This is a genomic window from Pseudomonas sp. LAMO17WK12:I10 (assembly GCF_900215185.1).
Classification (GTDB): domain Bacteria; phylum Pseudomonadota; class Gammaproteobacteria; order Pseudomonadales; family Pseudomonadaceae; genus Aquipseudomonas; species Aquipseudomonas chlororaphis.
Map to the genome: position 1 here is coordinate 1 of NZ_OBDX01000022.1, position 56,718 is coordinate 56,718.

Below are 56,718 nucleotides of genomic sequence, written 5' to 3' on the forward strand. Positions count from 1 at the left end.
ACCACCCAACGGGTTTTGCGATGCTGGACAACAGATGACGTGAACGGCAAACCGGCCTGACGAAGAACCTGTGCGGCTACACGGTTCAAAACCGTTCCCCTATTTAGGATCGTCAGGCGCGATTTTCATCGAGGCGCAGTACCGAGTCTGACGCCGGATAGATTGAGGCAAGCCAACCCACGCATCCATGAACAGTATTGCAGAAACGGGGGGTGACCATAGATGTAGCCGCTGCCGCAGCCTGCGATAGACCCGCAGGGTCTCCAGCACCCGCAAGCCCCCCGCGAGCGTGCCGCTCGATCGCAGCCTTCGGCAGCGGCTACAAGGTGGTTGAGGTACGGGTTAGTCGTTGAAGAAGGTCTGCGCCAGATCATCGATCAACTGGCGCTGAAAGGCCTGGAACCCCGGGTTCGGCTGTTGCAGTTGCACGAACTCCAGCATCGGGTCGCTCACCGCGGTCCTGATGCCGGCCAGCTCCTCGACCGTCGCCAGCCCGCAGAAGGGCACATAGGCCTCGGAATAACCGCCTTCATGCACCAGCACCAGGCGGCCCTGGCACAGGCGCTCGGCGGCCTCGCGCACCTGGCGGGTCATGGCGCGGAACGAGTCGCTGTGCAGCAGCATCCGCGCCAGCGGGTCGACCGCGTTGGCGTCGTAGCCGCAGGCAACGATGATCAACTCCGGTTCGAAGCGCTCCAGGGCCGGGATCACGATGCGTTGCAGGGCATGCAGGTAGGCGTCGTGACCGCTGCCGGGCAGCAGCGGGATATTGAGGTTGGCCCCCAGCCCGGCGCCGCGGCCACGGTCCTGTTCGCCGCTGTAGCCGGGCGGGAAGCAGCCGTCCTGGTGCAGGGAAAGGGTCAGCACGTCGCCGCGCTCCTCGAAGATCGACTGGGTGCCGTTGCCGTGGTGCACGTCCCAGTCGATCACCGCGACCTTGCCCAGGCCGCGCCTGGCCTTGGCCGCCTCGATGGCGATGGCGATATTGGCCAGGAAGCAGAAGCCCATGGCGCCGTCGGCCAGGCAATGGTGCCCCGGCGGACGCGACAGCGAGTAGGCGTTGTCGGCTTCGCCGCCGAGCACCGCGTCCACCGCGGCGATGGCCAGGCCGGCGGAGAGCCGGGCGATTTCGTAGCTGCCCGGGCCGATCGGCGCTTGCGGGCCGAGTTCGCCGCCACCGGCCTCGCTCAGGGCCCTGAAGCGTTGCAGGTACTCAGCGCTGTGTACCCGCAGCAAATCTTCCTCACTGGCAGCCGTGGCGCTGCGCACCTGCAGGTGGCGGGTGAGGCCGGAGACGTCCAGCAGGCTTTTCAGGCGGCGCTTGGTTTCCGGCGATTCGGCGTGCCCGGCCGCGGCGGGCGGTTGCACCCAGCCGCCCACCGGCAGCGTCAGCGCATGCAGCCCGGCGCTGTGCCAGAGGCTGAGTTCATCGAAGAAAAACGCGGTTTTACGGGTCATGGGCATATCCATCTATGGGGCGAAAATTTGTAGCCGCTGCCGCAGGCTGCGATCGACCGGAACGGTCGCTGCGATCTCCCGGGCGCCAGAGGTCCTCGGACCTATCGCAGCCTTCGGCAGCGGCTACAGGGGTTCAGGCGTTCAGGGGGCGCGCCGGCAGCCGAGGATCAGCGCCAGCGACAGCAGGGTCAGGCCGGCCCCGCCGATCAGCAGGGGCTGGAAGCCGCCGGTGCTTTCGATCAGCCGCCCGGCCAGCGCGGGGCCGATGGCCAGGCCGCCGCCGATCACCAGGTTGGAGGCGTTCATCAGCTTGCCGGAGCGGTCGAGGTCGGCCAGGCAGGCGAGGATCAGCGGCAGGATGAAGGTCCAGGTGAACTTGAAGACCAGGGCGGCGAGGGCGAAGCGCGCCAGGGGCGGCGCGCCCAGCAGCAACAGCACCGAGCCGGCCATCAGGCTGTAGCCGAACAGCAGCAACAGCAGGCGCGGCAGGCGATTGCCGATCAGCGAGGCGCAGCCGGCGCCGACGATACCCATGACCGTGGCGACGGCTAGCAGCTCGCCGCTGGCTTGCGCGGAAATGCCGGCCTTGGCGCTGATCGAACCGATAAAGGTCCAGACCCCGCTGAGGCTGATATAGAAGGTGAGGATGCCGAGAATGCCGCACAGGGCCTGCCACTTCGGCGCGGCGGCGGCCTGCCCCGCGGTTTTTTCCGGGGTCGGCGCGCCCTGGGGAAAGTAGCGCGCCAGGGGCAGGCACAGGCTCATCAGCAGCGCCAGCAGCAGGTAGCAGGCCGCCAGGCCGTAATGCTCGAACAGCCGCGGCAGAATGCTCAGGCCGACTGCCCCGACCACCAGTTGGCCCATGACCCACAGGCCGTAGGTCCGGCTGGGGTTGGCGGTGGAGGCGGCGCTGGACAGGCAGATGATCATCAGCGAACCGCCGGCCAGGGCACTGCAGAAACGCAGGGCCAGCAGCGCGCCATAACCCTGGGCCCAGATCGACAGCAGGTTGGTGACGATGAACAGCGCCCCGGCCAGTAGCGCCGCGCGGCGCCAGTCGACGCGTTTGAGCCACCAGAAGGCGGGCAGGGTGGCCAGGCTCATGGCCCCCAGTTCGGTGGAAAACAGGTCGCCGATCTGTGACGGGCTCAGTTGCCATTGGCTGGCCAGTTGCGCGGCCACCGCCGGGGCGGTCATGAGGATGGTCGGGGTGATGGCGGCGAACAGCACGATGGCCGCCAGCAAAGCCAGGGATGACGTGGTGTGCGGCTGCTCGCCGGTGAGCGCCTGGCTCTTGTCGATCATGGGGGTCGTCATGGTGGGTAGCTCCGGAAAAACGCTTCAGAACATGTGGACCAGGCGCAGCAAGGCGTCGGTGCCGTGGTAGCCGTTACGGGTGGCGACGTTTTGCGAAAGGCCGAACATCAGCTGGTTCTGCTGGTCCAGCCAGTGGCCGACCTCGAAGCCGACCTGGGTGTAGCGCTTGTGGGTGTCGTCGATGCGCTGGTCGTTGATCCGCAGCTCGCCACCGTCGGCGTGGATCAGCCGCAGGGCGCCATAGGTGCTGGCAGTGAAGTCGTAGGAGGCGAAGGCTTGCAGGCGGTACAGCGGGTCCTGCTTCAGGTCGCTGCCGAAGTAGTCGTCGTTCTTGGCGTAGAGCTGGGCTTCGAGGTTGGCTTCCAGCACCCACTTCTCGCCGATGCCCTGGGTGTAGTTGTAAACGAAGGTCGCGCCCCAGCGGTTGGCGCCCGGCGAGACATCCGGGTTGTCGCCGTGGTATTCGCCCACCGGCAGGGTGATCAGGGTCAGCAGGCCGCTGTAGGTTCGGCTGGCCGGGTCGTTGATGAAAAACAGGGTGCCGCCGACCTGCGGGTCGCCGAAGCCGCTTTCCCCGGTGTGGCGATTGGCGCCGGGCAGGCGCGCGTCGATATCGGCGAAAGGCACGATGAATTGCGGGGTGCACAGGGTGCCGCAGATATCGCTGAAGAACACCTGGCGATAGGCCAGGGCGTTGACCTTCAGCTCGGCCTTGCCGGTGCTGTCGGCAGGGCCGTGGAAGTCGTCGGCGCGGGTCGCCGGCAGGTACAGCACGCCAAGGCTGGTGCCCGAGGGCGCGCCGAAGAAGTCGCGGGCGTTAAGGTCGGCGGCGCTGGCGTCCAGGCTCAGCAGGGCGCTGGTGACGGCCAGGGCGGTGTGCTGCGCAAGCGTTCTGGTCATGGGCGTAACCTCTGTTCTTTGAGTTGTTGTGCGGCGAAGCGCTCGCCGGTACGCGGCAGTGGCTGGAAAAAGGGCAAAAGCAGCCCGTGGCCGTCAAAACGACAGCGCGAAAGTCAGTCAGCGAGGGAGATAAACGTCAGTCGGGTGGGGCGTGCAGCAGATGGGCGATGCGGGTCTTGTCCTTGACCCCGAGCTTGTTGTAGATGGCGCGGATGTGATGGCGCACGGTGTTCGGCGACAGGCCCAGCTCGCGGGCGATTTCCTTGTAGGTCTTGCCTTCGCCGAAGCCCAGGGCCACGTCGTTTTCCCGTGGGCTCAGCTGGGTCAGCAGCGTGCGGCCGCGGGCGGCGAGCAGGAACAGGTCGCCCACCGGCGAGGCCTCGCATTGCAGGTGCCGGCCTTCGTAACCGCCATCGGTCATGGGCACGGGCAGGCAGGGGCCGCTCCAGTCCGGCCACTCGCCGAGCAGCAGGTCGACGAAGCCGCGTTCGGCGCAGTGCAGGGTGCCGCGCTGGTCGCACACCGCCAGCGCCAGGTTGCGCGGGCTGGTGAGGGTTTCGCGCCTGGCCACCAGGGTGCGGATCTGGTTGGCCGACACCGCGGCCACCAGGTGCAGCATCAGGTTGTTCAGCAGCAGGCAGTCGTCGGCGTCGAAACGTTTGGCGCCGGGGGCGCGGTACAGCGCCAGGTGGTCGCTGAGGTGGGTCTGGGGGTCGATGTACACCACGCACAGCAGCTCGCCGATGCCATAGGTCGTGCCCAGCCAGTTCAGGCCGGGGCCGTTGGCCGGGTCGCGCATGTCGACGATCACCGCCCGGCCCGGGTGGGCATGGACCCGGCCGACGGTGACGTCGACGTGCTTGATCGATTGCCAGTCCGGCAGGTAGCTGGGGGGCAAGTGATGGAGGTAGGAGCTGTGCTCTTCCGGCAGGCCGTCGATCAACGCGGCGCGGCCCCACCAGGCGCTGTCGAAGGGCAGCAACTGGCCGATGCGGTTCAGCGCATGGCCATGGAAATGTTCGATGTCCTTGTGCTGCGCCAGGCGTTGCAACTCCAGGGTCAGCGAGCTGAAGGCTTGCAGCAGGCTGGCGTGAGCATGGTTATGACGGCTCATCGGGTGTTCCTCTGTGCGACGTTCTTATTGTTTTCGTCACGGAGTCAGTAGGGACCGGAACGTCCAGGGACGTGGGCAGGGCCTGGGCACGAGTATCGTCGGGTTGGCGGGGGATCGCTATCCTACAGATGCAGGATGAGGGGGGTGTTGGCGGGGCAATCGGCTTCTGTAGGAGCGTCGACCGGCCGCTCCTACAGAAGATCAGAAGATCAGAAGAACGGCCGATCAGGCCGCCTGGACGGCCCGCTGCAAACGATGGAAGCCGCGGCTGAAATACACCAGCGAGTCACCGTGTTCGCGCACGCAGATTTCATCCAGCTGCACCAGCATCACCGAATGGGTGCCGACTTCCTGCACCTCGGTGATGCGTCCCTGCAGGCTGGCCAGGGCGCCGTCGAGCACCGGCAGGGCGCCCTGGCCGTCGCGCCAGGGGTGCAGGCTGAAGCGCTGCTCCATCTCCACCCCGGTCATGCCGGCGAAGTGCCGGGCGACCTCTTCGTGTTCGCCGCAGAGCACGTTGACGCAGAGCTGGCCGTTGCGCTTGAACACCGGGTTCAGCGCGCTGTTGCGGTTGACGCAGACCATCAGGCTGGGCGGGCTGTCGGTGACCGAGCAGACCGCGGTGGCAGTGATGCCGCAGCGTCCGGCCGGGCCGTTGCTGGTGATGACGTTGACCGCCGCGGTCATGTGCGCCATGGCATCGCGAAAAGCCTGTTGCTTGGGATCGAGTTGAGTCATGACAGATTCCTCGGGTGAACCCGCGGGCGCCGGCAATCGGGGGCGCCCCGCGGGTCATTCAGGTCGGCGGCGCTTATTGGCGGATGCGGTCGAGCATGTTGATGTCGTCCGGATTGGTCAGGTGCGGCACCGTCCAGCCGTCGAGGTCGTAGTCGCCCAGGCATTGGTCCACCAGGTCGGTCATGGCTTTCATCGAACCGGTGGCCTGGGCATGGCGCAGGCACTGCATGCGGATTTCGTCCTGGCTGCCGGCGTAGTTGATTTCGTACAGCTCATGGCGGCCGCCGAACTCGGTGCCGATGGCATCCCACAGCAGCTTGAGGATCTTGATCCGCTCCTCGTGGCCCATGCCCGCCGAACCCCGGCAATAGGTGCTCAGGTACTGGTTGAGCATCGGGTCCTTGAGGTCGCGGGAGCCGGACGGCAGGTAGATCAGGCCGCTGGCCACCACCTGCTCGATGATCTTCTTGATGTCGGTGTAGGCCTGGGGCGCCAGTACCCGGTAGGCCTGCAAGGCCTGGGCGCTGGGCAGGAAGGCGCCATTGAGCCATTCGCTGGCGTTGCCGTGCATGGCGTCGGTCAGCGACCAGAACAGGTTGCGCCAGGCCACCACTTCGCCAACCTGCGCCTGCACCCCGCGAAACTCCAGGGAACCGGTGCACTGCAAGGCCTTGACCAGCAGCCCGGTGATGAAGTCGAGCTTGACCGCCAGCCGGGTGCAGCCCTGCATCGGGAACAGCCGGCCGAAACCGCCTTGCGGGAACCACTGCCGGCAGCGTTCGAAGTCGCGGTAGATCAGCACGTTTTCCCAGGGGATGAACACCTTGTCCATGATCAGGATCGCGTCGTTCTCGTCGAAGCGGCTGGACAGCGGGTAGTCGAACGGCGAGCCGGTCATGCCCGCCTGCAGTTCATAGGACGGGCGGCAGATCAGCTTCATGCCGCGGGTGTTCATCGGCGCGATGAACATCAGGGCGAAGTCGGTGTTGTCGCCCAACAGCTGCGCCGAACCCTGGCCGACGAAGTTGTAGTGGGTCAGGGCCGAGTTGGTGGCCACCACCTTGGCGCCGCTGACAATGATCCCGCCTTCGACTTCCTCGTCCACCGAGATGAACACGTCCTTGACCTGGTCCACCGGCTTGTCGCGGTCGATCGGCGGGTTGACGATGGCGTGGTTGAGGTACAGGCAGGCTTCCTGGATGCGCGTGTACCAGGTGCGGGCGTTGTCTGCGAACTTGCCATAGAACTCCGGGTTGGCGCCCAGGGCGCTGCCGAAGGCGGCCTTGTAGTCCGGGCTGCGGCCCATCCAGCCGTAGGTCAGGCGCGACCACTCGGCGATGGCGTCGCGCTGCTGGCGCAGGTCGTCGGCGCTTTTCGCCGAGCGGAAGAACTTGTGGGTGTAGCCGCCGTTGCCGGTGTCGGTGGCCCAGCACAGCTTGTCCTTGGTCTCGGGGTCGTGCAGGGCGTCGTAGAGGCGCGCCATGGAGGCGGCGGAGTTACGGAACGCCGGGTGGCGGGTCACATCCTTGACCCGGTCGCCATAAATGTAGATTTCGCGATCGTCGCGCAGGCTGGCCAGGTATTCGGCGCCGGTCAGCGGGCGGTTGGTCTCGGCACGGAAGTCTTCGGGTTTCATCATCCACTCCAGTCGTTGTTGTTATGAATTGCCATTGCGAGCTGGGGCCCATGATGGGCAGGACGGGACGGCGACTGAATGGCTTTTCCGGCGAATGAATTGCACTTTTCATGGGGTTGGTCATGGGGTTGGTCATGGAGTAGGTCACGGGGCCGGGCATGGACGCGGAACCGATCCGGCAAGGCCACCCGTTTCACCGTTGAAACACTTTCGCGGCGACGAAAAATATTTTCGCCGGGGCCTGCAAAAAACCTAAAGCCCGGCCGATATCGCTATTAGGCCCACAGACCAACTACAACAGTGGCGCCCACCTGTCAGGCCGCCAGCCGCCGCTGGTGACAGGGTTCAGTGCATGGATGCTCGCAGTCCTCAATATCCCGAGAGTCATCCTATGTCCCTACGTAATATGAATATCGCGCCTCGAGCTTTCCTCGGTTTTGCGTTCATCGCGTTGCTGGTCATCGCGCTGGGTGTGTTCGCTGTCAACCGCATGTCGATCATCCGACAGGCCTCCCTGGAAATGGAAAGCAACCAGCTGCCCAGCGTAGGGTTCCTCGGCAACGTCACCGAAAACGTGCTGCGCCTGCGGATTCTCTCGTTCCGGGTCCTGGTCAACCGCGAGCCGGCCGGCCTGCAGGAAGCGCAGACGCGCATCGGCGCGCTGGTGGACAAGCTCAAGCAGGCCCAGGCCAGCTACGCCGCCTTGCCGGCGGGAGAAGAGGAAGTGGCCCTGTACAAGACCTTCGCGGCCACCCTGGAAAAGTACCTGCAGGCGCAGAACGACATGCTGGAGCTGTCGCGACAGAACAAGCTTGAGGAGCTGCGCACCCTGATCAACACGCGGATCAAGGACGGCACCGACCAGATGGGCGAGCAACTGAACAAATTGGTGGCGATCAACAAGGCCGGGGCCACCCAGGCCTCGGATATGGCCGGTGAGCATTACCGCAGCGCCATCATCGGCATCATCGCGGTGGCGGTGGTCGCGGCCCTGCTCACGGTGGTGCTGGCCCTGCTGCTGACCCGCAGCATCGTCACCCCGTTGAACCGCGCGCTGCTGGCCGCGCAGACCATCGCCGCGGGCAACCTGACCCAGGCCATCGAGGTCGACGGCAAGGACGAGCCGGCCCGCCTGCTGGTGGCGCTGAACGAGATGCAGGGCAACCTGCGCAAGACCATCGAGCAGATCTCCGGTTCGGCCACCCAGCTGGCCTCGGCCTCGGAAGAACTCAGCGCGGTCACCGAGGAAGCCTCCCGTGGCTTACAGCAGCAGAATAACGAAATCGAACAGGCGGCCACCGCCGTCAACGAAATGACCGCCGCCGTGGAAGAGGTGGCGCGCAACGCCGTGTCGACCTCCGAAGCCTCGCACCAGTCGACCCAGGCCGCCCGCGAAGGCCGCGACCGGGTGGTGGAAACCGTCGACGCGATCCAGACCATGACCCACGACGTGCAGAGCACTTCGGTGATGATCGAAGGCCTGGCCACCCAGGGCCGCGACATCGGCAAGGTGCTCGACGTGATCCGCGCCATCGCCGAGCAGACCAACCTGCTGGCCCTCAACGCGGCCATCGAGGCGGCCCGCGCCGGCGAGGCCGGGCGCGGCTTCGCGGTGGTGGCCGACGAGGTGCGGGCGCTGGCTCATCGCACCGCGCAATCGACCCAGGAAATCGAAAAGATGGTCGCCGGCATCCAGAACGGCACGGGCGAGGCGGTGCAGTCGATGCAGCAAAGCAACCAACGCACCCAGAGCACCCTGGAAATGGCCCGCGCCGCCGGCGTGGCCCTGGAGCAGATCGCCGAATCGATCAACCTGATCAACGAGCGCAACCTGGTGATTGCCAGCGCCTCGGAAGAGCAGGCCCAGGTGTCCCGCGAGGTCGATCGCAACCTGGTGAATATCCGCGACCTGGCCACCCAGTCGGCCGCCGGGGCCAACCAGACCAGTGCCGCCAGCCACGAGCTGTCGCGCCTGGCGGTGGATTTGAATGCGATGGTGGCGCGCTTTGTGATTTGAGTTAGGGTTGTTGGAATGCGTGCCCAAGGAGAGCGAGATGCGCTATTCAGCCCTGACCCAACGGATCGCCGGCGAAGGTGCCGCGGCCTGGCAGATTCACTACCGCGCCCTGGAACTGCGCGAGGAGGGCGTCGATGTGCTGCTGCTGACCATCGGCGACCCGGATTTCGACACCCCGCGGCCGATCGTCCAGGCCGCCATCGATAGCCTGCTGGCGGGCGACACCCACTATTCGGAGGTGCGCGGCAATCGTTCGCTGCGCACCCGCATCGCCCACCGCCATGCCACCCGCAGCGGCCAGGCGGTGGACGCCGAGCACGTGGTGGTGTTGCCAGGGGCGCAATGCGCGGTGTTTTCCGTGGCCCAGTGCCTGCTCGACCCCGGCGACGAGGTGCTGGTCGCCGAGCCGATGTACGTCACCTACGAAGGGGTATTCGGTGCTTGCGGGGCCAAGGTGTTGCCGATTCCGGTGCGCCCGGAGAACGGCTTTCGCGTCGAGCCCTCCGCGGTCGCCGCGCGCATCACGCCCAAGACCCGCGCGCTGATGCTCAACAGCCCGAACAACCCCTCCGGCGCCAGCCTGTCCCGGGAAATCTGGCAGGCCCTGGCGCGCCTGTGCGTCGAGCATGACCTGTGGCTGATCTCCGACGAGGTCTACAGCGATCTGCTGTTCGACGGCGAACACATCAGCCCCGGCAGCCTGCCGGGCATGGCCGAACGCACGGCGACCATCAACAGCCTGTCCAAGTCCCATGCCATGACCGGCTGGCGGGTCGGTTGGGTGGTGGCGCCCCAGGCCCTGGCCGGGCACTTGAGCCATCTGGCGCTGTGCATGTTGTACGGGTTGCCGGACTTCGTGCAGAACGCCGCGGTAGTGGCGCTGGACGCCGACCTGCCGGAACTGGAACAGATGCGCGAGGAATATCGCCAGCGCCGCGACCTGGTGTGCGCGCAACTGAGCCAATGCCCGGGGTTGAAGCCGGTCAAGCCCGATGGCGGCATGTTCGTCATGGTCGATGTGCGGGAAACCGGCCTGGGCGCCCAGCAATTCGCCGAGCTGCTGCTGGAAGGGCACGGCGTCTCGGTACTCGCCGGCGAGGCCTTCGGCCCCAGCGCGGCGGGGCATATCCGTATCGGCCTGGTGGTGGATCAACAGCGTCTGGCGGACGCCTGCCAGCGGATCGTGCGTTGCACCCAGGACCTGCTCGAAGGCCGATCCTCAAAACGCCGCTGATCCTGTAGCCGCCGCAGGCTGCGATCGTCGAAACGTCGCTGTCCCTGTAGCCGCTGCCGCAGGCTGCGATCGACCGGAACGGTCGTGGCGATCTTCAAGACGCCGAGGTCCTGCGGACCTATCGCAGCCTGCGGCAGCGGCTACAGGGTGGATCGGACGGTCACAGCGTCACACCGCAGCCTTGCGGCGCTCCCAGGCCTGGGGGTTGACCAGGTTGGCCGGGCGCTGGCCGGCCAGGGCCGCCAGCAGGTTGTCGACCGCGCAGCGGGCCATGGCTTCGCGGGTCTCGAAGGTCGCCGAGCCGATATGCGGGGTGGCCACCACATTGTTCAGCTGCAACAGCGGCGAGTCGTGGCCCAGGGGTTCACGCTCGAACACATCCAGCCCGGCGGCGCGAATCCGCCGTTGCTGCAAGGCTTCGATCAGCGCCTGTTCGTCCACCACCTTGCCCCGGGAAATATTGATGAAGATGCTTTCCGGGCGCATCAGGGCGAACTCTTCGCGGCCGATCAGACCCTGGGTGTGCTCCGTCAGCGGCAGGGTCAGGCAGATGAAGTCGGCCTGTTGCAGCAGTTCCGGGAGGCTGCAGTAGCGGGCGCCGAAACGCTTCTCCACCGCCGGTTTCGGGCTGTTGCTGTGGTAGATCACCGGCATGCCGAAGCCGAAATGACCGCGCTGGGCCAGGGCTTCGCCGATCCGCCCCATGCCGATGATGCCCAGGGTCTTGCCGTGCACGTCGCTGCCGAAATGCAGCGGGCCGATATTGCGGTTCCACTGGCCGGCACGCACCAGGTTGGCCAGCTCCACCACGCGCCGGGCGCTGGCCAGGATCAGGGCGAAACCGGTGTCGGCGGTGGTTTCGGTGAGCACATCCGGGGTGTTGCTGAGCAGGATGTCGCGGCGGGTCAGGTAGTCGATGTCGTAGTTGTCGACGCCCACCGACACGCTGGCCACCGCTTCCAGGCGTGGCGCCAGGTCCAGCAGTTCTGCATCCAGGCGCAGGCTGGCGCCGAGCAGGCCCTGGGCGGCGGGCAGGGCGCCGCGCAGCTTGGCCAGGCCCTGGGCACTGAGGTCTTCGATCAGAGTCACCTGGGCCTGCTCATGCAGGCGGGCCATCAGCGGCGGCGAGAGTTTCTTGTACAGCACGACCTGTTTTTTCATGGGGTTCACCTTGTTCGATTCAGGAATGCGCCAGGCGGCGACGTGCCGGCAGCGCGCTGCGCTGGCGGTCGCTGGCGCCCGGGTTGAGAAAGAGGGTCAGCAGCACCGACAGCAGCAGCGCGCCGCTCATCAGCAGGTAGGAGGCGCCGGGCGAGCCGGTGGCGCTGTTCAGGTAGCCCACCAGATAGGAGCCGCCGAACGAGCCCAGGGCGCCCATGCTGTTGATCAGCGCCATGGCGCCGCCGGCGACGTTGGCCGGGAGGATCTCCGGGACGATGGCGAAGAACGGACCGTAAGGCGCGTACATGCAGGCGCCGGCGATCACCAGCAGGCTGTAGGACCACCAGAAGTGCTCGGCGCCCAGCAGGTAGGAGCCGTAGAAGGCGAAGGAGGCGATCAGCAGCGGCGGCCAGACGAAACGCTTGCGCTTCTGGATCCGGTCCGAGCCCCAGGACACCCCGAGCATGGCGATCACCGCGGCCAGGTAAGGCAGCGCCGACAGCCAGCCGGCCTCGACCATGTCCATCTGCGCACCATGCTTGAGGATCGACGGCAGCCACAGGACGAAGCCGTAGACACCGATGCTCCAGCAGAAGAACTGCAGGGCGAGGATGATCACCTTGGGCGAGCGGAAGGCTTCGGCGTAGTTCTTCACCGCCTTGATGCCCACCTGTTCGGCGGCCAGGGCGCTTTCCAGGTCGTGTTTTTCCTGGTCGCTGAGCCACTTCGCCGCGCTTGGGCGGTCATCGGCCAGGCGCCACCAGATAAAGGCCCAGAGCACCGCCGGCAGGCCTTCGATGATGAACATCCAGCGCCAGCTGAAATGCTCCACCAGGTACCCCGAGACCACCGACATCCAGAGCATGGTCACCGGGTTGCCGAGGATCAGGAAGGTGTTGGCCCGCGAGCGTTCGGCCCGGGTGAACCAATGGCACAGGTAGACCAGCATCGCCGGCATCACCGCGGCCTCGACTACGCCGAGCATGAAGCGGATGGCGATCAGCCAATAGGCGTTGGACACCACGCCGGTGAGGGTGGCCAGGCCGCCCCAGAGGATCAAGCTGACGAAGATCAGCTTCTTGACGCTGTGTTTTTGCGCGTAGATCGCCCCCGGTACCTGGAAGAAAAAGTAACCGAGGAAGAACAAGGCGCCGAGCAGGGACGACAGGCCCGGGGTGATCATCAGGTCGGCGGCCATCCCGGAGGCGGCGGCGAACCCATAGTTGGCGCGGTCCAGGTACGCCAGGCTGTAGGTGATGAACACGATGGGCATGATGTACCACCAGCGGCGGGTGGCGAGTTTCAGCGTTTGCATAAGGGTGCTCCTGAGCTTGTTGTTTTTGTCGCAACAGGTAACGCGTTGGTTCAGTCGGGTTGAGGTGTCTTCACGGTTTTGTCGCTATAGGGCTTGTACGGTTTCCGTTGCCGTGGGCCGGCTGGCGAGCGCTTGCGCGGCGGCCACGGGCAGTTCATCGCGGCTCGGCAGACCTTCCATGTCGCCGCGGCTCTGCACCGCGCGGCTGCCGATCCAGTTGGCGCGCTGCACGGCCTCGGCGACGCTGTGGTTCTCCAGCAGGGCGCTGATCAGGCCGACGGCGAAACCGTCGCCGGCGCCCACGGTGTCGACCACCTGGGTCACCGGCACGGCTTCGACGAAACCTTCGTGCAACGGGGTGCGGTAGTAGGCGCCATGGGCACCGAGCTTGATCGCCACGACTTCGACGCCCTGGTCCAGGTAAAACGCGGCGATATCGGCCGGGTCTTCATAGCCGGTCAGCAGGCGGCCTTCGCTCAGGCCCGGCAGCACCCAATGGGCGAGCACGGCCAGGCGGTTGATTTCCTCGATCATTAGTTGTTCGCTGCCCCACAGGCCGGGTCGCAGGTTGGGGTCGAAGGACACGCTGCGGCCGGCCGCGCGCATCTTGCTCATCAGGCTGTGGGACAGCTCCCGGGCCGAGGCCGAAAGCGCCGGGGGAATGCCGGTGGCGTGCAGGTGCCGGGCGCGCAGCAGCTGGGGGTCGATGTCGGCGACGCTCAGGTGGCTGGCCGCCGAACCGCGGCGGAAGTACTCCACCCGCGGATCGTCGCCGTGCTCCTCCAGGGACTTGAGCTGGAAACCGGTGGGGTGTTGCCGGTCGGTGGCGACGAAGCGGCAGTCCACGCCTTCGGCCTGCAGGCTGTCGACGACGAAGCGCCCCAGGGAGTCGGCGCCGACCCGGCTCAGCCAACCGACCTTGAAGCCCAGGCGCGACAGGCCGATGGCCACGTTGCTGTCGGCGCCGGCGATGCGTTTGTGGAAGTGGCCGACCCGGGCCAGGTCGCCGCTCTGTTCGGCGACGAACATCGCCATGGTTTCACCGAACGACAGGATATCGAGCTCAGACATGGGCGTGCTCCAGGCGGGACTGGCCGAGGCGGGCGAGGGTGGCGACGTGTTCGCGGGTCAGCTGCACCAGGTCTTCGCCTTGCAGCGGGTATTCCACGGCCCGGGTCACGCCTTGAGTCATGTGCCGCAGCAATTGTTCCCACAGGTGCAGGTCGGCCGTGCCCGGCGGTATCGCTACCAGCTTGCCGTCGGCGCGCCGGGCCACGGCCTTGCAGTGCACGTAGCCGACATACCGGCCGAGCAGGCGCGCGGCGACGGAGGCGGACTGGTCCTGCCACTGCCAGTTGCCGATGTCGAAGGTCATCTGCACCGGCAGGCGATGGCGCTCGACCTCGGCGAAGAAGCGCTGGAAGGGTTCGATGCGCCCGCCGTGCAGGGTCTGGTCGTTTTCCACCAGCAATTGCACCGGGGACTGCGCCAGCAGCAGGGCCAGCTGGGGCAGGTCGTTGTGCTCGGTGAAATACCCCAGGGACACCTTGAGGCTTTTTGCGCCGAAGGCTTCGGCCCGTTGCAGCGCCTGTTCCAGCAGCGGGTTGGCCCGGGAACGCCCGGCCACCCAGAGTTCCAGCGGCGAAGAAAACACGCTTTCCAGTTGCCGCTCGCGGGTGGCCCGGGCCAGCTGGGACGGGTCTTCGACGGTCAGCAGCTCTTCGCGCCATTCGATGCGCGACGCGCCGGCGGCGGCCAGCACCTCGATGAAACTGCCCTGGCCCTGCTCACGGACGCGGTCGGCGCCGTAGCTGGACAGGCTGATGGAGACAGGCGATTTATTCATGGTCATGACCTCTGAAACCGGTTTCATTTCTTCTCAAAAAAAGCCCCCAAAAAGAAGCTCATTTCCCTATCTTCATGCCTGCGCCGTTCCCTGTAGCCGCTGCCGCAGGCTGCGATCGGCGGCGTAGCCGTGGTAACCCGGCCGAAGCGTTTTCCAGGCAGATCGCGGACGCAGGTTTTGCGGCAACTGCGTTGCCGATCGCAGCCTCGCAGGCTCGGCAGCGGCTACACCGGCAGCGCGATTCCCCAGTCGATCAGTAGTTACAGGGTTCCTTGTTGCCGGGTGGAACCGCGGACGATCAGCTCGGCCGGGAAGTCCAGCATCCGCAGCGGCTCGACATCGCCGCGCAAACGCTTGAGCAGGCACTCGAAGGCGCTGGCGCCGATGCGTTCGGTGGGTTGGGCGAGGGCGGTGATGCCGCTGCCCACCAGCGGGTACCAGTCGAGGTCGTCGAGGGCGATCAGGCCGATCTCGTCGAACAGCGGGCAGCCCAGCTCGCGCAAGGCTCGGGTCGCGGCCAGGGCGGCGACGCCGTTGGCGCAGAACAGCGCTTTCGGGCCAGGGCCGGGGGCGGCGAGGAACTGTTGCAGCTGCTGGTTCAGCGCGGCGCCGGTTTCCACCGCCGCGCCTTGCAACGCCGGGCGTTGCTCGATCTGCGCCTTGAAACTGTTGCTGCGTTCGATCCGCGAGCTGGTGCCGTCATGGGGTTCGCTGACCAGCAGCAGGTCGCGGTAGCCGCGTTCTTGCAGGTGTTCGATGGCGCTGCGCACGGCTTGCGGGTTGTCCAGGCCAACCAGGTCGCTGTGCAGCTGCTCGACCTTGCGGTCCACCAGGACCATGGGCATTTCCCGGTGCAGTTCGCGCAGCTCGTCCAGATGATGGCCCAGGGTGTTCACGATCAGGCCTTCGATGTTGTACGAGCGCAGGTTGGCCAGGTGCTGGCGCTCCTGCTCGTCGTCGCGGTCGGTGTTGCACACCACCAGGCTGTAGCCGTGCTGGCGGCAGGCGGTTTCCACGCCATGCATCACGGCAATCGAATAGGGGTTGCGGATATCGGCCACCAGCATGCCGATCAGGCGCGTGCGCCCGCGTTTCAGGCCACGGGCCATCTGGTTCGGGCGGTAGCCCAGCTCGCTGATGGCCTGTTCAATGCGCAGGGCGATGGCATCGGAGAGCAGGGCGCGGTCTTCGCCGATAAAGCGCGACACGCTGGCCTTGGAGACCCCGGCGCGTTCGGCGACATCGAGCATGGTGACGCGGCTGCGCTGGGCGGCGGAAAAACTGTTCACGGGCGGTGACCTGTCTTTAGCGTTCTTGTTATGGGGTGTATCCGCTCCAGGTGCGACGTTCTGCCGCATCGCTGAAACCGGTTTCAGGAAACAGCAAAGCGCTTTCGTCGTCAAGCGCGATCAGCGCCAGCGGCATGAAAAAAATGTCATGCAGTCGATTGCGGGCGGTCTTCTTCGGCAGAGGAGGTGTCTGGCACCGGCGTTGCGGGTGATCGCGGGCAAGCCTCGCGCCTATGAGGGAAGTCATGCGCGTGATGGGCTCTTCGTAGGAGCGAGGCTTGCCCGCGATAAAGACCACGCGGTTTCCCGGAGAAAGACTATTCGAGGCAGCCACGCAGATAGTCGAGCAGGGCGCCATACAGCGCATCCACCTCCGGCGCCAGGCCCCGGGCGCGCAGGCAGCCATGCACCAGGCCGAGGCCCGGGTACAGCTGGCTGTGGCCGCCGGCGGCCAGCAGCCGCTGGTGATACAGCGAGCCGTCGTCGCGCAGCGGGTCGAACTGCGCCAGGGCGATAAAGGCCGCGGGCAGGCCGCGCAAGTCCGTGGCCAGCAAGGGTCGGGCATAAGGCGAATGCCGTTCCGGGCTGGGCAGGTACAGGGCCTGGTAGGCGTCCAGGTCATTGCTGCCGAGCAGCGGCGCGTCGGCGCACTGGCTGCGCGAGGGCAGGTCGGCGGCGCCACCGAGGCTGGGGTACAGCAGCACCTGGGCGGCGGGCAGCTGTTCGCCGCTATCGCGCAGGGCCAGGCACAAGGCCGCGGCGAGGTTGCCGCCGGCGCTGTCGCCGATCACCAGCTGCCGCCGGGCATCCAGGGCAAAGGCGCTGGCGCCGGCCTGCAAGGCGCGCCAGGCCGCCAGGCAATCGTCGAAGGCGGCGGGAAACGGATGCTCGGGCGCCAGGCGGTAATCCACGGCAATCACCAGCACCTGCAACTGCGCCGCCAGGTAGGCGGTGATGAAATCGTGGGAATCCAGGTCGCCCACCATCCAGCCGCCACCGTGCAGGTACAAGAGGCAAGGCCAGCCCTGCGCGGGCATCGGAATGGCGGGGCAATAGGCGCGCGCCGGCACCCCGGCCAGTTGCAATTCGCTGACTCGCAGGCCCTCGGGACGGGGCGGGGTGAAGGCACGGCACATGCGGCTGTAGCTATCGCGCAGGCCCTGGGGGCTGTTGTCGGGGCTGGCGAAGCTCAGGGTGCGCTCGACGAAGGCGGCGAGTTGGCGAGAGAGCGGGTAGTGGCGCATGGGCGGGAGTGTCCGTTGTCTGGAAGAGGGCAATCGCGAGCTGGCTCGCGATGAGACCGGCAGGGCGCCACTATTTCAGGCTGGCCTGCACCGCCGCCACGCCGTCCTTGCCCTCGAAGCTGCTGACCCCGGCCAGCCAGCGTTGCAGGTCTTCGGGGTGCTCGCGCAGCCATTGCCGCGCCACGTCCTGGGGCGTCCTGCGTTCCATGATCGGCACCATCAGCTGGCTTTCCTGGGCCGCGCTGAAGGTCAGGTTCTGCAGCAGGCGCTGGACGTTGGGGCAGCGCTCGGCGTAGTCCGGCGCGGTGACGGTGGACACCCTGGCCGCGCCTTCGTTGGGGCCGTAGACGTCTTCGCTGCCGGTCAGGTAGGCGATCCGCATGTTGATGTTCATCGGGTGCGGGGTCCAGCCGACGAAGACCACGAACTCCTTGCGGTTGATCGCCCGTTGCACCGCCGCGAGCATGCCGGCCTCGCCGGACTCCACCAGCTTGAAGCCCTTGAGGCCGAAGCGGTCGCTGTCGATCAGCGTCTTGAGGGTGGTGTTGGCGCCGCTGCCGGGCTCGATGCCATAAATCTTGCCGCCCAGTGGCTCCTTGAAGCGGGCGATGTCGGCGAAGGTCTTCAGGCCTGCGGCGGCGACATAGTCCGGCACGGCGAGGGTGGCCTGGGCGTCAGCCAGGCTGGGCCTGTCCAGGACCTTGACCTGCCCGGCCTCGAGGAACGGCGCGATGTTCTTGTCCATCGCCGGCTGCCAGTAGCCGAGGAAGATGTCCAGGCGCTTGTCGCGGATGCCGGCAAAGATGATCTGCTGCACGGCGCTGGTCTGTTTGCTCTCGTAGCCGAGGCCGGTCAGCAGCACGTCGGCCATGCCGCTGGTGGCGATGACGTCGGTCCAGTTGACCACGCCCATGCGCACGGTCTTGCAGGAGGCGGGCTCGCTGGCCCAGGCGTTGGCGCTGAGGAGCAGGGCGCCGCAGAGCAGCGGGAGACAAGGCTTGAACAGGGTTTTCATCAGAGGGTCTCGTCCGGCAGGTTGTTATTGTCGGGAGCGGCGTCTTTAGTGCGCCGTGCTCGCCACTGTAGGTAACCCTGGCCGTTATGAAAGCGCCCTGAGGCGACCGGCTCTTGCACTGGGGCGACTCGCTGGCCTCAGGCCCACAGGCTCGCCCAGGCCGAGGCCAGCAGCAACAGCGCCATGCCCTGGTTGAAACGCTGCAACGCCAGGGGCGAACGCAGCAGCCGGGCGGAGCCGGCGCCAAGCAGCGCCCAAGCGCCCAGGCAGGGCAGGGACACCAGGAAAAACACCAGCGACAGGTACAACACCTGGTCCTGGCGTTCGCTGCCGTTGCCGGCGAACACACTGATCACGGCCAGGGCCATCATCCAGGTTTTCGGGTTGACCAATTGCAGGCTGGCGGCACCGAGCAGGCCCAGGCGCCGGTGGTGGGTGTGCGCTTGTGGGGCGAGGGACGCGGCCGGGGCACGGAAGATCTGCCAGGCCAGGTAGCTCAACCAGATCACCCCGGCCCAGCGCATGGCGTTCGGCAGGCCGGGCACTTCCATCAGCGTGCGGCCGAGGCCGCTGCCCACCAGCATGACGATGCCGGCGGCGGCCACGCAGGCGCCGAGCACGATCGGCAGCGCGGCCTTGAAGCCGTAGCGGGCGCTGTTGCTCAGCACCAGGATATTGGTCGGCCCCGGGGTGATCGAGGCCACGAAGGCGAACAGCAGGAAGGGCAGCAGGCTGGGCAGGGAAGGTAAGAAGGAGAACATCGTGGGCAGGCTCCAGTGAAGATCGAGGGAGCCGATCTTCGCCGGTGCGGGTTCAGGTGTCTGGAAGGTTTGAGCAGCGCTTGCGGTAGGCCGCCGGGGTCAGGCCATAGGCGCGGACGAACCAGCGGCCCATATGGCTCTGGTCGGCGAACCCCAGGGCCATGGCCACCTCGGCCGGCTGTTCGCCGCGGGCCAGCAGGCGCCGGGCCTTGGCCAGGCGCAATTGCACCAGGTAGGCGTGGGGCGGCAGGCCATAGGCGGCCTTGAAGGCGCGGGTCAGACGGAAGCGATCGACGCCACAGACCGCGCCCAGCTCGTCCAGGCTGATGTCCTGCTGGGCGTGGGCATGCAGGTAGTCGCGGGCCTTGTGCGCCACCAGGGGCTGGCGCGGGTCTGCGTGGTAGCGCTTGCGCCAGTGCAGGTGGCCGGTGAGCTGGTCGAGCAACTGGTCCATGGCGCTCTGGCGGACGATGCGCAGCTCGCCGTGGTGCAGGCTGTGGAAGGCATTGCTGGTGGCCAGGGCCAGGCGCTGGTCGCTGGCCAGGGTGGTGGCGAAACTCAGCTGGCTGTCGGCCGGCGCCTCTTCGAACAGCGCGCTCAGCTCACGCTCCAGCCAGTGCGGGTCGAGGTACAGCATGCGGTAGGTGAAGCCGCTTTCGGTGGGGGCATCGCCGTCGTGGATTTCCCCGGGCTCGAGCAGGAACACCTTGCCCGGGGTGCTGTGAAAACGCTCGCGCCGGCAGTGGAATTGCTGCACGCCTTCTTCGGTCACGCCCACCAGGTAGCTGTCATGCCAGTGAGGGTCGTAGGCATGGCCGGTGAAATGGGCGCGCAGGGTCTCGATGCCGGTGTCGGCGTCCTGGGCCAGATCGATCCAGTTGTGCGCGTTCATGGAATATCCGTGACGAGGGCGGGACCGCCAGTTAGCGCCCGCCGGCCGGGGCAGATCTAGAACATTTGTGCGGCATCAGCTGAACAGCCCGGCGGCAATATTGATGGAAAACCCGAGGATCGCGGTGTTGAACAGAAAACCGATCAGCGACTGGGCCAGGACGATCTTGCGCAACTCGCGGGTGGCGACGCCGACGTCGGCGGTCTGCACCGCCACGCCGATGGTGAAGGAGAAGTACAGGAAGTCCCAGTAATTGGGGGTAGTCAGGCCTTCGGCAAAGCGCAGCGCCGGTTCCTTGCCGCCCCAGGTGTAATAGAGACGGGCGTAGTGCACGCTGAAGATCACCCCGATCAGCAACCAGGAACCGATCACCGTCAGGCCGGTAAAGGCGTAGTGCAGCAGGCGCCGGCCGGTTTCCAGGTCCTTGCTGACGGACAGCGAGAGGGTGATGGCGGCAAGGCTGGCGATGGCCGCGATGCAGACCATGAACAGCACCAGCCCGGCGTTTTCGTCCTCGACCTCGGCGATGCGCTTGACGTCGTCGGCCTTGGACCGCGCGGTGAGCCAGCACATCAGCGCCAGGTAACTCCAGACCCCGGCGTTCCAGCCGATGAGAATCTTGCTGATCAGCAGGTCGGCCGGCACCAGGACGCCCGCGGCCAGGCCGATAAAGGCACCGAGGGTCAGGCGAGGGTGGGTACGTACAAGAAGGGACATGGCGGCTCGCAGTGGCGGATTTGCCGCAAACCTTAGCATGCCGTCGCCGCAGGGGCGGTGGCCCCTGCGGTTACATGGCTTTTGTGGAGGAGCGAAGCTTGCTCGCGATGAGTCTTCAACGGCGGCTTGATAAGCCTTCAACGATCACGCGATACGCTGAAGACCCGCCGCCGCATGACTATTCGGCCGCTCCTGGTGTCGTGATGCTCACCGCTTTTTTGCCGTTGCGCTGGACCAGCCTCATTACCACCACGAAGAACACCGGCACGAATACCACCGCCAGGGTCGCGGTGATCATGCCGCCGATCACCCCGGTGCCGATGGCCTGCTGGCTGGCCGAACTGGCGCCGCTGGCGATGGCCAGGGGCACCACGCCGAGGATGAAGGCCAGCGAGGTCATGACGATCGGCCGCAGGCGCAGGCGCGCGGCCTGCACCGTGGCGTCCACCAGGTCGTGGCCTTCGTCGTACAGGCTCTTGGCGAACTCGATGATCAGGATCGCGTTTTTCGCCGACAGGCCGATGATGGTGATCAGCCCGACCTTGAAGAACACATCGTTGGGCATGCCGCGCAGGGTCACCGCGAGCACCGCGCCAAGCACGCCCAGAGGCACCACCAGCAGCACCGATGTCGGAATCGACCAGCTCTCGTACAGCGCCGCCAGGCACAGGAACACGATCAGCAGCGACAGCCCCAGGAGCAGCGGCGCCTGGCTGCCGGACAGACGTTCCTGCAACGACAGGCCGGTCCATTCCTGGCCCAGGCCGGTGGGCAGCTGGCTGACCAGGCGCTCGATTTCCGCCATGGCCTCGCCGGTGCTGTGGCCCGCGCTCGGCTCGCCGGAAATGCTGATGGCCGGGTAGCCGTTGTAGCGGGTCAACTGGGTCGGGCCCTGGGTCCAGCGCGCCTGGGCAAAGGCCGACAGCGGCACCATCTTGCCGAGGTTGTTGCGCACGTTGATCTTCAGCAGGTCTTCCACCTGGCTGCGTCGATCGCCCTCGGCCTGGACCACCACTCGCTGCATCCGCCCCTGGTTGGGGAAGTCGTTGATGTAGCTGGAACCGACCGCGGTGGACAGCACATTGCCGATGTCGGCAAAGGACACGCCCAGGGCATTGGCCTGCTTGCGGTCGACTTCCAGGTGCACCTGCGGCGCCTCGGCCAGGGCGCTTTCGCGCACGTTAGCGAGGATCGGGCTCTTTTCCGCGGCGGCCAGCAAGTCGGTGCGGGCCTGCATCAGCGCGGCATGGCCGAGGCCGCCGCGGTCCTGCAGGCGGAACTCGAAGCCGCTGGAGGTGCCCAGGCCGTCCACTGGCGGTGGCAGCACGGCGTAGGACACCGCGTCCTTGATTTCACTGAAGGCTGCGTTGGCCCGGTCGGCGATGGATTGCGCCGAGTCGTCGCTGCCGCGCTGCGACCAGTCCTTGAGGGTGGTGAAGGTCAGCGCGGCGTTCTGCCCGCTGCCGGAGAAGCTGAAGCCGAGAATCACCGTGCTGTCGCCGACCCCCGGCTCGCTGGCGTTGTGCGCCTCGATCTGTTCCACCACCTGGATCGTGCGGTTCTTGCTCGCGCCCGGGGGCAGCTGGATGTCGGTGATGGTGTAGCCCTGGTCTTCCACCGGCAGGAACGAAGAGGGCAGGCGGCTGAACAGCAGCCCCAGGCCCACCAGCAGCACGCCGTACACCAGCAGGTAGCGGCCGCAGCGTTTCAGCGCGTAGGCGACCCAGCGCTGGTAGCCGTCGCTGAGGTTTTCGAAGCGCCGGTTGAACCAGCCGAAGAAGCCGCCTTTTTCATGGTGCTCGCCCTTGGCGATCGGCTTGAGCAGGGTGGCGCACAGGGCCGGGGTCAGGGTCAGGGCGAGGAAGGCCGAGAACAGGATCGAGGTGGCCATCGACAGCGAGAACTGCTGGTAGATGACGCCCACCGAACCCGGCATGAAGGCCATCGGCAGGAACACCGCCACCAGCACCAGGGTGATGCCGACGATGGCACCGGTGATCTGTTGCATCGCCTTGCGCGTCGCCTCCCTGGGCGACAGGCCCTCGCTGGCCATGATCCGTTCGACGTTCTCTACCACCACAATGGCGTCGTCCACCAGGATGCCGATGGCCAGGACCATGCCGAACATGGTCAGCACGTTGATCGAGAAACCCAGCGCCAGCAGGGTGGCAAAGGTGCCCATCAGCGCCACCGGCACCACCAGGGTCGGGATCAGGGTGTAACGGATGTTCTGCAGGAACAGGAACATCACCGCGAACACCAGCAACATGGCTTCGCCCAGGGTGTAGACCACCTTGGTGATCGAGACCTTGACGAAGGGCGAAGTGTCGTAGGGGATCTTGTATTCCACGCCAGCCGGGAAGTAGCGCGACAGCTCGTCCATCTTCGCCCGGATCAGAGTCGCGGTGCTCAGGGCGTTAGCTCCCGGCGACAGCTGCACGCCGACCGCGGTGGAAGGCTTGCCGTTGAGGCGGGTGGAGAACTGGTATTCCTGGCTGCCGACTTCCACCCGGGCGACGTCGCCGATGCGCACGGTGGAGCCGTCCGGATTAGCCCGTAGGACGATGTCGGCGAACTCTTGCGGGGTCGACAGCTGGCCCTTGACCAAGACCGTGGCGGTGATTTCCTGGCTCGAGTGGCTCGGCAGGTCGCCGATGCTGCCGGCCGAGACCTGGGCGTTCTGCGCGACGATCGCCGCGTTGACGTCGGCCGGGGTCAGGTTGAAGCCGATCAGCTTCTGCGGGTCGATCCACACCCGCATGGCGCGCTCGGCGCCGTACAGCTGGGCCTTGCCGACCCCGTCCAGGCGGCGGATCTCGTTCATCACGTTGCGCGCCAGGTAATCGCTGAGCGCGGTGTCGTCGAGCTTGCCGTCGCTGGAGGTGAGGGTGATCAGCAGCAGGAAGCCGGCCGACACCTTTTCCACCTGCAGGCCCTGCTGGGTCACCGCTTGCGGCAGGCGCGGCTCGACCACCTTGAGGCGGTTCTGCACGTCGACCTGGGCCATTTCCGGGTTGGTGCCCGGCTGGAAGGTGGCGGTAATGGTGGCGCTGCCCAGGCTGCTCTGGGACGAGAAGTACAGCAGGTGGTCGGCGCCGTTGAGCTCCTCCTCGATCAGGCTGACCACGCTTTCGTCCACGGTTTGCGCCGAGGCGCCCGGGTACACGGCGTAGATCTCGATGCTCGGCGGGGCGACGTTGGGGTACTGCGCCACCGGCAACTGCGGGATGGAGAGGGCGCCGGCCAGCAGGATAAACAGGGCGACCACCCAGGCGAACACCGGACGGTCGATAAAGAATTGCGGCATGAGGGTTCCTACCTACTGTCCAGTGGTCTGGGCAAGGGGAAGAGGGCTGTCGTCGATCTGCACCTTTTCGCCCGGACGGGCGTGCTGCAGGCCCTCGACGACGATACGGTCGCCGGCCTTGAGGCCTTCGCTGACGATCCAGCGGTCCTGTTGCACGGCGCCCAGTTGCACCGGACGCTGCACCACCCGCTGCTCGGCATCCACCAGCAGCACCTGGGCGATGCCGGCGCTGTCGCGCTGGATGGCCCGCTGCGGCACGCTGATGCCCTGGCGGTTCACCGCTTGCTCCAGGCGTACGCGAATGAAGCTGCCGGGCAGCAGGTCGAGGTCCGGGTTGGGGAACTCGCTGCGCAGGATGATCTGGCCGGTGCTCGGGTCGACGCTGAGGTCGGCGAACAGCAGCTTGCCCGGCAGCGGGTAGAGGCTGCCGTCGTCCTGGATCAGCGTGGCCTTGGCCTGGTCCTGGCCGACCTGCTGCAGCTGACCGGCGCGGAAGGCGCGGCGCAGGTCGTTGAGCTCGCGGGTCGACTGGGTGAGGTCGGCGTGGATCGGGTCCAGCTGCTGGATCAGCGCCAGCGGCGTGGTCTCGTTCTGGCCCACCAGCGCGCCTTCGGTGACCAGGGCGCGGCCGACGCGCCCGGAAATCGGCGCGGTGACGGTGGCATAACCCAGGTTCAGCCTGGCGCGCTGCACGGCGGCCTGGTTGGCGGCTACGTCGGCGGCGGTCTGGCGCGCGTTGGCCCGGGCGTTGTCGTATTCCTGGGCGCTGATGGCCTGGTCTTCGATCAACTGGGCGTAGCGCTGCTCCTGCAAGCGGGCCTGGAAGGCGTTGGCCTCGGCCTTGCGCAGGCTGGCCAGGGCGCTGTCGAGGTCGGCCTTGAACGGCGCCGGATCGATGCGAAACAGCACGTCGCCCTGCTTGACGTCGGTGCCTTCGCGGAAGGTCCGCTGCAGCACCACCCCGGCCACCCGTGCACGGACCTCGGCGATACGCGGCGCGGCGATGCGCCCGCTCAGTTCGCTGCTGATCGACAATGGGCGAGTCTCGACGGTTTCGATCCGGACCTTGGCCAACGGCGCCTGCTCTTCGGCGGTGGAGGCCCGGTCGCAAGCGCTCAGCGCGGCTGCCAGCAACAACAGGCAGAACGGCGCAAACAGGTTTTTCGACATGCTGATACCCCAATGATGACTGCGGCATGCTAAGGGCATGCCGCCAGGACCGCTGTGAAGCTGTGTAGGTGCTGTGTGAAAAAGTGTGAAACGAATGCTCGGGTGCGCGCGAGGTTGTATATCCTTTGTGCCTCGCTGATCGGGCGACGGCTTCCCAGGGAACATTCTAAGGAACGTTGTCGCTGTGTTTTTATTCACTCAAAGACTTCAATCCCCATGCCCAACATCCTTCTGGTCGAAGACGACTCCGCGCTCTCCGAACTGATCGCCAGTTACCTGGAGCGCAACGGCTATCAGGTCAATGTCATCAGCCGCGGCGACCAGGTGCGCGAACGGGCGCGGGTCAACCCGCCGGACCTGGTGATTCTCGACCTGATGCTGCCCGGCCTGGACGGCCTACAGGTCTGCCGCCTGCTGCGGGCCGATTCGGCGTCGCTGCCGATCCTGATGCTGACCGCCCGTGATGATAGCCATGATCAGGTGCTGGGTCTGGAAATGGGCGCCGACGATTATGTGACAAAGCCTTGCGAGCCGCGCGTACTGTTGGCGCGAGTGCGCACCCTGTTGCGCCGCAGCAGCCTCGGCGAGCCGCAGACCGCCAGCGACCGGATCCTCATGGGCAACCTGTGCATCGACCTGTCGGAGCGTACCGTGAGCTGGCGCGACCAGCTGGTGGAGCTGTCCAGCGGCGAATACAACCTGCTGGTGGTGCTGGCCCGGCATGCCGGCGAGGTGCTGAGCCGCGACCAGATCCTGCAACGCCTGCGGGGCATCGAGTTCAACGGCACCGACCGCTCGGTGGACGTGGCGATTTCCAAGCTGCGGCGCAAATTCGACGACCACGCCGGCGAGGCGCGCAAGATCAAGACCGTGTGGGGCAAGGGTTACCTGTTCAGCCGTTCCGAATGGGAATGCTGAATCGATGCTGAGAATCCTGATTCGCCTGTACCTGGTGACCATCGTCTCGTTCAGCGCGGCGATCTACCTGGTACCGGAGCTGGTGGTGAAGGTCTTCCACGAGCGTTTTGTCACTTACAACCTGGATTATTCCCGGGGCCTGCAGACCCTGATCGTCAAACAGTTTCGCGGCCTGCCCTCAGAGCAGTGGCCGGCCCTGGCCGCGGAAATGGACCAGGAGTTCCAGCCGCTGCACATTGTCCTGACCCGCAACGACGATGCCGATTTCACCCTGTACGAGCGCGAACGCCTGCAGCGCGGCGAGAACGTGGTGCGGGTCGGCGACTGGGGCTGGCGCACCCTCGCGGTGGCGCCGCTGGACGAGCAGATGGCGGTGCAGATGGTGGTGCCGCCGGACCCGATCGACGTCAGCCTGCTGTACTGGAGCATCAACGTGCTGATCGGCGCGACCATGCTCGCCTGCCTGTTGCTCTGGCTGCGGCCGCACTGGCGTGACCTGGAGCGTCTGAAGCACGCCGCCGAGCGCTTCGGCAAGGGCCATTTGAGCGAGCGCACGCAGATTCCCTCGAGCTCCAATATCGGCAGCCTGGCCAATGTCTTCGACACCATGGCCGGCGACATCGAGAACCTGCTGAACCAGCAACGCGACCTGCTCAACGCGGTGTCCCACGAGTTGCGCACGCCCTTGACCCGGCTCGACTTCGGCCTGGCACTGGCGCTCTCCGACGACCTGCCGGCGACCAGCCGCGAACGCCTGCAAGGGTTGGTGGCGCATATTCGCGAGCTGGACGAACTGGTGCTCGAGCTGCTGTCCTACAGCCGCTTGCAGAACCCGGCGCAGTTGCCGGAACAGGTCGAGGTGTCGCTGGACGAGTTTATCGACAGCATCCTCGGCAGCGTCGACGACGAACTGGAGTCCCCGGACATCGTCATCGATGTGCTGCTGCACGGCAGCCTGGAACGCTTCAGCCTCGACCCGCGGCTGACCGCCCGGGCGATCCAGAACCTGCTGCGCAACGCCACGCGCTATTGCGAAAAGCGTATCCAGGTCGGGGTGCACGTCAGCGAGCGCGGCTGTGAAATCTGGGTCGACGACGATGGCATCGGCATTCCCGACGACGAGCGCGAGCGGGTGTTCGAACCCTTTTACCGCCTGGACCGCAGCCGCGATCGCGCCACCGGCGGCTTCGGCCTCGGCCTGGCCATCAGCCGCCGGGCCCTGGAAGCCCAGGGCGGGACCCTGACCGTCGAAGCCTCACCGCTGGGCGGCGCGCGTTTCCGCCTGTGGCTGCCGACACCGGCCTGAGCCTTGCCGGGCCCCCCCGGCGACGGGGAATGGCCGGCAAACCGGCGTTTAGGGAAGGTGTTGCATCAGCACAAGGCGGTCGGCTGCAGTTCGCTGGCCTTGATCAGGTTCACCCCCGCCGCGCGCATCTGCCGGGTGGCCTTGTCCAGCGAGCCGTCCATGTCGATGGCCCGGCAGGCATCGACGATCACGAAGGTATTGAACCCCGCCGCCCGCGCATCCAGCGCCGACCAGGCCACGCAGTAGTCCAGGGCCAGCCCCACCAGATACACCGTGTCGATGCCGCGCTGGCTCAGGTAGCCGGCCAGGCCGGTCGTGGTGCTGCGGTCCGCCTCGACGAAGGCCGAGTAACTGTCGATATCCGGATTGCAGCCCTTGCGCAGGATCAACTGGGCGTGGGGCAGGTTGAGCTTGGGGTGCAGTTCGGCACCACGGCTGGCCTGCACGCAATGGTCCGGCCAGAGCACCTGCGGACCATAGGGCAGTTGGATGATGTCGTTCGGCGCGTGGCCGTCGTGGCTGGAGGCGAACGAGATATGCCCGGCCGGGTGCCAGTCCTGGGCGATCACCACCTGCTTGAAGTGGCCGCCCAGGTGATTGATCAAGGGCACGATCTGCTCGCCTCCGGGCACGGCCAGCGCGCCACCGGGGATGAAGTCGTTCTGTACGTCGATGACCAGCAGCGCCTTGCGTGAGCGACGGCTGCTGGCGGTTTTGGCAGTAGGCATGTGCAAGCTCCCTGGGTTGAGCAATGAGTCCATTCTTCCAGAGCATAGCGCGCCCGTTCCATGGCGCCGTTCCATCGGTCAGGGCGTGGGAAGCGACTGACCTCGGGTCTTGCCGCCAGCGGCGATGGCTTCTTCGTAGCGGTCATGGGGGAGCAGGCCACAGGCCTGGTCGGTGCGGGCGGCGTCCGGTAGCCGGGTGGTGCGCTGGCTGACGCAGCGCTGGTTCTTGCTGTCCCAGCCCTGGCCGTCCGGGCAGTTAGCGGCGACCGCCAGCAAGGTCGTCAGCAGGCCGCCGGCGAGCAGCAACGGGGCGCCGAAGACGAGGGCAGGGATGTTCATCGCGCGGTCTCCATGGGGATAGCGGTCCCTCCGTTAAAGGTCCATCGCCCTGGCCGCGCCGCCCAGACTGACCGATTTTTCATGCCGTCAGTCGCCTGGGCGGGGCTATGCTGGGCAGCACTGGGCAATGATCTGGAGCCGACCGATGAAAGACCCGCAACCTGCGATCCATCACGCTGCCGCCGACGGCTACAAGGGCGCGGCCGACACCTACGTGCGTGGCCGCCCGGACTACCCGCCGGCGCTGGATCAGTGGCTGCGCACCTGCCTGGGCTTGCAGGCCGGGCAGGTGGCGGTCGATCTCGGCGCCGGCACCGGCAAGTTCACCGGGCGCCTGCTGGCCACCGGGGCGCGGGTGATCGCCGTGGAGCCGGTGGCGCAGATGCGCGCCAGGCTCGCCGCCCGCTATCCCCAGGCCGAAGCCCTGGGCGGCACCGCCACTGCTATTGCGCTGGCCGACGAATCGGTGGACGCCGTGGTCTGCGCCCAGGCCTTTCACTGGTTCGCCAGCCATGAGGCGTTGAGCGAAATCGCCCGGGTGCTCAAGCCGGGCGACCGCCTGGGCCTGGTGTGGAACCTGCGCGATGCGCGGGTGCCGTGGGTGCAGCGCCTGGACCGGATCGTCAACGCCCTGCAAGGCGACACGCCGCGCTATTACACCGGGGCCTGGCGCCAGGCCTTTCCCCATCCGAGTTTCACGCCTTTGCAGGAGCAGCACTTTCGCAACAGCCACAGCGGCGCGCCGCAGAACGTGATTTTCGATCGGGTGCGCTCCACCAGCTTTATTGCGGCCTTGCCGGATGCGCAGAGGGCGGAGGTCGACCGGCAGATCGCCGCCTTGATCGCCGAAGAGCCGGAGCTGCGGGATAAATGCGTGGTCAGCGTGCCTTACGAAACCGCGGCGTTCTGGGCCCACAAAATCCCCTGATTGCTTTTGCAGGAGAGAGCAGTCCCGGTTTTGGCCGATGCGCTGCCTTACTGCACGGCATGGGCCCTTGCTATAGTTCGGGCCTCATTTTTTTGCCCGGTAAGGAATGCTGCCATGTCCGAATATCAAGCCTTTCGCGTCGAACTTGCTGACAACATCGCCCATGTGCAGATCAACCGGCCGGAAAAGATCAACTCGATGAATGCCGCGTTCTGGAGCGAGATCATCGAGATCTTCCGCTGGATCGACGACACCGACGCGGTCCGCGTGGTGGTGCTGAGCGGCGCCGGCAAACACTTTTCCTCGGGCATCGACCTGATGATGCTGGCCGGCGTGGCCAACGAACTGGGCAAGGACGTCGGGCGCAACGCGCGCCTGTTGCGACGCAAGATCCTGCAACTGCAGGCATCCTTCAATGCCGTCGACAACTGCCGCAAGCCGGTGCTGGCGGCGATCCAGGGTTACTGCCTGGGCGGCGCCATCGACCTGATCGCCGCCTGCGACATGCGCTACGCCGCCGCGGACGCGCAATTCTCGATCAAGGAAATCGATATCGGCATGGCCGCCGATGTCGGCACGTTGCAACGTTTGCCGCGTATCATCGGTGACGGCATGCTGCGCGAACTGGCTTACACTGGGCGCACCTTCGGCGCCGAGGAGGCGCGCAGCATCGGCCTGGTCAATCGCACCTACGCCGACAGCGAAAGCCTGCTCGACGGCGTGATGGGCATTGCCCGGGAAATCGCCAGCAAGTCGCCGATCGCCGTCAGCGGTACCAAGGAAATGATCGGCTACATGCGCGACCATCGCATCGACGACGGCCTGGAATACATCGCTACCTGGAACGCCGCCATGCTGCAATCCACCGACCTGCGCGTGGCCATGGCCGCCCATATGAGCAAACAGAAACCTGAATTTCTGGACTGATTGAACATGACTTCACGCTGGACCACCGCAGTACTGGATATCGACCTTCCCGGCGGCTGGGCCGTGGCCCGGGGCCCGCAGGGTTTTCTGTTCGACGACAACGGCGCGCTGTTCCCCCGCGAATGGCTCAAGCGCCAGGACCTGCCGATCCTCGCCGAGCACGGCATCGGCCACCTGGATGGCGAGCCGGTGTACCTGCTGGAGCTCAAGAGCGTTTCCGAGGTGCCGGGGTGCAATTGGAAAGGCCTGCGGGCGTTCATGCTCGACGGCGATCACACCCTGTACAAGGTCCTGGGGTATGCCGCGCAGATCGGCACCTGGGCCCGCGAGCACCGCTTCTGCGGCAACTGCGGCCAGCCCATGACCCAGGTGATGCGCGAGCGGGCGATGTACTGCGAGCCCTGCGACCTGCGCAGCTACCCGCGGATTTCGCCGAGCATGATCGTGCTGATCACTCGCGGCGACGAGGTGTTGCTGGCGCGGTCGCCGCGTTTCGTCCCCGGGGTCTACAGCACCCTGGCCGGGTTCGCCGAGCCGGGCGAGTCGGCCGAGGACTGCCTGGTGCGCGAGGTGCGCGAAGAGGTGCAGATCGAGGTCAAGAATATCCAGTACATCGGCAGCCAGTGCTGGCCGTTCCCGCATTCGATGATGCTGGGTTTTCATGCCGAGTACGCCGGCGGCGAGATCGTGCCGCAGGAAGACGAGATCGAGGATGCGCAGTGGTTCAACGTGCATGCGTTGCCGCCGCTGCCGGCGTCACGCTCGATTGCCCGTTACCTGATCGATCTGTATGTGGCGCGGCGCCTGGGCTTGGCGGAGCCTGTATTGCCCGGTTGAGCCCCGGCTGGAAGCAAGCTGGAAGGAGCTGGAAAAACGGCGCGGGCGAATCCATTGGGTTCGCCCGCTGTCGTTTCAGTGGGTCAGACGGCGCTGAACCAGTGCTGCCAGGCCAGGCGCACGGTCAGGCCCAGGACCACGGTGATGAACACCGGGCGAATGAATTTCGCGCCGCCGCTGATCGCGGTACGGGCGCCGAAGAAGGCGCCGACCATCAGCGACAGGCCCATGCTCAGGCCGATGGCCCAATCCACCTGGCCGGAGAAGATGAAGATCGACAGCGCCGCCGCGTTGCTGACGAAGTTCATGCTGCGCGCCACGCCGCTGGCCTTGACCAGGTCGATGGGGTAGAGCAGCAGGCTGCTGACGGTCCAGAAGGCGCCCGTGCCGGGGCCGGCCACGCCGTCGTAGAAGCCGAGGCTGAAGCCCTGGGTCGATTGCCACTTTTTCTTGATCGGCGCCTCGCTGTCCAGCGGCGCTTTCGGCGTGCCGCCGAACAGCAGGTACACGCCACAGGCGAAGACGATCACCGGCAGCATCTTGTTCAGCCACTCGGCCGGCAGGTAATGGGCCACCACCGCGCCGGTCAACGCGCCCACCAGGGTGCCGACGATGGCGTGGGTCCATTGCCGCGGGTGGAACAGCTTGCGCCGGTAGAAGGTGAAGCTGGCGGTGGCCGAACCAAAGGTCGAACTGAGCTTGTTGGTGCCCAGCACCAGGTGCGGCGGCAGGCCGGCGGTAAGCAGCGCCGGGGTGGTGAGCAGGCCGCCGCCGCCGGCAATGGCATCGATAAAGCCGGCAATGAAGGCAACGAGGGCCAGAATGGCGAGGGTGGTCAAATCTACGCTGAGTTCGAAAGGCATGGGATCGACTTATTTCGGCGGGGCGCAGAAGAGCTGCGCGAAAGGTCGGTATCTTACCCATAACCTCGGATGCCTGCGACCGTGCCAGAGCCTTATCGCGAGCAAGCTCGCGCCTACAGAATGGCCTGACTCCTGTAGGCGCGAGCTTGCCCGCGAAAGATCCCTCAGTCTTCCCAGCCCCTCAGGCTTGTTTGCGCTCCGGCCCGTTGCCGATCTGCCACACGAACGGCGGTTCGCTGCCATTGATCAGCCAATCGCCGACGATGCGCGCCTTGTAGATCACCGGGTTGTGCGACGACAGGGTACGGGCGTTGCGCCAGTGACGATCGAGGGCCTTGCCCTGGCGGATATCCGAAGCGCCCAGGGCATTGAACAGTTCGCTGGTGGCGCGCTGGATCAGCTCGGTGACCACCACCTGGGCCGTGGCCGACTGGATTTCCGCCGCGACATTGGCTGCCCGCTCCGCCTCGTCGTTACCGGAAAAACGTGCCAGGTAGGCCTGCTGCGCCGGTTCCGCCGCGCGCACCGCGCTGGCCTCGGCGGCGTACACCAGGGCCGAGATTTCTCCGACCACCTGCTGCACCTGGGCATCCTCGCTGACCCGGGGCGCGTTGCCGTGGCTGTAGATGCGCTTGCGGGTGCGCACCTCGTGAGCCACATCGCGCACCGCGGCGCGGCCCACGCCCGCCAGTGTCGCCAGCAGCACCAACTGGTAGAAGGCGGTCTGGTATTTGAAGCGGGTGGCGAAGTCGATAAGGTTTTCCGCTTCCACCTCGGCATCGACAAAGCGCGAGGTGCCGCTGCCCGTGGTGCGCTGGCCGAAGCCGTCCCAGTCGTCGCTCTGCACGATGCCCGGCTGGCGGGTGCGCACCGCGGCGATCACGTCGCCACCGGTGTCGCTGCGCCGGGCGTAGACATCGATCCAGTCGGAGAAAATGCTCCCGGTGCTGTAGAACTTCTCGCCGTTGAGCCGCCACTTGTCGCCGGCCGGCGAGACCTGGGTGATCACCTCGCCAATGGCCACGCTACCGATCTCGGTCCAGGCGCAGCCAACAATGTCGCCCTCGACGAAACGCTTGAACCACAGGTCCCGTGCCGGGCCCGGGGCAGCGTTGAGGCGGTCCTCGGCAAAGGCGAAATGCCCGCGCAAGGCTTGCGGCACGTTGGAGTCGGCCTCGGCCAGTTCGATCAGCAGCTGGAACAACTGCGGCAGGGAGGCGCCGCCGCCACCGTATTCCACCGGCACCCGCACCGCGCCAAAACCGGCTTCCTTGAGCCACCCGATCGCCTCGTACGGCAGGCTGCGCGATTGCTCGCGCTCCACCGCGCCGGCGGCGATCCGCTTGAAGATCGGGCGGAAGCGCCCGGCCAGGGCTTCGTAGTCGACGCCTACGGACAATGGATTGATTACCTGGTGTTCGGTCATGGGCACAGCTCCTTCTCGGCAATAAATTGGCTCGGCAGTGAAAACGTGGTTTCTACGGACGGGATTGCACGGTCCGTGCCGGGAGGCGGGTGGCCGTAATCAGCGGGCCGGGCGCAGGGTGGCTGGTCGGCAACTGTTGCCCAGCCAACAGCGCATCAACAAATCGACCTGTTCACGCAGGGTTCGACGGTCTACCTGTAGCCGCTGCCGCAGGCGGCGATCGGCTGCGCAGCAGACGCTGCCTGTGCCGACGCAGGAAGGCCCTTCGGGCCTTTGCGCAGCCTGCGGCAGCGGCTACAGGGCGCGCGCGGCTCCGGAGTTTTCCGGCTGGCACGGTTGCTGCTCTGTTCCCCGGACACTGTTATTCGAACACTTCAGTCGCGAGGACAAGCCAATGAGTCAGCAAGCCGTCAAATTTGCCTACTGGGTACCGAACGTCAGCGGCGGGCTGGTGGTCAGCAAGATCGAGCAGCGCACCCACTGGGGTATCGACTACAACCGCAAGCTGGCGCAGTTGGCCGAGGCCGCCGGTTTCGAGTACGCCCTGACCCAGATCCGTTTCACCGCCGGTTACGGCGCCGAGTTCCAGCATGAGTCCGTGGCGTTCAGCCATGCGCTGCTGGCCGCCACGGAGAAGCTCAAGGTGATCGCGGCGATCCTGCCCGGCCCCTGGCAGCCGGCGCTGGCGGCCAAGCAGCTGGCGACCATCGACCAGCTGACTAATGGCCGGATCGCGGTGAACATCGTCAGCGGCTGGTTCAAGGGCGAGTTCCAGGCCATCGGCGAACACTGGCTGGAGCACGACGAGCGTTATCGGCGTTCCGAAGAGTTCATCCGTTCCCTCAAGGGCATCTGGAGCCAGGACAACTTCACTTTTCGTGGCGACTTCTATCGCTTCGACAACTACAGCCTCAAGCCCAAGCCGCTGGGTCAGCCGGAAGTGTTCCAGGGCGGCAGTTCCCGCGCCGCGCGGGACATGGCGGCACGCGTCTCCGACTGGTATTTCACCAACGGCAACACGCCGGAAGGCATCAAGGCCCAGGTTGACGACATCCGTGCCAAGGCCGCGGCGAACAAGCATTCGGTGAAGGTTGGGGTCAATGCCTTCGTGATTGCCCGCGACACCGAGGAGGAAGCACGCGCGGTGCTGGCCGAGATCATCGACCAGGCCGATCCGGAAGCGGTGAACGCCTTTGGCGACGCGGCGAAACAGGCGGGCAAGGCCTCGCCGGAAGGCGAGGGCAACTGGGCCAAGTCCACTTTCGAGGACCTGGTGCAGTACAACGACGGGTTCAAGACCAACCTGATCGGCACGCCGCAGCAGATCGCCGAGCGCATCGTCGCCTTGAAGGCGGTGGGCGTGGACCTGGTGCTGGCGGGGTTCCTGCATTTCCAGGAAGAGGTGGAGTACTTCGGCAAGCGTGTGTTGCCACTGGTGCGCGAGCTGGAAGCCAAGGCGGCGCTGAAGCGCGAGGATGCCGCGGCTTGAGAGAGATCATTGCAGGAGCGCAGCGTGCTCGCGATAGCGGTCCGTCGGACAGACCGCGGTGCCGGCATCGCGAGCAAGCTCGCTCCTACAAGGGATTACAGGCCCAGGTCGGACAGCCCCGGATGGTCATCCGGGCGCCGGCCCAGCGGCCAGTGGAACTTGCGCTCGCTTTCCTTGATCGGCATGTCGTTGATGCAGGCGTAGCGGTTGGACATCAGGCCGTGCTCGTCGAATTCCCAGTTCTCGTTGCCGTAGGAACGGAACCAGTTGCCCGAGTCGTCGTGCCATTCGTAGGCATAGCGCACGGCGATGCGGTTGTCGGTAAAGGCCCAGAGTTCCTTGATCAGGCGATAGTCCAGTTCCTTGGCCCATTTGCGGGTCAAAAAGCCCTTGGCTTCTTCGCGGTTGTGGGCGAACTCGGCGCGGTTACGCCACTGGGTGTCCAGGGTGTAGGCCAGGGACACCCGCTGCGGGTCGCGGGAGTTCCAACCATCTTCGGCCAGGCGGACCTTTTCAATGGCCGACTCGCGGGTGAAAGGGGGAAGTGGCGGACGAACTTCAGCGTTAGATGACATTTAAAGTCTCCAATAAAAGTTGAGGTTCAGCAGTGTCGAACTTGTTTTAAACGATTACAGGTCCAATAACTTTCGCGCCATGCATTGCGCATTATCGGCGGCACTGCGATCACCCATCACAAGTGCAACGGTAATGGCACCGTCGATCAGGATCAGCAGCTGTCTGGCTTGCTCCTGCGGATCTTCGGTGCCGGGTTTTTCCGAGGCGTGTTCCTTGCAGAGCTCGAACACGTAGTCGAACAGTTTCTGTTTGTGCGCCCTGGCCACCACCCGCACCGGGTCCTGCGGGTCGCCGGTCTCGCCGCTGGTATTGATGAAGGCGCAGCCGCGAAAGTCCTCCGAGGCAAACCAGCCGCCCAGCACCGTGAACAGGTTGAGCAGGCGCGCGGCCGCGGTCGGGGCCTTGTCCACTTCGCTGCGAAACCAGTGCATCCAGCGCAGGTCGCGGCGTTGCAGGGCGGCCACCACCAGTTCGTCCTTGGTGGTGAAGTAGCGGTAGATGCTCTTTCTGGAGACGCCGGCGGTCTTCACCAGAAGATCCATGCCCGTGGCGGCGATGCCACTTTTATAGATCAACTTTTCGGTGACATCCAGAATGATGTCGCGTGTGTCGTTGCTAGTGATTTCGTTCATGTGGCGTACAGTAGAACGATCGTTCTCCTTGGTCAATAAGTTATTTTAAATCGATGGATTCATTGTCGCGGCCCATCCCGTCACCCGCGCTTGCGCGGCAGGCGCGAGAGGGCAGGCGACAAATCTTCACAGCGCCCCGCAAGACCCGGGCCGGCACCTTGGTGTAAGCTCTTGCGCTCTTTTGGATTCGACCTTCTGCGAGCCCTATGCCGTCGCTTTTCAAACGTTCCCTGCTGCCCAAATTGCGCAGCTTCCCGCTGGCTGCCGATGACCTGTCCATCCTCAATGGCGCCGCCGAATTCCGCCGTTGCCTGCTGGAGAAGATCGCCCAGGCCACCCGGCGCATCTATATCGTCGCGCTGTACCTGCAACAGGACGAGGCCGGCCAGGAAATTCTCGATGCCTTGCACGCCGCCAAGGCCGCGCGTCCGGAGCTGGATGTGGTGGTCGTGGTCGACTGGCTGCGCGCCCAGCGCGGGCTGATCGGCGCCGGCAAGCAGCCGGGCAACTCGGCCTGGTACCAGGAAATGACCCGCACCCACGAAAGCGAGGTGCCGGTGTACGGCGTGCCGGTGCAGACCCGCGAGCTGTTCGGCGTGCTGCACCTGAAAGGGTTCGTGATCGACGATTGCGTGATCTACAGCGGCGCCAGCCTGAACAACGTGTACCTGCACAAGTTCGACAAATACCGCTTCGACCGCTACCACCTGCTGCACAACCGCGACCTGGCCGACTCCATGCAGCACCTGGTCCAGCATGGCCTGGTGGCGTCGCGGGCGGTGCATCGCCTGGACCTGCCGAACCTGCCGACCACCCGCAGCCTGCGCAACGACATCGGCGACCTGCGCAGCCGCCTCAAGCATGCGGCCTACGACACCAGTGCCGGCGGGGTACTCAAGGACCAGTTGTCGGTCAGCCCGCTGCTCGGGGTGGGCAAGAACAACCCGCTGAGCCGGGTCATCTGCGAACTGATCGCCAGCGCCCAGCAACAGCTGACCATCTGCACGCCGTACTTCAACCTGCCGCTGGCGGTGACCCGGGAAATCAACCGCGCCCTGGCGCGCGGGGTGAAGATCGACATCATCGTCGGCGACAAGACCGCCAACGACTTCTACATTCCGCCGAGCGAGCCGTTCAAGGTCATCGCCGCGCTGCCGTACCTCTACGAGATCAGCCTGCGGCGCTTCGCCAAGCGGCATCAGAAGGCCATCGACAGCGGTCGCCTGAACCTGCACCTGTGGCGCGATGGCGACAACACCTATCACCTCAAGGGCATGTGGGTGGACCAGCGCTACACCTTGCTCACCGGCAACAACCTCAACCCGCGGGCTTTCCGCCTCGACCTGGAAAACGCCTTGCTGCTCGACGACCCCAAGGGCGAGTTGCTGGAACCGCGGCGCCAGGAACTGGAAACGATCTTCCGCCACACCCGGCGCATCGAGCACTTCCAGCGCCTGGAAACCCTGGTGGACTACCCGGCGGCCGTCGGCAAGTTCCTGCGTCGGGTCAGCCGGGTGCGGATCGAGCGGTTGCTCTACCGCATCCTCTGAGGTCCGCGGCGAACGATCCACGATGGGGTCGTTCTTGCTGGCCCTGAAGCCCCTGCGGGGCTTATCGCAGCCTGCGGCAGCGGCTACAGGAAGCCAAGCCCCGATCCTGTAGCCGTTGCCGAGCCCGCGAGGCTGCGATAGGGCCCGCAGGGCCTTCATCGGTCTTGAGATCGCCGCGCCCCTTCGACGTACGCAGCCTGCGGCAGCGGCTACACGAAGCCAGGTCCCGCCTGTAGCCGCTGCCGAGCCCGCGAGGCTGCGACAAGGCCCGCAGGGCCTTCATCGGTCTTGAGATCGCCGCGCCCCTTCGGGACGTACGCAGCCTGCGGCAGCGGCTACAGGAAGCCAGGCCCCGATCCTGTAGCCGTTGCCGAGCCCGCGAGGCTGCGACAAGGCCCGCAGGGCCTTCATCGGTCTAGGGATCGCTGCGCCCCTTCGGGACGTACGCAGCCTGCGGCAGCGGCTACAGGGGTATCGGCGGTCGGATCAGCTGGGGCTTTTCGCTGCTGGCCAGACCGCCACCAACAGCAGCAACAGCGTGGCAATCAGGTAGGGCAGGCGCGGTTCGAGGGCGTAGATCAGCGAGCCGGCCAGGGGGCCGATGACCACGCCAAACCCCTGGGCCGCGCCGATGGAGCCGGCGGTGGCGCCTTGTTCGGAGGCGTCCACGGCGTTGGCCGCCAGGGCGGAGAAGGACGGGAAGATCGCACCCATGCCCGCCGCCGAGACGAAGAACCCCAGCCACAGCCCCCAGGCGCTCTCCACCAGCATGCAGCCGGCAAAACCGCTGGCGGCCAGCAGCGCGCCGGCGCGGATCATCCGCAGCGGCGGCCATTCGAGTTTGCGCACCACCAGTTGCGAGCAGATCAGCGCCACGCCGACCATGGCCAGGGCGATGCCGGCGGCCTGGGCGGCGTCGGCGCTGTCCAGGCCCAGGCGGTCGAGGGCGTAGAAGCTCACGGTGATCTGCGCGATGGACACACAGAGCATGGCGACGAAGGCCACCGCCATCGGCCGGCGCAGCCGTGGGTCGCTCAGGCGTACCGAGCGTGGCGCCTGCTTGAGGTGCAGTTCCTGGCGCGGCAGCTTGTACAGCAGCACCAGGAACGCCGCCAGCGGCAGCACGGCCATGGCGTACAGCGGCAGGCTCAGGCTGACCCGGGCCAGCAGCGCGGCCACGGCCGGCCCCAGCACCAGGCCGACGGCGTTGGCGGCGCCCAGGGTGGCCATGGCGCGAGCCCGATGCTCGGGTTCGACGTTGTCGGCGATCAGGGCAAAGCCGCCCACCGGGATGGCCGCGTAGAACACCCCGATCAGGCCGCGCCCGAGCATCAGGCCGATAAAGGCCAGCCACATGCCCGGCAACAGGTGCAGCGAAACATCGATGAACAGGCACAGCGCCCAGTAGGCGAGGGTGAAGCCGGCCGTGCCGAGCAGCAACACCCGACGGCGCCCGAAGCGGTCGCTGGCCTGGCCCCAGGGGCGCGCCAGGAGCATCCAGATCACCCCGGACACGGTCACCGCCGCGCCGGCCTGCCAGGTGGCCAGGCCGAGCACGCGCACGATCGGGCCGATCAACGAGACGAAGGCCATCATCGACATGGTGCAGGCCATGTAGGCGAGCATCAGCGGCAACAGTTTGAACGGCGCGGCGGTCTGCGGCGGTTGGGCCGTGGCAGTGGACATGCAGGGTCTTCCATGAAAGTCGGGAGTGCGCGGGAGGTTATAGACAAAACGCGCCCGCGCCCAAGGTTATTGGCGCAGGTGATGGTAACCCGGCAGGGCGGGTGACGGGGCGAGTCATCGGCACGCTGGCCGGACGCTTGCCTGTAGGCGCGAAGCTTGCTCGCGATCGCCGCGCAGCGGCGGTCGTCAAATTTCACCGCGTTGTCCTGGCGGGTTTATCGCGGGCAAGCTTCGCGCCTACGCAAGATCGGGCGGATACCCGCGACTCAGTCCAGCCCCAGCTTGCCGCGCAGGGTCGAGAGGTCTTCGGCCAGGGTGTTGACCGGGCCCACTAGCGCCTTGCGGTCGTTGTCCTTGACCTTGTCGTAGGTCTCGAAGCCGCCGTCGGCGGTTTTGTACTTGGCCAGGATCTTGTTCACCGTGGCGAAGTTCTTGTCGACCTTGGCGACGAAGGCCGGGTCCTGCTGCTCGATCTGCGCACGGAACAGGTCGACGATTTTCTTCGCCCCGTCGATGTTGCCCTGGAAGTCGTAGAGGTCGGTATGGCTGTAGCGGTCTTCCTCGCCGGAGACCTTGGTCGCGGCCACTTCCTCCAGCAGGGCGGCGGCGCCACCGACGACTTTTTCCGGTGGGAAGGTCAGGCCGGCGACGCGGGCCTGCAGGTCCTTGACGTCCTTGTTCAGGCGGTCGGCCAGGGCGTCCAGGCCCTGGGTGGAGTTCTGGGCGAACAACGAATACTCGATGCGGTGGAAGCCAGTGAAGTCCTCGGCCTCGACGCCTTGTTCGTGGTCGTCGACCCGCGAGTCGATGGCCGCGTCGAGGTCGCTGAACAGTTCGGCGATCGGCTCGATCGACTCGTAGTACACCCGGGTCGGTGCGTAGAGTTTTTTAGCCGTAGCCAAATCACCTTTCTTCACCGCGTCGGTAAAGGCCTGGGTGTGGCTCGCCAGCTCGTCGAGCTGCTCGGTGACGTAGATCTTGTAGTCGGAAATCGGCCCCACCAGCTCCAGCGGCGAGGTGGCGGCAACCGCCGACAGCGGAACATGCAGCAGGCCAAGGGTCAGCAACACAGCGAGGGGCGACTTTTTCATGGGACGTTTCCGTGGGGGGATGGAGGGTGGTCAGGCACGGGTTTTCGCTTGGGTGGCCTCGAGCAGCGTGCGGCCGAGGAAGTCCTGCTCGCCGCTGACGCCGGGCAGTGTGAAGAAATAACCGCCGCCCACCGGCTTGAGGTATTCCTCCAGGGGCTCGCCGTTGAGGCGGGTCTGTACCGCGATGAAGCCTTGCTCCAGGTCGGCCTGGTAGCAGATGAACAGCAGGCCCATGTCCAGTTGGCCGTTCTTGTTCACGCCGTTGGAGTAGTTGAACGGCCGGCGCAGGATCAGGTTGCGCTGGGTTTCGGCGGTACGCGGGTTGGCCAGGCGGATGTGGGCGTCGAGCTTGGTCAGCTGACCGTGCGGGTCCTTGCGGTAATCCGGCACCTGCTGTTCCTGCTGGCCGTCCATGGGCGCGCCCGAGGCCTTGACCCGGCCGATGATGCTTTGCTGTTCCTGCAAGGGTGTGCGGTCCCAGCGTTCGACGAAGTTGCGGATGATGCGCACCGCCTGATAGCTGCCGTGGGCGGCCCAGGCCGGTTCGTCGCTGCCTGGCTGGACCCAGACGATCCGCTCCATGGCCTTGCGGTCGTTGGAGTCGGGGTTGGCCGAGCCGTCGCGAAAACCCAGGAAGTTGCGCGCGCTCTGCGCCGGCTCGCCAGGACGCGCCGGGGCCTGGGGCGGCACGCTGCCTTCCTGCTTCCAGCGCACCAGCAGCAGGTCCGGGAGGTTTTTCACGATGTCGCGCAGGGCGTGGATATTGGTGTCGGCGGTGTTGGCGCAGAACTGCAGGCTCAGGTCGCCGTGGCAGCAGTCGGGCTCCAGCGCATCGTTGGGGAAGCCGACCATGCGTATCAGGCGCTTGGGTTTGGCCGCGGCCAGGCCGAAGCGCTCGTCGAACAGCGAGGCGCCCACCGAGACGGTGATGGTCAGGTTGTCCGGGGTCACCACCGGGCCGAGGATGCCCGAGTCCAGCGGCGGCAGTTTCGGGTCGACCTGGGGGACCGGGCCGCCGGTCATCAGGAAGCGGATGCGCTGGTCGAGGGTGCGCAGCAGTCGCTCCAGGTCTTCGCGGTCGCTGGCCAGCACGTCGAACGCCACCAGCATGCCGGCCGCCGGGCGCGGGGTGACGATGCCGCTTTGATGCTGGCCATGGAAGTCGTGGCGGTCCTGGGTCTGGTCGCTGCTCGGTGCTTGCGTGACCTGGGCGGCGGCTTTCTCGGTCTGGGCTGCTAGCGCCGGGCAGCTCAGGCTGCTGCCGGCCAAAGCCACACCGGCGGCGCCCATGCCCAGCAGCACGCGACGGCGTTGGGCGGAGAAATCTGGATTGGAAGCGTCTGAATCGTTCATCGGGAGGGCGTCTTCTGCTTACAGGCCGGAGAGGCCAAGGGCGGGATCGATTCCATCGAGTGCATCGGCCAGAACCTTGGCCTGGTCGGCGATCCGCTTGCGCTGATCGGCGCCGACACTGTCGTAGGAGGCGTAGCCCTCGGTGCTGCGCAAGGCGCTGTACTGGCTGTCGAGGGCGCCGAGGGCACCGTCGATCTGTGCCAGCAGCGGGGCGGCGGGCTTGGCCAGCAAGGGCCTCAGCAGATCGACGACCTTGCGGGTGGTCTCCAGGTTGGCGGCAAAGCCGTTGAGGTCGCTGTGGCTGTAGCGTTCTTCCTCGCCGCTGCTGGCGCGCACCTCGGCGATGCTGCGCTGGCTGCGCGCGACCAGGCTGACCAGTTGCTCCGGTGGCAGCGACTGGGCCAGCAGTTGTTGCTTGAGGCTGGCGACATCGCTGAGCAGGCGCTGGGCGATCAGCGCCAGGCCGCTCAGGTCGCGTTGCTGGAACAGCGCGTATTCGAGGCGGTGGAAACCGACGAAAGCGGGGTCCTGCTCGCGTTTTTCGAAGTAGTCGGCGCGGGCGTTGATGCGGTTGTCCAGCTCGCCCAGGCGCTGGGCGGCCGGGGCAAGACGCTGGTAGGCCGCGCGCGCCGGCAGGTACAAGGCCTGGGCCTGGGCCAGGTCGCCGGCCTGGATGGCGTGCTCCAGCTCGCTTACGGCCTTGATCAGGGCGCTGCTTTGGCGGCTCAAGTAGACCCGGAACTCCGACAGCGGGCCGATAAAGGCGACCATCGACGGCCGAGACTTGGCCTGGGCGTCGGACTCGGCGGTCGGGGTCACATGCAGGGTGCCGCGCGGGTTGCTCAGCAGGCCGCAGGTGATGGCGTAGTCGCCGGGCTGCAGCCTGGCGTTGATCACCTGGCTCAGGCCCGGCGCGATGTTTTCCCGCTCTTCGACCACCAGCACGCCGTCGAGGATTTCCCACTCCACGGCGCGGTCCGAGCGGTTGACGATACGAAAGCTCGCTGGCCCGGCCGGCACGCTCAGGGCGTTCGGCTCGCAACTGTGGGGGTGGATGGTCACGGTGATTTCGTCCTTATGCGCCTGGCGCTTGCTGGCGGCCAGCTGCGAGGCGTAATAGAACAGCCCGCCGGCGGCGATCATCACCATCACGGAGCCCGCGAGCGCCCAGCGCAGGGCGCTCGGTGTCGGGGGCTGTGGGGAGGCTTGCTGGGTCATGGAAAGGCCTTACTGGCTGGAAACGGAAGACGATGGGCTGGCGGCGGGTGCCGCGCCGGGCAGGAAGAACAGCACCAGGGTCACCAGCAGGTAGATCAGATAGGCGCCCAGGGTGCTGACGGTCGGCGCGTCCTGGTAACCGAACATGCCGGCCAGCACCGAGCCCAGCGGGCCGTCCATCGGCAGGCTGGCGCTGAAGTCGAATAGCACGCCCTGCAGGTGGTTCCAGACCCCGGCTTCATGCAGGGCCTGCACCGAGTTGGCGAGGATGCCGGCGGCCACCAGCAGGATGAACAGGCCGGTCCAGCGGAAGAACGCGCTGAGGTTCAGGCGCATGCTGCCGCTGTAGATCAGCCAGCCGACGACGATCGCCAGTACCAGGCCGAGCAGGGCGCCGATGGGCGCGGCGGGGCCCTGGCTCTGCTGGAACACCGCGAGGAGGAAGAACACGGTTTCCAGGCCTTCGCGGGCCACGGCGAAGAACACCATGGCGATCAGCGCCGTGACCTGGTGCCGGGAACCGGTCAGCGCCTGGTCCAGCGAGGCTTGCAGGGAATGCTTGAGCGAACGCGCGACCTTGCGCATCCAGAACACCATGGAGCTGAGGATGCCCACGGCCACCAGGCCGACGATGCCTTCGAAGAGTTCCTGCTGCTTTTGCGGAAACTCGGCGCTCATCAGCTCCAGGCCACCGCCCACCAGCAGGGCCAGGGCCGCGGCGAGAAACACGCCGATCCACACCGCCGGCATCCACTGGCCGCGTCCGGTCTGTTGCAGGTAACTGGCGATGATGCCAACGATGAGCGCGGCTTCGATCCCTTCGCGCAGCATGATCAGAAATGGAACGAGCATTCAGCACCGGCGGGGAGATAGATAGGGAGCTAAGTTGTAACATAATGATACGTATTCACAAATGGCTATGATTGCCATTTGCTGAACGGCAGCTGAACAGGGCGCGTTTACCAGGTCGGCCTCTGGTCTTTGGGGGAGGCTTTTTGCAGGAGCGAGCTTGCTCGCGATAGCGCCAGATCAGATGCCCGCGGTGCTAACCGGATTGATCGCGAGCAAGCTCGCTCTTATAGGGCGCGGGGAGGTCAGGCGAGGTTCTGTTCGGTCAGGCGCTGCACGGCCAGGCGCCGGTAGTGGGAAGGGGTCATGCCCTTGAGTTGCTGGAAGCGCCGGTTGAAGTTGGAGATGTTGTTGAAGCCGGACTCGAAGCACACGTCGGTCACCGGCTTGTCGCCGTCGGCCAGCAGTTCGCAGGATTTGCTGATGCGCAGGCGATTGACGAACTCGACGAAGCAGCGGCCGGTGGCCTGCTTGAACACCCGGGAGAAGTAGGTGGGTTTCATGCCCAGGTAGTCGGCGACTTCCTCCAGCGGCAGTTCGCGGGCGTAGTGGGCGAAGATGTAGTCCACCGCGCGGTTGGTGCGGTCGACGTTGTGCTCGTCCGCCAGCTGCACCGTGGTGGCGCCGGACAGCAACTGGTAATCGTCACAGGTGGCCAGCAGTTCCAGCAGGATGAAGAAGTGCCCGAGGCGGGTGATGCCGCTGGAATCGGCGATGCGCTGCATCAGGTCCATGGCCTGGGCGATGGTGCGCTTGCAGCGAAACTCGATGCCGTACTGCGCGCGCTCCAGCAGCGGCGCCAGGCTCTTGAGTTCGGCGAAGACTTGATAGCCGCTTTCGAACAGCTCGTCGGTGAAGTTCACCAGCATGTCGCGCTTGGCCACCACTTCGTCCTCGGCCACCTGGCTGATCCAGTTGTGGGGCAGGTTGGGGCCGGTGAGGAACAGCGATTCGGGGTAGAAGTTGCCGATGTAGTCGCCGATGAACACCTTGCCGGAGCTGGCGACGATCAGGTGCAGTTCGTATTCCTTGTGGAAATGCCAGCGCACCAGGGGGCAGGGGAAGCCGTGCTGGCGATAGATGATCGACAGGCCGTTGTGGTCGTCCATCAATTCGTAGGAAGGGTCGGTGACTCTTGCTGATCGGCTCATGGCGCTGTGCTTTTTATCGTTGTTGCGTCCGATCATGCCTCCTTCAAACCCTCAGCACCAGTGCCGGCCGTTACACCTGTAGCCGCTGGCGCAGCCTGCGACAAGGTCCGCAGGACCTTCAGGGCCCTCAAGAGCGGCGCCCCCTTCGGGGTCGATCGCAGCCTGCGGCAGCGGCTACAGGGCCGGGTGTCCGGGGATCGGCGGACGTCTCTCAGGCCAGGCGGTTTTTCGCTTCGATCCACTGCGCCATGTACTGGGTGCTCTTGTGGTGATGGTGACGCAGCATGCCGCCGGTGAAGTTGTCGCGGCGCAATTGCGCCAGGTTCGCCCGGCAGTGCTGCAGGCGCTCGATCAGGGCCGGGCCGTGGACCTGCTGCCGATAGCGCGCAAGCAACAGTTGGCGCCCCTGTTCCTGGGCCGCGCTCCACAGCGCCTGGTCCTGGTACAGGCGCACCGCCGCCGCGGCGATGGCGCTGGCCGACTCGGCCACCGCTCCCGGCCAGGGCGCGTCGCCGTGCATGGCTTCGGCGCCGACCGGGGTGGTGACGCTCGGCGTGCCACAGAGCATGGCGTCCAGCAGCTTGCCCTTGATGCCCGCGCCGAAGCGCAGCGGCGCCAGGCAGATCCGCGCGGCGGACATGACTTCTAACGCATCCTCGGCCCAGTTCATCACCTGGAAACCCTGGGCCGGGTTGTGCAGGGCCGCGGCCTTGGGCGGGGTGTAGGCGCCATAGATATGCAGCTGTGCGCCCGGCAGCTGCTGGCGGATCAGCGGCCACACGGCGTTCTTCATCCACAGCACCGCGTCCCAGTTCGGCGCGTGGCGGAAGTTGCCGATGCTCAGGAAGTGCGCCCGTTCGGCGAAGGGCACATAGCTGTGCGGCATTTGCTCGGGCATCAGCGGGCACCAGTGCAGCAAGGCCGGCGGCAAACCGAATTGCCCGACCAGCAGCTCGATCTCGAACTCGGAGATCATCAGGCTCAGGTCGCAGCGGTACAGCGCAGCGATCTCGCGCCGGGCCTGGTCGGTGTCGGCCATGGCGGCGAACTCCTGCGCGGCGGCGGGGGCGAACAGGGCGCTGAAGTCATCGTTGTCGTCGCTGGCCTTGAGGCGCTCCTTGAGGCGCTGATGGCGGGCGTGGCGCAGGCTCTGCAGATCGGAGGTCTCGAGCACGCGCAGCGCGCCGGGGCACTGTTGCTCGACGCGCCAGCCGAACTGTTCCTCCATCATGAACTGGTCGAACAGCACGATATCCGGCGCCAGTTCGGCGATGAAACGGTCGAAGCTGCTGTTGTTCAGTTCGATCGGGCACTCGCGGATGCCCAGGGCGCTCAGGTCTTCCGTGTGCTCGCCGGGGTTGGCCGGGCTGCTGAAGGTGATGTCCCAGCCTTGCCGGAGGAGGACCTGGAGGATCTGCATCAAGTGCCCGCTGGCCGCCGATGAGCGGGGTTCGGGCCAGACGTAACCAATGACCAGGACTTTGGTGGCGGCGGTCGGACTCATGAGTGGGCATTCCTGAAAAGCGCGGGGGTGTCTGCGGGGGGCGCCATTAAACCACAGCAGGGCGCTGGCGCGGCCGCCCTGGCGCCCATGGCCGAGGCGCTCGGTGGGTCGGCGCGGGTTACCGAGGGTTCAGCCGAGGATGGCGCGGACCTTGTCGCGCAACTGGTCGATGGAGAAGGGCTTGCCGATCACCGCCATGCCGGCGGGCACCTCGATGTTTTCCGCGTAGCCGCTGGCGAACAGCACCGGCAGCTCCGGGCGCAAGGCGCGGGCGCTGGCCGCCAGTTCCTTGCCGTCCATGCCGGGCAGGCCGACGTCGGTCATCATCAGGTCGATCCGCAGCGCGCTGTCCTGCAATAGGGCCAGGGCCTCTTCGCTGCCCGCGGCTTCCAGCACCTTGAATTCCAGCTCTTCCAGCACATCGACAATCAGCATGCGGACGATGGCATCGTCTTCGACGACCAGGATGGTGGAATCGGTGGGGGACATGGCAAGGCTCTCGAAAAAATGGAAAAAAAGGACGGCAGCGGAAAAAAGTGCTTGTCTCTTGCATCAGTAAATAACGCGCAATGACAAGTTCCCGAACCTGTACAAAAAAGTAATCCTGTACAAGCTGTGCCAGAATAACCCGTCTGATCGAGGGCGGGCAGTGCAGGATGAAAAATTGCCACCGAGCTTGTCGCAAGCATAGATACGCTGCCCTCCTTTGGGGCAAACTCCATGGTTTTTACCCTTCACCAAGGCCTTTCAATGATCTCTTCGTCTTCGGTCGATGAACAGAGTTTTCGCAAGCTGCTAAGCCGCAACATCGCGCTTCCCCTGGGCGTGGGCGTGCTCAGCGCGGTGGTCTTCGTGTCCCTGATCAGCTATCTGCTCTCGGCGATCCAGTGGGTCCAGCACAGCGATCGGGTGATCAACGGCATCAACCAGGCGGCCAAGCTGACGGTCGACCTGGAAACCGGCATGCGCGGCTTCCTGATCACCGGCGACGAGCATTTTCTCGACCCGTATGAAGTGGCCAAGCCGCAGATCTTCAGCGAATTGCGCGAGCTGCGGGGGCTGGTGGCGGATAACCCACAGCAGGTGGATCGCTTCAAGCGCCTGGAAGCCTTGCAGGAAGAGTGGGGCCTGCACGCGAAAAACATGATCGAGATGCGTCGCCAGGAGGGCGATTATCGCCGCTCGGTGCAGTCCGGCCGGGGCAAGCGCCTGACCGACCAGATGCGCAAGGAATACGACGACGCGGTGGCGATGGAGCAGCAACTGCGGGTCGATCGCAATGAGAATGTCACGCGCACCACGGTCCTCAGCGTGGTCCTGTACCTGCTGTTCGTGGTGGTGATCAGCGGCTTGCTGGCCTATATCGGGCGCCGCGACCTGCTCAACCTGTCGAAGAGCTATAGCGCCAACCTCGAGGCCCAGCAGCAAAGTGCCCGGAGCCTGGCGCGACAGGCCTGGCTGCGCAGTGGCCAGACCGAACTGGCCGAGCAGTTGCTGGGGCAACTGACGCTGAACCTGCTGGGGCGCAACCTCCTGCAGTTCTGCGCGCAATACCTGGGCAGCGTGGTGGCGGCGCTGTACGTGCGTGAAGAGCACGGCGGCCTCAAGCGCGTGGCCGCCTACGGCTTCTCCCGCGAGCAGGAAGAGCGCGAACAGTCGATTTTCCTCGGTGAAGGCATGGTCGGCCAGGCGGCCCAGCAGGACCGGCTGATCCGCCTGGACGAGGTGCCCGCCGATTACTTCAAGGTCAGCTCCGGCCTGGGCGAAGGCGTGCCGCGCAGCGTGCTGGTGGTGCCGACCAGCGACGACGACCGGGTCAACGGGGTGATCGAGCTGGGCTTCCTGCGGGCCCTCAGCGAACGTGACGTCGAGCTGCTGGAACTGATCGCCGGCAATATCGGCACCGCCATCGAGGGCGCGCGTTATCGCCAGCGCCTGCAGGAAGTGCTGGCCGAAACCCAGCAGCTCAACGAAGAGCTGCAAGTGCAACAGGAAGAACTGAAGACCGCCAACGAGGAGCTTGAGGAACAGTCGCGGGTGCTCAAGGAGTCCCAGGTGCACCTGGAGGCCCAGCAGGTGGAGCTGGAGCAGACCAACGAGCAACTGGCGGAGCAGCGCGACGCCATGGACCGCAAGAACGGCGAGCTGAACCAGGCCCAGGTGCAGCTGCAGGAGCGTGCCGAGGAGCTGCAGCGTTCGAGCAAGTACAAGTCCGAATTCCTCGCCAATATGTCCCACGAGTTGCGCACGCCGCTGAACAGCTCGCTGATCCTGGCCAAGCTGCTGGCGGAAAACGCCGAGGAAAACCTCACTGCCGAACAGGTGCAGTTCGCCGAGTCGATTTATTCGGCGGGCAACGATCTGCTCAACCTGATCAACGACATTCTCGATATTTCCAAGGTAGAAGCCGGCAAGCTCGAAGTGCGTCCGGAAAACGCCAGCGTCGCGCGCCTGGTGGAAGGCCTGCGCGGGCTGTTCCAGCCGCTGACCGCGGACAAGGGCCTGGAATTTTGTGTCGAGTTGCAGCCCGGCGCGCCTTCGATGCTGTTCACCGACTGCCAGCGGGTCGAGCAGATTCTCAAGAACCTGCTGTCCAACGCGGTGAAGTTCACCGAGAAGGGCCAGGTCAGCCTGAGCGTGTCGCGCGAGCCCGAGGTGGGCATTGCCTTTGCTGTGCGCGACTCAGGGATAGGCATCGCCCCGGAACAGCAGGAAAGCATTTTCGAAGCCTTCCGCCAAGCCGATGGCACCACCAATCGCCGTTATGGCGGCACGGGCCTGGGGTTGTCGATTTCCCGCGACCTGGCGGCATTGCTCGGCGGTTCGATCACGGTCGCCAGCGAGCCGGGGCAGGGCAGTGTCTTCACCCTGGTGCTGCCGGAACAGTACGTCGAGCACGCACCGGAGCCGCAAGAGGCGGCCAGGCCCGCCGCCGTGCGGGTGATGCCGGCGCCGAGCAAACCGGCTACGCCGCCGATTCCCCCGGTGCCCGAGGTGGAGATTGCGCGTTTCGCCGACGATCGCGACAAGGCGCCGTTCGCCACCCGCTGCATCCTGGTGGTGGAGGACGAACCGAACTTTGCCCACATTCTGTATGACCTGGCCCACGAGCTGGATTACCAGTGCCTGGTGGCCCACGGCGCCGACGAGGGCTACAGCCTGGCCGAGCAGTTCGTGCCGGACGCGATCCTGCTGGACATGCGCCTGCCGGATCATTCCGGGCTGACGGTGTTGCAGCGCCTCAAGGCGCATGCCACCACCCGGCATATCCCGGTGCATGTGATCTCCGTGGAGGACCGGGTCGAAGCCGCCATGCACATGGGCGCCATCGGCTATGCGGTCAAGCCCACCACCCGCGAAGAGCTCAAGGACGTGTTCGCCCGCCTGGAGGCCAAGCTCACCCAGAAGGTCAAGCGGGTGCTGCTGGTGGAGGACGACGACCTGCAGCGCGACAGCATCGCCCGGCTGATCGGCGACGACGACATCGAGATCACCGCCGTCGGCCTGGCCCAGGAGGCCCTGGAACTGCTGCGCGACAACCTCTACGACTGCATGGTCATCGACCTGAAATTGCCGGACATGCTCGGCAACGACCTGCTCAAGCGCATGTCCACCGAGGATATCTGCTCGTTCCCGCCGGTGATCGTCTACACCGGGCGCAACCTGACCCGCGACGAAGAGGCGGAGCTGCGCAAGTATTCGCGCTCGATCATCATCAAGGGCGCGCGCTCGCCCGAGCGCCTGCTGGACGAAGTGACCCTGTTCCTGCACAAGGTCGAGTCCCAGCTGTCCCATGAGCGGCAGAAGATGCTCAAGGCCGCCCGCAGCCGCGACAAGGTCTTCGAGGGGCGCAAGGTCCTGCTGGTGGACGACGATGTGCGCAATATCTTCGCCCTCACCAGTGCCCTGGAGCAGAAGGGCGCGATCGTGGTCATCGGCCGCAATGGCCATGAGGCGATCGCCGAGCTCAACGAAGTCGAGGACATCGACCTGGTGCTGATGGACGTGATGATGCCCGAGATGGACGGCTACGAAGCCACCCAGGAAATCCGCAAGCAGCCGCGCTGGCGCAAGCTGCCGATCATCGCGGTGACCGCCAAGGCGATGAAGGACGATCAGGAGCGCTGCCTGCAGGCCGGGGCCAACGATTACCTGGCCAAGCCGATCGACCTCGACCGGCTGTTTTCCCTCATTCGAGTCTGGTTACCCAAGATGGAAAGAATCTAGTGGAGCGCAATACCGAGATCGAACTGCGCCTGTTGATCGAAGCTATCTACCTCAAGTACAGCTACGACTTCCGCGATTACTCCGGCGCCTCGATCAAGCGCCGGATCAACCATGCGCTGCGCCAGTTCGAATGCAAGACCATTTCCGCCCTGCAGGAGCGGGTGCTGCACGATCCGGGCGCGTTCATGCAGCTGCTGCAGTTCCTGACGATCCCGGTCAGCGAGATGTTTCGCGACCCGTCGCACTTCCTGGCGATTCGCCAGGAAGTGGTGCCGCTGCTCAAGACCTATCCCTCGATCAAGGTCTGGATCGCTGGCTGCAGCACCGGTGAGGAGGTCTATTCCATGGCCATCCTGTTGCGCGAGGAAGGGTTGCTCGAGCGCACCATCATCTACGCCACCGATATCAATCCCAGCTCCCTGGAGAAGGCCAAGCAGGGCATCTTTTCCCTGGAGAACATCCGCGCCTACACCCAGAACTACCAGCAGGCCGGCGGTTTGCGCTCCTTTGCCGACTACTACACGGCGGCCTACGACTACGCGATCTTCGACAAGACCTTGCGTGAGAACGTGACCTTCGCCGATCACAGCCTGGCGACCGACAGCGTGTTTTCCGAAACCCAGCTGATTTCCTGTCGCAACGTGCTGATCTATTTCAACAAGAAGTTGCAGGACCGGGCCTTCGGCCTGTTCCACGAGTCGCTCTGCCACCGTGGGTTCCTGGTGCTGGGCAGCAAGGAAACCTTGGACTTCTCGGCCTACGGCGAGCATTTCGAGCCGCTGGTCAAACAAGAACGGGTCTACCGCAAATCATGAACGATGACGCCAACGGGCAATCCGCCTTGCCGCGGGTCGAGGCCATAGTGATAGGTGCGTCGGCCGGCGGCGTCGAGGCGTTGCTGAAAATCTTCACGGCGTTTCCCGAGGGCTTCAGCCTGCCGATAGTGGTGGTGCTGCACCTGCCCGAAGAGCATCGCAGCCAATTGGCCGAGCTGTTCGCCCGGCGCCTGGCGCTGCCCGTGAAAGAGGCCCGCGACAAGCAGAGCATCGAGCGCGGCACCCTGTATTTCGCCGTGCCCGGTTATCACTTGTCGGTGGAGCAGGACCGCAGCCTGTCCCTGAGCCAGGAGGAGCGCGTGCATCATTCGCGTCCCGCCATCGATTACCTGTTCGACTCCGCCGCCGATGCCTATGGCCCGCGCCTGGCCGCGGTGCTGCTGACCGGGGCCAACCAGGACGGCGCCCATGGCCTGGCCCAGGTCAAGCGGCGCGGTGGCCTGAGCGTTGTCCAGGACCCGGCCGAGGCCCAGGTGGCGACCATGCCCGAAGCGGCCATCGCGCTGCACCGACCGGATTACATTCTCCCTTTGCACGGCATCAGCCGTCTGCTTGTCGAGCTGGAACGAATCGCATGTTAAGTAATATCCAAGCCAAGCTGCTGATCGTCGACGATCTGCCAGAGAACCTGTTGGCCCTCGAAGCGCTGATCAAGCGCGAGGACCGCCAGGTGTACAAGGCGCTGTCAGCGGACGAGGCATTGTCGCTGTTGCTCCAGCATGAGTTCGCCATGGCCATCCTCGATGTGCAGATGCCCGGCATGAACGGCTTTGAGCTGGCCGAGCTGATGCGCGGCACCGAGAAGACCAAGAACATCCCCATCGTGTTCGTCAGCGCCGCCGGGCGCGAGCTCGACTATGCCTTCAAGGGCTACGAAAGCGGCGCGGTGGACTTTTTGCACAAGCCGCTGGATACCCATGCGGTGAAGAGCAAGGTCAATGTGTTCGTCGACCTGTACCGGCAGAGCAAGGCCATGAAGCAGCAGGTCGAAGCCCTGGAGCAGAGCCGGCGCGAGCAGGAGGCGTTGCTCAAGCAGTTGCAGGCGACCCAGAACGAACTGGAGCAGGCGGTGCGCATGCGTGACGACTTCATGTCGATCGTCGCCCACGAGGTGCGCACGCCGCTGAACGGCCTGATCCTGGAAACCCAGCTGCGCAAGATGCACCTGGCCCGCGACAACGCTTCCGCGTTCACCCTGGACAAGATGCATGCCATGGTCGACCGCGACGAGCGCCAGATCAAAAGCCTGATCCGCCTGATCGAGGACATGCTGGACATCTCGCGGATCCGTACCGGCAAGCTGTCGATCCGCCCGAGCCGGGTCGACCTGGTGCAGCTGGTGCGCGGCCTGCTGGAGAATTTCGCGCCCCAGGTCGAGGCCGCCGAGTCGTCGATTGCCCTGAACGCCGAAGACTCGGTACTCGGCCAGTGGGACGAGTTCCGCATCGAACAGGTGATCTCCAACCTGCTGACCAATGCCTTGCGCTATGGCGCCAAGAGCCCGATCGAAGTACGGGTCTACAGCGCGGGCGGGCAGGCGCGGGTCGAAGTGCGCGATCACGGGATCGGCATCAGCGAGGAAAACCAGGCGCGTATCTTCCAGCAGTTCGAGCGCGTCTCTGTCAATCATGCGGTGGCCGGGCTCGGGCTGGGGTTGTTCATTTCCGAGCAGATCGTCACCGCCCATGGCGGCACCATCGAAGTCGACAGCCGGATCGGCGAAGGTGCCTTGTTTCGCGTTTGTCTGCCGCTGTAGGAAAACACCGGCTCCCACGCAACCTTCTGGATGACCGGATGGTCGTATCAGCAGCTATTGACCGAACAAAGGCTTCTCATGAGTGAAGATGCACAAGACGTCGTACTGATCGTCGAAGATGAACCGGTGATTCTGATGTTGCTCGCCGACTATCTGTCGGGCCTGGGCTACCGGGTGCTGCAGGCGGAAAACGGCGAGCAGGCATTCGAGATCCTCGCCAGCAAACCGCACCTGGATGTGATGATCACCGACTACCGGCTACCGGGCGGGATTACCGGGGTGATGATCGCCGAACCCGCGGTGAAACTGCGCCCCGACCTCAAGGTGATTTTCATCAGTGGCTATCCCACCGAGATTCTCGAATCCGGCAGCCCCATCGCGAGAAGCGCGCCGATCCTGGCCAAGCCCTTCGACCTCGACAGCCTGCAAGAGCAGATCCAGCGCTTGCTGGCGTGACCTCCTGCAGCCGGCACCGGGCATGTAGCCGCTAGCAAGATCGTCCATCGACCCGCGCGGCGTATCACACAACACGCATGTTCAGGACTTGCGCCTGCAAAGCAGGCGTAAATCCAGGCCGCGCACTCCACTTGGTCCACCGCAGAATCAGGTTTTGCGACAACTGCGTTGTCGATCGCAGCCTCGCAAGCTCGGCAGCGGCTACAGGGAATAGCCTTTACAGACCTTGCTGCAAGGCCGGATCGTCAGGGTTCTGTTGTTCCAGCTGGGCCAGCAGGATCTGCACGTTCTGCAGCTGGCCGCTTTCCTTCCAGTACTTGATCAGCAGCACCCGCGCCTTGCGGTTGGCGGGTTGGCGCTGGACGATTTCCTCGAGCTGTTTCTGCGCCGCTTCCAGCTCTTCCTGGCTGTGCAGGGTGGTGGCCAGGTCGTAGCGGTAATTGGCGTTGTTCGGCTCCAGCTCCACGGCGCGGGACAGGCCGAGCAGGGCGAACTCGCCCTGGTCGTGGTGCAGCAGCCATATGCCCAGGGCGTGTTGCAGGTAGGCGGAATCCTGTTGCGCCTGCAGCTGTTTGGCCAGCAACTGGCGGGCGGCTTCGCTGCGGCCCTGGCGGTCGAGCACCTCCAGTTGCAGGATCACCGCTTGCAGGTTGTCCGGTTGCAGGCTCAAGGCGTGCTCCAGCGTCTGCTGGGCCTGGTCCAGGTTGGCGTTGTGCAGGTACAGGCGCGCCAACTGGTATTGCGCCTCGACGTTCTCCGGCTGGGCCTTGAGCACCTGGGTGTACTCATCGATCACTTGCTGCAGCGGCCCGAAATACAGGCCCTGTTCATCCGGCGACAGGCCGAGCAGGGCGGTGACGGCGGCGAAGCGCACGCCTTGCACTTCATCGTCCAGCAGCGGGCCGATCAGCAGGCTGCGCTGGCGCGCCGGGACCAGGCCGAGCACCGCCTGGATGGCGGCCTCGCGGACCTCGGGCTCGGCGTGGTGCAGGCCGGCGTCGGCCAGTTTCAGCGCCTGTGGGCTGGGGTAGTTGTGCAGCTCGGCGAGCAGGCGGATGCGCCGGCTGTCCGACAGGTCTGGACGCCCCAGCTGTTGATACAGCACCCGCGCCGCGCCGGGCTGGCCATTGCGCGCCTGTTCCAGCGCCTTGCCGTAACCGTGCCTGATCGCATCCGGCACCGCCGGTGGCGTGGTACGCAGGAACAGCCACGCCAGGCCCAGGGCCAATACGACGAGGAGGCTGATCAACAGGGTGCGGCGGGGCTTGGTCATGCAGGCATCCATGGCAGGGCGGCTTTACGAAGGCGCAAGCTTCGGTCAGGTTCCCCTCGGAGTCAAACCCGCTTGCGGGACGGCGGGCAGGACTCGGGTTTTCGCGACGGGGCCAGGCCGCAAGAGCCGCGCCGGCTGGTCCAATCACTCTGCTTGACCACGTGGTTGGCGCGAACGATCGACAGTTCGGGAAAAATTGCCTTCCTGCCGGGAAGGCCGGGACGATAAGCTTTCCCGGCCGCAGACTGACTACGCTAGCCGCAGGTGCCCCTTTGTCCAGAACCCACTCATGCAGCCACTGATCAATTACTTCAAGGTCGTGATCCACCCGGGAGGCGCGGTGCTGCGCTTCGCCCTGCGTACCATCGCCGCCGGCCTCTTGACCCTGTACCTGGCGTTCATCTTCGACCTCGACCAGCCCAAGTGGTCGCTGATGGCGGTGATCATCGTCAGCCAGCCCCTGGCCGGCATGGCCCTGGCCCGCAGTTTCGGCCAGGTGGTCGGCACCACCCTGGGGGCCGCGGTGGCGGTGCTGATCATGGCGATCTTCCCCCAGGCGCCGCTGCCGTTCCTGGTCACCCTCGGCCTGTGGCTGGCGTTGTGCACCGCCGGCGGCACCTTGCTGCGCTACACCAGCTCCCAGGCCTTCGTGCTCAGTGGCTACACCGCGGTGGTGGTGGCGATGCTGGCGATCCCCGATCAAGGCAACACCCTGATGCTGGCCATTACCCGGGTCACCGAAACCCTGCTGGCGGTGGCCTGCGTCTGCGTGGTCAGCCTGCTGACGGCGCGCCCGGAGGCCGTGGCCCATGGTTACTTCGCCAAGATCGACCAGGTGCTCAAGTTGCTGGCGACCCACGCCGCGGCGGCGATCCGCACCGACGAAAGCGAGGCCGACTTCCACAAGCGGCAGATGCAGTTGCTGGGCGAGATCAGCACCCTGGAAGGTTTGCGCCGCCACCTGTATTTCGACGCGCCACGCCTGCGCAGCGCCGATGGCCTGGTGCAACTGTTGGGCAACCAGCTGGTGCTGCTGACCTCGCGCCTCACCGTACTGCGCCACCAGCGCGAACTGCTGCGGGCGCGCTGGGTCGGCGAGCTGCCGGAGGCGATCCAGCAACTGCGCGCCGACGAACTGGCGTTTCTCGACGAACTGGCGCAGCACGGCCGCGCCTTGCCCGCCGCCTCGCGGCAGCAGTTCGCGCAGTTGCAGCAGCGTTTCGACGAACAGGCGCGGCGCGCCGAGCGCGAGGCCGATGCCTTGCCCGCGACCCTGCGCTCCCTGGCCTGGGCCCTGCGCTGGGAGCAGGCGCGGATGCTCAAGCAGCTCGAAGACATTCTTGAATTCAGCGATGCCATCCAGGACGGTCGCCAGGCCAGTTGCCTGTACCGCCAGGGTCGCTCAAACCCACTGCACCTGGACTGGCCGCTGGCGGCGATGAATGCGCTGCGGGCCTTCACCGCGCTGCTGGTCGCCGGGCTGATCTGGATCGAAACCGCCTGGGACGGCGCGCGTTCGAGCATGGTCCTGGTGGGCATTCTCTGTTCGCTGATGGCGACCTTCCCGCGGCCCTTGGCGGCGGCGCAAAGCTATATGCGCGGCCAGGCCCTGGCGCTGGTGATCTCGGCGGTCTACGTCTTCGCCCTGGTGCCCTTGATCGGCGATTT

49 protein-coding genes (1 of these 49 only partly in view) are annotated in these 56,718 nt (G+C 65.7%); 15 read left to right on the forward strand and 34 right to left on the reverse strand.

The window, feature by feature from the left end; genetic code table 11:
- Window positions 1-342: 342 nt before the first annotated feature.
- The 6 genes from CRO75_RS22035 to hpaB all read right to left on the reverse strand — a co-directional run bounded on the left by CRO75_RS22035 (window position 343) and on the right by hpaB (window position 7,163).
- The gene (locus CRO75_RS22035; protein ID WP_097138152.1) at window positions 343-1,458 is read right to left on the reverse strand and encodes a class II histone deacetylase; all 1,116 of its coding nucleotides are present in this window, start codon (window positions 1,456-1,458) and stop codon (window positions 343-345) included.
- 141 nt (window positions 1,459-1,599) lie between these two features.
- Window positions 1,600-2,763 (reverse strand): MFS transporter, encoded by a 1,164-nt coding sequence (locus CRO75_RS22040; RefSeq protein WP_097138154.1) that lies wholly within the window; start codon window positions 2,761-2,763, stop codon window positions 1,600-1,602.
- A gap of 36 nt (window positions 2,764-2,799) precedes the next feature.
- Complete coding sequence (locus CRO75_RS22045; RefSeq protein ID WP_097138155.1) at window positions 2,800-3,675, reverse strand: transporter; 876 nt, start codon at window positions 3,673-3,675, stop codon at window positions 2,800-2,802.
- A 136-nt stretch (window positions 3,676-3,811) separates the two neighbouring features.
- On the reverse strand, window positions 3,812-4,789 hold the full coding sequence (locus CRO75_RS22050) for a helix-turn-helix transcriptional regulator (protein WP_097138157.1): 978 nt from the start codon (window positions 4,787-4,789) through the stop codon (window positions 3,812-3,814).
- 225 nt (window positions 4,790-5,014) lie between these two features.
- Complete coding sequence (hpaC, locus tag CRO75_RS22055) at window positions 5,015-5,527, reverse strand: 4-hydroxyphenylacetate 3-monooxygenase, reductase component (RefSeq protein WP_007930913.1); 513 nt, start codon at window positions 5,525-5,527, stop codon at window positions 5,015-5,017.
- Window positions 5,528-5,600: 73 nt separating this feature from the next.
- A complete protein-coding gene (gene hpaB, locus CRO75_RS22060; RefSeq protein ID WP_097138159.1) occupies window positions 5,601-7,163 on the reverse strand; it encodes a 4-hydroxyphenylacetate 3-monooxygenase, oxygenase component in 1,563 nt (520 codons plus the stop codon).
- A 391-nt stretch (window positions 7,164-7,554) separates the two neighbouring features.
- Between hpaB and CRO75_RS22065 the strand changes: the two genes are divergently transcribed.
- Window positions 7,555-9,180 (forward strand): methyl-accepting chemotaxis protein, encoded by a 1,626-nt coding sequence (locus tag CRO75_RS22065; protein ID WP_097138161.1) that lies wholly within the window; start codon window positions 7,555-7,557, stop codon window positions 9,178-9,180.
- Between the two features lie 37 nt (window positions 9,181-9,217).
- Window positions 9,218-10,414: an aminotransferase class I/II-fold pyridoxal phosphate-dependent enzyme gene (locus CRO75_RS22070; protein ID WP_097138163.1), complete on the forward strand. Its 1,197-nt coding sequence runs from the start codon at window positions 9,218-9,220 to the stop codon at window positions 10,412-10,414.
- A gap of 168 nt (window positions 10,415-10,582) precedes the next feature.
- Here CRO75_RS22070 and CRO75_RS22075 read toward each other — a convergent pair whose 3' ends face one another.
- The 13 genes from CRO75_RS22075 to CRO75_RS22130 all read right to left on the reverse strand — a co-directional run bounded on the left by CRO75_RS22075 (window position 10,583) and on the right by CRO75_RS22130 (window position 25,131).
- Window positions 10,583-11,575 carry a D-glycerate dehydrogenase gene (locus CRO75_RS22075; protein WP_097138165.1) on the reverse strand — a complete coding sequence of 331 codons (993 nt, stop codon included), beginning with the start codon at window positions 11,573-11,575 and terminating at the stop codon, window positions 10,583-10,585.
- A gap of 19 nt (window positions 11,576-11,594) precedes the next feature.
- On the reverse strand, window positions 11,595-12,890 hold the full coding sequence (locus CRO75_RS22080) for an MFS transporter (RefSeq protein ID WP_097138166.1): 1,296 nt from the start codon (window positions 12,888-12,890) through the stop codon (window positions 11,595-11,597).
- Window positions 12,891-12,974: 84 nt separating this feature from the next.
- A complete protein-coding gene (locus CRO75_RS22085) occupies window positions 12,975-13,961 on the reverse strand; it encodes a sugar kinase (RefSeq protein ID WP_097138168.1) in 987 nt (328 codons plus the stop codon).
- A complete protein-coding gene (locus tag CRO75_RS22090; RefSeq protein WP_097138294.1) occupies window positions 13,954-14,736 on the reverse strand; it encodes a TIM barrel protein in 783 nt (260 codons plus the stop codon). The genes CRO75_RS22085 and CRO75_RS22090 overlap by 8 nt, the downstream gene beginning before the upstream one ends.
- Before the next feature lie 260 nt (window positions 14,737-14,996).
- A complete protein-coding gene (locus tag CRO75_RS22095) occupies window positions 14,997-16,025 on the reverse strand; it encodes a LacI family DNA-binding transcriptional regulator (RefSeq protein WP_097138170.1) in 1,029 nt (342 codons plus the stop codon).
- 28 nt (window positions 16,026-16,053) lie between these two features.
- Window positions 16,054-16,323 carry a hypothetical protein gene (locus CRO75_RS32615; RefSeq protein ID WP_143503998.1) on the reverse strand — a complete coding sequence of 90 codons (270 nt, stop codon included), beginning with the start codon at window positions 16,321-16,323 and terminating at the stop codon, window positions 16,054-16,056.
- A gap of 19 nt (window positions 16,324-16,342) precedes the next feature.
- Window positions 16,343-17,269: an alpha/beta hydrolase gene (locus CRO75_RS22100; protein WP_097138172.1), complete on the reverse strand. Its 927-nt coding sequence runs from the start codon at window positions 17,267-17,269 to the stop codon at window positions 16,343-16,345.
- A 70-nt stretch (window positions 17,270-17,339) separates the two neighbouring features.
- Window positions 17,340-18,284: a choline ABC transporter substrate-binding protein gene (locus CRO75_RS22105; RefSeq protein WP_097138174.1), complete on the reverse strand. Its 945-nt coding sequence runs from the start codon at window positions 18,282-18,284 to the stop codon at window positions 17,340-17,342.
- Between the two features lie 137 nt (window positions 18,285-18,421).
- On the reverse strand, window positions 18,422-19,045 hold the full coding sequence (locus tag CRO75_RS22110) for a LysE family translocator (protein ID WP_097138176.1): 624 nt from the start codon (window positions 19,043-19,045) through the stop codon (window positions 18,422-18,424).
- A gap of 52 nt (window positions 19,046-19,097) precedes the next feature.
- Window positions 19,098-19,937, reverse strand: a complete 840-nt coding sequence (locus CRO75_RS22115) for an AraC family transcriptional regulator (RefSeq protein ID WP_097138178.1) — start codon at window positions 19,935-19,937, stop codon at window positions 19,098-19,100.
- Between the two features lie 75 nt (window positions 19,938-20,012).
- Window positions 20,013-20,654, reverse strand: coding sequence for a DUF1345 domain-containing protein (locus CRO75_RS22120; RefSeq protein WP_097138180.1), 642 nt, complete (start codon window positions 20,652-20,654; stop codon window positions 20,013-20,015).
- 178 nt (window positions 20,655-20,832) lie between these two features.
- Entirely contained in the window at window positions 20,833-23,961 is a 3,129-nt protein-coding gene (locus CRO75_RS22125; protein ID WP_097138182.1) for an efflux RND transporter permease subunit, read from the reverse strand.
- Window positions 23,962-23,973: 12 nt separating this feature from the next.
- Window positions 23,974-25,131, reverse strand: a complete 1,158-nt coding sequence (locus tag CRO75_RS22130; protein ID WP_009044167.1) for an efflux RND transporter periplasmic adaptor subunit — start codon at window positions 25,129-25,131, stop codon at window positions 23,974-23,976.
- A 216-nt stretch (window positions 25,132-25,347) separates the two neighbouring features.
- Here CRO75_RS22130 and CRO75_RS22135 point away from each other — a divergent pair, with 216 nt between their 5' ends.
- Together CRO75_RS22135 and CRO75_RS22140 are read left to right on the forward strand one after the other, a co-directional pair.
- Window positions 25,348-26,049, forward strand: a complete 702-nt coding sequence (locus CRO75_RS22135; RefSeq protein ID WP_009044166.1) for a response regulator transcription factor — start codon at window positions 25,348-25,350, stop codon at window positions 26,047-26,049.
- Between the two features lie 4 nt (window positions 26,050-26,053).
- Window positions 26,054-27,355, forward strand: coding sequence for an ATP-binding protein (locus CRO75_RS22140; RefSeq protein WP_009044165.1), 1,302 nt, complete (start codon window positions 26,054-26,056; stop codon window positions 27,353-27,355).
- 65 nt (window positions 27,356-27,420) lie between these two features.
- On the opposite strand, the gene pncA is transcribed toward CRO75_RS22140, so the two are convergent.
- Both pncA and CRO75_RS22150 read right to left on the reverse strand, forming a co-directional pair.
- Window positions 27,421-28,083 carry a bifunctional nicotinamidase/pyrazinamidase gene (gene pncA, locus CRO75_RS22145; RefSeq protein WP_097138185.1) on the reverse strand — a complete coding sequence of 221 codons (663 nt, stop codon included), beginning with the start codon at window positions 28,081-28,083 and terminating at the stop codon, window positions 27,421-27,423.
- A gap of 78 nt (window positions 28,084-28,161) precedes the next feature.
- The gene (locus CRO75_RS22150) at window positions 28,162-28,422 is read right to left on the reverse strand and encodes a hypothetical protein (RefSeq protein WP_097138187.1); all 261 of its coding nucleotides are present in this window, start codon (window positions 28,420-28,422) and stop codon (window positions 28,162-28,164) included.
- 145 nt (window positions 28,423-28,567) lie between these two features.
- Here CRO75_RS22150 and CRO75_RS22155 point away from each other — a divergent pair, with 145 nt between their 5' ends.
- The 3 genes from CRO75_RS22155 to nudC all read left to right on the forward strand — a co-directional run bounded on the left by CRO75_RS22155 (window position 28,568) and on the right by nudC (window position 31,114).
- Window positions 28,568-29,350, forward strand: coding sequence for a class I SAM-dependent methyltransferase (locus CRO75_RS22155; RefSeq protein ID WP_097138189.1), 783 nt, complete (start codon window positions 28,568-28,570; stop codon window positions 29,348-29,350).
- A 114-nt stretch (window positions 29,351-29,464) separates the two neighbouring features.
- Complete coding sequence (locus CRO75_RS22160) at window positions 29,465-30,277, forward strand: crotonase/enoyl-CoA hydratase family protein (protein WP_097138191.1); 813 nt, start codon at window positions 29,465-29,467, stop codon at window positions 30,275-30,277.
- 6 nt (window positions 30,278-30,283) lie between these two features.
- On the forward strand, window positions 30,284-31,114 hold the full coding sequence (gene nudC, locus CRO75_RS22165; protein WP_009049279.1) for an NAD(+) diphosphatase: 831 nt from the start codon (window positions 30,284-30,286) through the stop codon (window positions 31,112-31,114).
- Between the two features lie 83 nt (window positions 31,115-31,197).
- On the opposite strand, the gene CRO75_RS22170 is transcribed toward nudC, so the two are convergent.
- Together CRO75_RS22170 and CRO75_RS22175 are read right to left on the reverse strand one after the other, a co-directional pair.
- A complete protein-coding gene (locus CRO75_RS22170; protein WP_009044159.1) occupies window positions 31,198-31,977 on the reverse strand; it encodes a TSUP family transporter in 780 nt (259 codons plus the stop codon).
- A 181-nt stretch (window positions 31,978-32,158) separates the two neighbouring features.
- The gene (locus CRO75_RS22175) at window positions 32,159-33,403 is read right to left on the reverse strand and encodes an acyl-CoA dehydrogenase family protein (RefSeq protein WP_097138193.1); all 1,245 of its coding nucleotides are present in this window, start codon (window positions 33,401-33,403) and stop codon (window positions 32,159-32,161) included.
- A gap of 394 nt (window positions 33,404-33,797) precedes the next feature.
- On the opposite strand from CRO75_RS22175, the gene sfnG reads away from it, so the two are divergent.
- Window positions 33,798-34,892, forward strand: coding sequence for a dimethylsulfone monooxygenase SfnG (gene sfnG / locus CRO75_RS22180; RefSeq protein WP_097138195.1), 1,095 nt, complete (start codon window positions 33,798-33,800; stop codon window positions 34,890-34,892).
- Window positions 34,893-34,987: 95 nt separating this feature from the next.
- Here sfnG and CRO75_RS22185 read toward each other — a convergent pair whose 3' ends face one another.
- Together CRO75_RS22185 and CRO75_RS22190 are read right to left on the reverse strand one after the other, a co-directional pair.
- A complete protein-coding gene (locus CRO75_RS22185; RefSeq protein ID WP_007932923.1) occupies window positions 34,988-35,467 on the reverse strand; it encodes a nuclear transport factor 2 family protein in 480 nt (159 codons plus the stop codon).
- A 54-nt stretch (window positions 35,468-35,521) separates the two neighbouring features.
- Window positions 35,522-36,100, reverse strand: coding sequence for a TetR/AcrR family transcriptional regulator (locus CRO75_RS22190; RefSeq protein ID WP_009044156.1), 579 nt, complete (start codon window positions 36,098-36,100; stop codon window positions 35,522-35,524).
- Between the two features lie 206 nt (window positions 36,101-36,306).
- On the opposite strand from CRO75_RS22190, the gene pssA reads away from it, so the two are divergent.
- Window positions 36,307-37,650 carry a CDP-diacylglycerol--serine O-phosphatidyltransferase gene (gene pssA / locus CRO75_RS22195; protein WP_097138197.1) on the forward strand — a complete coding sequence of 448 codons (1,344 nt, stop codon included), beginning with the start codon at window positions 36,307-36,309 and terminating at the stop codon, window positions 37,648-37,650.
- 486 nt (window positions 37,651-38,136) lie between these two features.
- Here the strand turns inward: pssA and CRO75_RS22200 are convergent, their stop codons facing one another.
- The 8 genes from CRO75_RS22200 to CRO75_RS22235 all read right to left on the reverse strand — a co-directional run bounded on the left by CRO75_RS22200 (window position 38,137) and on the right by CRO75_RS22235 (window position 46,991).
- A complete protein-coding gene (locus tag CRO75_RS22200) occupies window positions 38,137-39,336 on the reverse strand; it encodes an MFS transporter (protein ID WP_097138199.1) in 1,200 nt (399 codons plus the stop codon).
- 266 nt (window positions 39,337-39,602) lie between these two features.
- Window positions 39,603-40,427 carry an iron uptake system protein EfeO gene (efeO, locus tag CRO75_RS22205; protein ID WP_009044153.1) on the reverse strand — a complete coding sequence of 275 codons (825 nt, stop codon included), beginning with the start codon at window positions 40,425-40,427 and terminating at the stop codon, window positions 39,603-39,605.
- A 30-nt stretch (window positions 40,428-40,457) separates the two neighbouring features.
- Window positions 40,458-41,780: an iron uptake transporter deferrochelatase/peroxidase subunit gene (efeB, locus tag CRO75_RS22210; RefSeq protein ID WP_097138201.1), complete on the reverse strand. Its 1,323-nt coding sequence runs from the start codon at window positions 41,778-41,780 to the stop codon at window positions 40,458-40,460.
- A gap of 18 nt (window positions 41,781-41,798) precedes the next feature.
- Window positions 41,799-42,998, reverse strand: a complete 1,200-nt coding sequence (gene efeO, locus CRO75_RS22215) for an iron uptake system protein EfeO (RefSeq protein ID WP_097138203.1) — start codon at window positions 42,996-42,998, stop codon at window positions 41,799-41,801.
- A 9-nt stretch (window positions 42,999-43,007) separates the two neighbouring features.
- Window positions 43,008-43,850: an iron uptake transporter permease EfeU gene (efeU, locus tag CRO75_RS22220; protein ID WP_097138204.1), complete on the reverse strand. Its 843-nt coding sequence runs from the start codon at window positions 43,848-43,850 to the stop codon at window positions 43,008-43,010.
- A gap of 242 nt (window positions 43,851-44,092) precedes the next feature.
- A complete protein-coding gene (locus CRO75_RS22225; protein WP_097138296.1) occupies window positions 44,093-44,998 on the reverse strand; it encodes an AraC family transcriptional regulator in 906 nt (301 codons plus the stop codon).
- A gap of 211 nt (window positions 44,999-45,209) precedes the next feature.
- Window positions 45,210-46,502 carry a glycosyltransferase gene (locus CRO75_RS22230; protein ID WP_097138206.1) on the reverse strand — a complete coding sequence of 431 codons (1,293 nt, stop codon included), beginning with the start codon at window positions 46,500-46,502 and terminating at the stop codon, window positions 45,210-45,212.
- A gap of 129 nt (window positions 46,503-46,631) precedes the next feature.
- Window positions 46,632-46,991 (reverse strand): response regulator, encoded by a 360-nt coding sequence (locus CRO75_RS22235; protein ID WP_009044147.1) that lies wholly within the window; start codon window positions 46,989-46,991, stop codon window positions 46,632-46,634.
- Window positions 46,992-47,252: 261 nt separating this feature from the next.
- On the opposite strand from CRO75_RS22235, the gene CRO75_RS22240 reads away from it, so the two are divergent.
- The 5 genes from CRO75_RS22240 (at window position 47,253) to CRO75_RS22260 (ending at window position 53,777) form a co-directional block, all read left to right on the forward strand.
- Window positions 47,253-50,729, forward strand: coding sequence for a response regulator (locus CRO75_RS22240; protein ID WP_097138208.1), 3,477 nt, complete (start codon window positions 47,253-47,255; stop codon window positions 50,727-50,729).
- A complete protein-coding gene (locus CRO75_RS22245) occupies window positions 50,729-51,544 on the forward strand; it encodes a protein-glutamate O-methyltransferase CheR (protein ID WP_009044145.1) in 816 nt (271 codons plus the stop codon). Before CRO75_RS22240 ends, CRO75_RS22245 begins: the two co-directional genes overlap by 1 nt.
- Window positions 51,541-52,146, forward strand: coding sequence for a chemotaxis protein CheB (locus CRO75_RS22250; protein WP_097138210.1), 606 nt, complete (start codon window positions 51,541-51,543; stop codon window positions 52,144-52,146). Before CRO75_RS22245 ends, CRO75_RS22250 begins: the two co-directional genes overlap by 4 nt.
- Entirely contained in the window at window positions 52,140-53,321 is a 1,182-nt protein-coding gene (locus CRO75_RS22255) for a hybrid sensor histidine kinase/response regulator (protein WP_097138212.1), read from the forward strand. Before CRO75_RS22250 ends, CRO75_RS22255 begins: the two co-directional genes overlap by 7 nt.
- 78 nt (window positions 53,322-53,399) lie before the next feature.
- Window positions 53,400-53,777, forward strand: a complete 378-nt coding sequence (locus CRO75_RS22260; RefSeq protein ID WP_007924849.1) for a response regulator — start codon at window positions 53,400-53,402, stop codon at window positions 53,775-53,777.
- 217 nt (window positions 53,778-53,994) lie between these two features.
- On the opposite strand, the gene CRO75_RS22265 is transcribed toward CRO75_RS22260, so the two are convergent.
- Complete coding sequence (locus CRO75_RS22265) at window positions 53,995-55,050, reverse strand: tetratricopeptide repeat protein (protein ID WP_097138213.1); 1,056 nt, start codon at window positions 55,048-55,050, stop codon at window positions 53,995-53,997.
- A gap of 289 nt (window positions 55,051-55,339) precedes the next feature.
- Between CRO75_RS22265 and CRO75_RS22270 the strand changes: the two genes are divergently transcribed.
- A protein-coding gene (locus tag CRO75_RS22270) for an FUSC family protein (protein ID WP_097138215.1) crosses the window boundary here: on the forward strand, window positions 55,340-56,718 show its 5' portion. It continues 769 nt past the right edge of the window; the window shows 1,379 of its 2,148 coding nt (coding positions 1-1,379); its start codon is at window positions 55,340-55,342; its stop codon lies beyond the right edge, outside the window.

Coding starts and splice junctions, on each gene's coding strand:
- CRO75_RS22035 (WP_097138152.1), bottom strand. CDS start 1,458: ATGACCCGTAAAACCGCGTTTTTCTTCGATGAACTCAGCCTCTGGCAC.
- CRO75_RS22040 (WP_097138154.1), bottom strand. CDS start 2,763: ATGATCGACAAGAGCCAGGCGCTCACCGGCGAGCAGCCGCACACCACG.
- CRO75_RS22045 (WP_097138155.1), bottom strand. CDS start 3,675: ATGACCAGAACGCTTGCGCAGCACACCGCCCTGGCCGTCACCAGCGCC.
- CRO75_RS22050 (WP_097138157.1), bottom strand. CDS start 4,789: ATGAGCCGTCATAACCATGCTCACGCCAGCCTGCTGCAAGCCTTCAGC.
- hpaC (WP_007930913.1), bottom strand. CDS start 5,527: ATGACTCAACTCGATCCCAAGCAACAGGCTTTTCGCGATGCCATGGCG.
- hpaB (WP_097138159.1), bottom strand. CDS start 7,163: ATGAAACCCGAAGACTTCCGTGCCGAGACCAACCGCCCGCTGACCGGC.
- CRO75_RS22065 (WP_097138161.1), top strand. CDS start 7,555: ATGTCCCTACGTAATATGAATATCGCGCCTCGAGCTTTCCTCGGTTTT.
- CRO75_RS22070 (WP_097138163.1), top strand. CDS start 9,218: ATGCGCTATTCAGCCCTGACCCAACGGATCGCCGGCGAAGGTGCCGCG.
- CRO75_RS22075 (WP_097138165.1), bottom strand. CDS start 11,575: ATGAAAAAACAGGTCGTGCTGTACAAGAAACTCTCGCCGCCGCTGATG.
- CRO75_RS22080 (WP_097138166.1), bottom strand. CDS start 12,890: ATGCAAACGCTGAAACTCGCCACCCGCCGCTGGTGGTACATCATGCCC.
- CRO75_RS22085 (WP_097138168.1), bottom strand. CDS start 13,961: ATGTCTGAGCTCGATATCCTGTCGTTCGGTGAAACCATGGCGATGTTC.
- CRO75_RS22090 (WP_097138294.1), bottom strand. CDS start 14,736: ATGAATAAATCGCCTGTCTCCATCAGCCTGTCCAGCTACGGCGCCGAC.
- CRO75_RS22100 (WP_097138172.1), bottom strand. CDS start 17,269: ATGCGCCACTACCCGCTCTCTCGCCAACTCGCCGCCTTCGTCGAGCGC.
- CRO75_RS22105 (WP_097138174.1), bottom strand. CDS start 18,284: ATGAAAACCCTGTTCAAGCCTTGTCTCCCGCTGCTCTGCGGCGCCCTG.
- CRO75_RS22110 (WP_097138176.1), bottom strand. CDS start 19,045: ATGTTCTCCTTCTTACCTTCCCTGCCCAGCCTGCTGCCCTTCCTGCTG.
- CRO75_RS22115 (WP_097138178.1), bottom strand. CDS start 19,937: ATGAACGCGCACAACTGGATCGATCTGGCCCAGGACGCCGACACCGGC.
- CRO75_RS22120 (WP_097138180.1), bottom strand. CDS start 20,654: ATGTCCCTTCTTGTACGTACCCACCCTCGCCTGACCCTCGGTGCCTTT.
- CRO75_RS22125 (WP_097138182.1), bottom strand. CDS start 23,961: ATGCCGCAATTCTTTATCGACCGTCCGGTGTTCGCCTGGGTGGTCGCC.
- CRO75_RS22130 (WP_009044167.1), bottom strand. CDS start 25,131: ATGTCGAAAAACCTGTTTGCGCCGTTCTGCCTGTTGTTGCTGGCAGCC.
- CRO75_RS22135 (WP_009044166.1), top strand. CDS start 25,348: ATGCCCAACATCCTTCTGGTCGAAGACGACTCCGCGCTCTCCGAACTG.
- CRO75_RS22140 (WP_009044165.1), top strand. CDS start 26,054: ATGCTGAGAATCCTGATTCGCCTGTACCTGGTGACCATCGTCTCGTTC.
- pncA (WP_097138185.1), bottom strand. CDS start 28,083: ATGCCTACTGCCAAAACCGCCAGCAGCCGTCGCTCACGCAAGGCGCTG.
- CRO75_RS22150 (WP_097138187.1), bottom strand. CDS start 28,422: ATGAACATCCCTGCCCTCGTCTTCGGCGCCCCGTTGCTGCTCGCCGGC.
- CRO75_RS22155 (WP_097138189.1), top strand. CDS start 28,568: ATGAAAGACCCGCAACCTGCGATCCATCACGCTGCCGCCGACGGCTAC.
- CRO75_RS22160 (WP_097138191.1), top strand. CDS start 29,465: ATGTCCGAATATCAAGCCTTTCGCGTCGAACTTGCTGACAACATCGCC.
- nudC (WP_009049279.1), top strand. CDS start 30,284: ATGACTTCACGCTGGACCACCGCAGTACTGGATATCGACCTTCCCGGC.
- CRO75_RS22170 (WP_009044159.1), bottom strand. CDS start 31,977: ATGCCTTTCGAACTCAGCGTAGATTTGACCACCCTCGCCATTCTGGCC.
- CRO75_RS22175 (WP_097138193.1), bottom strand. CDS start 33,403: ATGACCGAACACCAGGTAATCAATCCATTGTCCGTAGGCGTCGACTAC.
- sfnG (WP_097138195.1), top strand. CDS start 33,798: ATGAGTCAGCAAGCCGTCAAATTTGCCTACTGGGTACCGAACGTCAGC.
- CRO75_RS22185 (WP_007932923.1), bottom strand. CDS start 35,467: ATGTCATCTAACGCTGAAGTTCGTCCGCCACTTCCCCCTTTCACCCGC.
- CRO75_RS22190 (WP_009044156.1), bottom strand. CDS start 36,100: ATGAACGAAATCACTAGCAACGACACACGCGACATCATTCTGGATGTC.
- pssA (WP_097138197.1), top strand. CDS start 36,307: ATGCCGTCGCTTTTCAAACGTTCCCTGCTGCCCAAATTGCGCAGCTTC.
- CRO75_RS22200 (WP_097138199.1), bottom strand. CDS start 39,336: ATGTCCACTGCCACGGCCCAACCGCCGCAGACCGCCGCGCCGTTCAAA.
- efeO (WP_009044153.1), bottom strand. CDS start 40,427: ATGAAAAAGTCGCCCCTCGCTGTGTTGCTGACCCTTGGCCTGCTGCAT.
- efeB (WP_097138201.1), bottom strand. CDS start 41,780: ATGAACGATTCAGACGCTTCCAATCCAGATTTCTCCGCCCAACGCCGT.
- efeO (WP_097138203.1), bottom strand. CDS start 42,998: ATGACCCAGCAAGCCTCCCCACAGCCCCCGACACCGAGCGCCCTGCGC.
- efeU (WP_097138204.1), bottom strand. CDS start 43,850: ATGCTCGTTCCATTTCTGATCATGCTGCGCGAAGGGATCGAAGCCGCG.
- CRO75_RS22225 (WP_097138296.1), bottom strand. CDS start 44,998: ATGAGCCGATCAGCAAGAGTCACCGACCCTTCCTACGAATTGATGGAC.
- CRO75_RS22230 (WP_097138206.1), bottom strand. CDS start 46,502: ATGAGTCCGACCGCCGCCACCAAAGTCCTGGTCATTGGTTACGTCTGG.
- CRO75_RS22235 (WP_009044147.1), bottom strand. CDS start 46,991: ATGTCCCCCACCGATTCCACCATCCTGGTCGTCGAAGACGATGCCATC.
- CRO75_RS22240 (WP_097138208.1), top strand. CDS start 47,253: ATGATCTCTTCGTCTTCGGTCGATGAACAGAGTTTTCGCAAGCTGCTA.
- CRO75_RS22250 (WP_097138210.1), top strand. CDS start 51,541: ATGAACGATGACGCCAACGGGCAATCCGCCTTGCCGCGGGTCGAGGCC.
- CRO75_RS22255 (WP_097138212.1), top strand. CDS start 52,140: ATGTTAAGTAATATCCAAGCCAAGCTGCTGATCGTCGACGATCTGCCA.
- CRO75_RS22260 (WP_007924849.1), top strand. CDS start 53,400: ATGAGTGAAGATGCACAAGACGTCGTACTGATCGTCGAAGATGAACCG.
- CRO75_RS22265 (WP_097138213.1), bottom strand. CDS start 55,050: ATGACCAAGCCCCGCCGCACCCTGTTGATCAGCCTCCTCGTCGTATTG.